Annotated in this window: 49 protein-coding genes (1 of these 49 only partly in view); 36 read left to right on the top strand and 13 right to left on the bottom strand. The window is 71.2% G+C overall.

Going from position 1 to position 57,275, the window contains the following annotated elements; genetic code table 11:
* Positions 1–103: 103 nt before the first annotated feature.
* The 15 genes from ftsH (at position 104) to ABG085_RS01595 (ending at position 20,929) form a co-directional block, all read left to right on the top strand.
* The gene (gene ftsH / locus ABG085_RS01525; RefSeq protein WP_347977686.1) at positions 104–2,110 is read left to right on the top strand and encodes an ATP-dependent zinc metalloprotease FtsH; all 2,007 of its coding nucleotides are present in this window, start codon (positions 104–106) and stop codon (positions 2,108–2,110) included.
* Positions 2,111–2,119: 9 nt separating this feature from the next.
* Positions 2,120–2,725, top strand: coding sequence for a GTP cyclohydrolase I (gene folE / locus ABG085_RS01530; protein ID WP_347977687.1), 606 nt, complete (start codon positions 2,120–2,122; stop codon positions 2,723–2,725).
* Positions 2,722–3,582: a dihydropteroate synthase gene (folP, locus tag ABG085_RS01535; RefSeq protein ID WP_347977688.1), complete on the top strand. Its 861-nt coding sequence runs from the start codon at positions 2,722–2,724 to the stop codon at positions 3,580–3,582. Before folE ends, folP begins: the two co-directional genes overlap by 4 nt.
* On the top strand, positions 3,582–3,977 hold the full coding sequence (gene folB / locus ABG085_RS01540) for a dihydroneopterin aldolase (protein ID WP_347977689.1): 396 nt from the start codon (positions 3,582–3,584) through the stop codon (positions 3,975–3,977). Before folP ends, folB begins: the two co-directional genes overlap by 1 nt.
* Complete coding sequence (folK, locus tag ABG085_RS01545; RefSeq protein WP_347977690.1) at positions 3,974–4,534, top strand: 2-amino-4-hydroxy-6-hydroxymethyldihydropteridine diphosphokinase; 561 nt, start codon at positions 3,974–3,976, stop codon at positions 4,532–4,534. Before folB ends, folK begins: the two co-directional genes overlap by 4 nt.
* On the top strand, positions 4,531–5,028 hold the full coding sequence (locus tag ABG085_RS01550; protein WP_347977691.1) for a DUF3180 domain-containing protein: 498 nt from the start codon (positions 4,531–4,533) through the stop codon (positions 5,026–5,028). The genes folK and ABG085_RS01550 overlap by 4 nt, the downstream gene beginning before the upstream one ends.
* Positions 4,970–5,551, top strand: coding sequence for a PH domain-containing protein (locus ABG085_RS01555; protein WP_347977692.1), 582 nt, complete (start codon positions 4,970–4,972; stop codon positions 5,549–5,551). Before ABG085_RS01550 ends, ABG085_RS01555 begins: the two co-directional genes overlap by 59 nt.
* Positions 5,552–5,619: 68 nt before the next feature.
* Positions 5,620–7,419, top strand: a complete 1,800-nt coding sequence (locus tag ABG085_RS01560) for a PH domain-containing protein (RefSeq protein WP_347977693.1) — start codon at positions 5,620–5,622, stop codon at positions 7,417–7,419.
* Complete coding sequence (locus tag ABG085_RS01565; protein WP_347977694.1) at positions 7,416–8,132, top strand: DUF2520 domain-containing protein; 717 nt, start codon at positions 7,416–7,418, stop codon at positions 8,130–8,132. Before ABG085_RS01560 ends, ABG085_RS01565 begins: the two co-directional genes overlap by 4 nt.
* Positions 8,129–8,974: a pantoate--beta-alanine ligase gene (gene panC, locus ABG085_RS01570; protein ID WP_347977695.1), complete on the top strand. Its 846-nt coding sequence runs from the start codon at positions 8,129–8,131 to the stop codon at positions 8,972–8,974. Before ABG085_RS01565 ends, panC begins: the two co-directional genes overlap by 4 nt.
* A gap of 27 nt (positions 8,975–9,001) precedes the next feature.
* Positions 9,002–9,796 carry an MBL fold metallo-hydrolase gene (locus ABG085_RS01575; protein ID WP_347977696.1) on the top strand — a complete coding sequence of 265 codons (795 nt, stop codon included), beginning with the start codon at positions 9,002–9,004 and terminating at the stop codon, positions 9,794–9,796.
* Positions 9,797–9,941: 145 nt separating this feature from the next.
* Positions 9,942–11,465 carry a lysine--tRNA ligase gene (lysS, locus tag ABG085_RS01580; RefSeq protein WP_347977697.1) on the top strand — a complete coding sequence of 508 codons (1,524 nt, stop codon included), beginning with the start codon at positions 9,942–9,944 and terminating at the stop codon, positions 11,463–11,465.
* Between the two features lie 70 nt (positions 11,466–11,535).
* Positions 11,536–14,496, top strand: coding sequence for an AAA family ATPase (locus ABG085_RS01585; RefSeq protein WP_347977698.1), 2,961 nt, complete (start codon positions 11,536–11,538; stop codon positions 14,494–14,496).
* Between the two features lie 57 nt (positions 14,497–14,553).
* Positions 14,554–14,724 (top strand): hypothetical protein, encoded by a 171-nt coding sequence (locus ABG085_RS01590; RefSeq protein ID WP_347977699.1) that lies wholly within the window; start codon positions 14,554–14,556, stop codon positions 14,722–14,724.
* Positions 14,725–14,740: 16 nt separating this feature from the next.
* Complete coding sequence (locus tag ABG085_RS01595; RefSeq protein ID WP_347977700.1) at positions 14,741–20,929, top strand: S8 family serine peptidase; 6,189 nt, start codon at positions 14,741–14,743, stop codon at positions 20,927–20,929.
* Positions 20,930–21,055: 126 nt separating this feature from the next.
* Here the strand turns inward: ABG085_RS01595 and ABG085_RS01600 are convergent, their stop codons facing one another.
* Positions 21,056–22,450 (bottom strand): DUF4192 family protein, encoded by a 1,395-nt coding sequence (locus tag ABG085_RS01600; protein ID WP_347977701.1) that lies wholly within the window; start codon positions 22,448–22,450, stop codon positions 21,056–21,058.
* 185 nt (positions 22,451–22,635) lie between these two features.
* Here ABG085_RS01600 and ABG085_RS01605 point away from each other — a divergent pair, with 185 nt between their 5' ends.
* The gene (locus ABG085_RS01605; RefSeq protein ID WP_347977702.1) at positions 22,636–22,830 is read left to right on the top strand and encodes a hypothetical protein; all 195 of its coding nucleotides are present in this window, start codon (positions 22,636–22,638) and stop codon (positions 22,828–22,830) included.
* A 190-nt stretch (positions 22,831–23,020) separates the two neighbouring features.
* Positions 23,021–24,487, top strand: a complete 1,467-nt coding sequence (gene cls, locus ABG085_RS01610; RefSeq protein WP_347977703.1) for a cardiolipin synthase — start codon at positions 23,021–23,023, stop codon at positions 24,485–24,487.
* On the opposite strand, the gene ABG085_RS01615 is transcribed toward cls, so the two are convergent.
* A complete protein-coding gene (locus tag ABG085_RS01615; protein WP_347977704.1) occupies positions 24,468–25,568 on the bottom strand; it encodes a hypothetical protein in 1,101 nt (366 codons plus the stop codon). The two genes, cls and ABG085_RS01615, sit on opposite strands and share 20 nt — an antisense overlap.
* An 88-nt stretch (positions 25,569–25,656) precedes the next feature.
* Here ABG085_RS01615 and ABG085_RS01620 point away from each other — a divergent pair, with 88 nt between their 5' ends.
* Complete coding sequence (locus ABG085_RS01620) at positions 25,657–26,913, top strand: acyltransferase (RefSeq protein WP_347977705.1); 1,257 nt, start codon at positions 25,657–25,659, stop codon at positions 26,911–26,913.
* A gap of 13 nt (positions 26,914–26,926) precedes the next feature.
* A complete protein-coding gene (locus ABG085_RS01625) occupies positions 26,927–27,766 on the top strand; it encodes a glycosyltransferase (RefSeq protein ID WP_347979256.1) in 840 nt (279 codons plus the stop codon).
* A 31-nt stretch (positions 27,767–27,797) separates the two neighbouring features.
* Here the strand turns inward: ABG085_RS01625 and ABG085_RS01630 are convergent, their stop codons facing one another.
* Complete coding sequence (locus ABG085_RS01630; protein ID WP_347977706.1) at positions 27,798–28,808, bottom strand: polysaccharide pyruvyl transferase family protein; 1,011 nt, start codon at positions 28,806–28,808, stop codon at positions 27,798–27,800.
* Positions 28,805–29,710: a glycosyltransferase family A protein gene (locus ABG085_RS01635; protein ID WP_347977707.1), complete on the bottom strand. Its 906-nt coding sequence runs from the start codon at positions 29,708–29,710 to the stop codon at positions 28,805–28,807. Before ABG085_RS01635 ends, ABG085_RS01630 begins: the two co-directional genes overlap by 4 nt.
* Positions 29,711–29,787: 77 nt before the next feature.
* Between ABG085_RS01635 and ABG085_RS01640 the strand changes: the two genes are divergently transcribed.
* The 8 genes from ABG085_RS01640 (at position 29,788) to ABG085_RS01675 (ending at position 38,186) form a co-directional block, all read left to right on the top strand.
* Positions 29,788–30,687: an alpha-1,2-fucosyltransferase gene (locus ABG085_RS01640; protein ID WP_347977708.1), complete on the top strand. Its 900-nt coding sequence runs from the start codon at positions 29,788–29,790 to the stop codon at positions 30,685–30,687.
* Between the two features lie 21 nt (positions 30,688–30,708).
* The gene (locus ABG085_RS01645) at positions 30,709–31,578 is read left to right on the top strand and encodes a 2-nitropropane dioxygenase (protein ID WP_347977709.1); all 870 of its coding nucleotides are present in this window, start codon (positions 30,709–30,711) and stop codon (positions 31,576–31,578) included.
* Positions 31,578–31,838: a PqqD family peptide modification chaperone gene (locus ABG085_RS01650; protein ID WP_347979257.1), complete on the top strand. Its 261-nt coding sequence runs from the start codon at positions 31,578–31,580 to the stop codon at positions 31,836–31,838. Before ABG085_RS01645 ends, ABG085_RS01650 begins: the two co-directional genes overlap by 1 nt.
* The gene (locus tag ABG085_RS01655; RefSeq protein ID WP_347977710.1) at positions 31,838–33,040 is read left to right on the top strand and encodes a hypothetical protein; all 1,203 of its coding nucleotides are present in this window, start codon (positions 31,838–31,840) and stop codon (positions 33,038–33,040) included. The genes ABG085_RS01650 and ABG085_RS01655 overlap by 1 nt, the downstream gene beginning before the upstream one ends.
* A 74-nt stretch (positions 33,041–33,114) precedes the next feature.
* Entirely contained in the window at positions 33,115–34,494 is a 1,380-nt protein-coding gene (locus tag ABG085_RS01660; protein WP_347977711.1) for an O-antigen ligase family protein, read from the top strand.
* The gene (locus tag ABG085_RS01665; protein WP_347977712.1) at positions 34,481–36,124 is read left to right on the top strand and encodes a polysaccharide biosynthesis tyrosine autokinase; all 1,644 of its coding nucleotides are present in this window, start codon (positions 34,481–34,483) and stop codon (positions 36,122–36,124) included. Before ABG085_RS01660 ends, ABG085_RS01665 begins: the two co-directional genes overlap by 14 nt.
* Before the next feature lie 8 nt (positions 36,125–36,132).
* Positions 36,133–37,299, top strand: coding sequence for a glycosyltransferase family 4 protein (locus ABG085_RS01670; RefSeq protein WP_347977713.1), 1,167 nt, complete (start codon positions 36,133–36,135; stop codon positions 37,297–37,299).
* Positions 37,296–38,186 carry a polysaccharide pyruvyl transferase family protein gene (locus ABG085_RS01675; protein WP_347977714.1) on the top strand — a complete coding sequence of 297 codons (891 nt, stop codon included), beginning with the start codon at positions 37,296–37,298 and terminating at the stop codon, positions 38,184–38,186. Before ABG085_RS01670 ends, ABG085_RS01675 begins: the two co-directional genes overlap by 4 nt.
* Before the next feature lie 6 nt (positions 38,187–38,192).
* Here ABG085_RS01675 and ABG085_RS01680 read toward each other — a convergent pair whose 3' ends face one another.
* Complete coding sequence (locus tag ABG085_RS01680) at positions 38,193–39,023, bottom strand: hypothetical protein (RefSeq protein ID WP_347977715.1); 831 nt, start codon at positions 39,021–39,023, stop codon at positions 38,193–38,195.
* Between the two features lie 8 nt (positions 39,024–39,031).
* On the bottom strand, positions 39,032–40,045 hold the full coding sequence (locus ABG085_RS01685) for a glycosyltransferase family 1 protein (protein WP_347977716.1): 1,014 nt from the start codon (positions 40,043–40,045) through the stop codon (positions 39,032–39,034).
* A 168-nt stretch (positions 40,046–40,213) separates the two neighbouring features.
* Between ABG085_RS01685 and ABG085_RS01690 the strand changes: the two genes are divergently transcribed.
* Positions 40,214–41,167: a glycosyltransferase family 2 protein gene (locus ABG085_RS01690; protein ID WP_347977717.1), complete on the top strand. Its 954-nt coding sequence runs from the start codon at positions 40,214–40,216 to the stop codon at positions 41,165–41,167.
* Positions 41,164–42,015 carry a hypothetical protein gene (locus ABG085_RS01695; RefSeq protein ID WP_347977718.1) on the top strand — a complete coding sequence of 284 codons (852 nt, stop codon included), beginning with the start codon at positions 41,164–41,166 and terminating at the stop codon, positions 42,013–42,015. The genes ABG085_RS01690 and ABG085_RS01695 overlap by 4 nt, the downstream gene beginning before the upstream one ends.
* Before the next feature lie 3 nt (positions 42,016–42,018).
* Here ABG085_RS01695 and ABG085_RS01700 read toward each other — a convergent pair whose 3' ends face one another.
* A complete protein-coding gene (locus ABG085_RS01700; RefSeq protein ID WP_347977719.1) occupies positions 42,019–43,830 on the bottom strand; it encodes an ABC transporter ATP-binding protein in 1,812 nt (603 codons plus the stop codon).
* A 299-nt stretch (positions 43,831–44,129) separates the two neighbouring features.
* On the opposite strand from ABG085_RS01700, the gene ABG085_RS01705 reads away from it, so the two are divergent.
* Positions 44,130–44,774, top strand: coding sequence for a hypothetical protein (locus ABG085_RS01705; protein WP_347977720.1), 645 nt, complete (start codon positions 44,130–44,132; stop codon positions 44,772–44,774).
* A 164-nt stretch (positions 44,775–44,938) separates the two neighbouring features.
* The gene (locus ABG085_RS01710; protein ID WP_347977721.1) at positions 44,939–46,084 is read left to right on the top strand and encodes a glycosyltransferase family 4 protein; all 1,146 of its coding nucleotides are present in this window, start codon (positions 44,939–44,941) and stop codon (positions 46,082–46,084) included.
* 20 nt (positions 46,085–46,104) lie between these two features.
* On the opposite strand, the gene ABG085_RS01715 is transcribed toward ABG085_RS01710, so the two are convergent.
* The 3 genes from ABG085_RS01715 to ABG085_RS01725 are packed head-to-tail and all read right to left on the bottom strand — an operon-like array spanning position 46,105 to position 49,477.
* Positions 46,105–47,220: a glycosyltransferase gene (locus ABG085_RS01715; RefSeq protein WP_347977722.1), complete on the bottom strand. Its 1,116-nt coding sequence runs from the start codon at positions 47,218–47,220 to the stop codon at positions 46,105–46,107.
* Positions 47,217–48,344, bottom strand: a complete 1,128-nt coding sequence (locus ABG085_RS01720) for a glycosyltransferase family 4 protein (RefSeq protein WP_347977723.1) — start codon at positions 48,342–48,344, stop codon at positions 47,217–47,219. The genes ABG085_RS01715 and ABG085_RS01720 overlap by 4 nt, the downstream gene beginning before the upstream one ends.
* On the bottom strand, positions 48,341–49,477 hold the full coding sequence (locus ABG085_RS01725) for a glycosyltransferase family 4 protein (protein WP_347977724.1): 1,137 nt from the start codon (positions 49,475–49,477) through the stop codon (positions 48,341–48,343). Before ABG085_RS01725 ends, ABG085_RS01720 begins: the two co-directional genes overlap by 4 nt.
* Before the next feature lie 90 nt (positions 49,478–49,567).
* Between ABG085_RS01725 and ABG085_RS01730 the strand changes: the two genes are divergently transcribed.
* On the top strand, positions 49,568–50,749 hold the full coding sequence (locus tag ABG085_RS01730) for a hypothetical protein (protein ID WP_347977725.1): 1,182 nt from the start codon (positions 49,568–49,570) through the stop codon (positions 50,747–50,749).
* Here ABG085_RS01730 and ABG085_RS01735 read toward each other — a convergent pair.
* Positions 50,742–52,769, bottom strand: a complete 2,028-nt coding sequence (locus ABG085_RS01735; RefSeq protein ID WP_347977726.1) for a glycosyltransferase — start codon at positions 52,767–52,769, stop codon at positions 50,742–50,744. The genes ABG085_RS01730 and ABG085_RS01735 overlap by 8 nt on opposite strands.
* A gap of 75 nt (positions 52,770–52,844) precedes the next feature.
* On the opposite strand from ABG085_RS01735, the gene ABG085_RS01740 reads away from it, so the two are divergent.
* The 4 genes from ABG085_RS01740 to ABG085_RS01755 all read left to right on the top strand — a co-directional run bounded on the left by ABG085_RS01740 (position 52,845) and on the right by ABG085_RS01755 (position 56,692).
* Positions 52,845–53,531: a hypothetical protein gene (locus ABG085_RS01740; RefSeq protein ID WP_347977727.1), complete on the top strand. Its 687-nt coding sequence runs from the start codon at positions 52,845–52,847 to the stop codon at positions 53,529–53,531.
* Positions 53,532–53,535: 4 nt separating this feature from the next.
* A complete protein-coding gene (locus ABG085_RS01745; RefSeq protein WP_347977728.1) occupies positions 53,536–54,747 on the top strand; it encodes a glycosyltransferase family 4 protein in 1,212 nt (403 codons plus the stop codon).
* Between the two features lie 49 nt (positions 54,748–54,796).
* Positions 54,797–55,804, top strand: a complete 1,008-nt coding sequence (locus ABG085_RS01750; RefSeq protein WP_347977729.1) for a MauE/DoxX family redox-associated membrane protein — start codon at positions 54,797–54,799, stop codon at positions 55,802–55,804.
* 156 nt (positions 55,805–55,960) lie between these two features.
* On the top strand, positions 55,961–56,692 hold the full coding sequence (locus tag ABG085_RS01755; protein ID WP_347977730.1) for a hypothetical protein: 732 nt from the start codon (positions 55,961–55,963) through the stop codon (positions 56,690–56,692).
* 44 nt (positions 56,693–56,736) lie between these two features.
* On the opposite strand, the gene ABG085_RS01760 is transcribed toward ABG085_RS01755, so the two are convergent.
* Both ABG085_RS01760 and ABG085_RS01765 read right to left on the bottom strand, forming a co-directional pair.
* Positions 56,737–56,967 (bottom strand): helix-turn-helix transcriptional regulator, encoded by a 231-nt coding sequence (locus ABG085_RS01760; RefSeq protein ID WP_347977731.1) that lies wholly within the window; start codon positions 56,965–56,967, stop codon positions 56,737–56,739.
* On the bottom strand, positions 56,964–57,275 hold the 3' portion of the coding sequence (locus ABG085_RS01765; protein WP_347977732.1) for a hypothetical protein. It continues 297 nt past the right edge of the window; only the last 312 of its 609 coding nucleotides appear in the window; the start codon falls outside the window, past its right edge; the stop codon is at positions 56,964–56,966. The genes ABG085_RS01760 and ABG085_RS01765 overlap by 4 nt, the downstream gene beginning before the upstream one ends.

Raw genomic sequence — 57,275 nt, forward strand, 5'->3', positions numbered from 1 at the left:
GTCGACGCCTAGGAACCGCGCGATACCCTGATTCAACCGTCGACGGGCGCTTTCCTGTCCACGACGGCACGTCGACGAAAGGGGTCGGGCTGTCGCCCGCGCCATGGACTTCAAGAAGATCACCCGCAACCCGCTCTTCTACGTCCTGCTGATCGGGGTCTTCCTCATCGTGGGGTTCTCGCTCATCTCGAGCCTGAACGGTGCGAAGCAGATCTCCACGCAGGAGGGTCTCGAGCTGCTCTCCGGTGAGACCGTCACCGAGGTCGTCAACACCGACGGCGATCAGCGCGTCGACATGAAGCTCTCCAAGGAGTACGACGGCGCGACCGACGTGCAGTTCTACTACGTCACCGCACGTGCCGCCGAGGTCGTCGACGCGGTCAACGAGGCCGCCCCGAAGGACGGCTTCAACGACGCCGTGCCGCGCGCGACCTGGTTCGACGGGTTCCTCTCGCTCCTGCTGCCGATCCTGCTGCTGGGTCTGCTGTTCTGGTTCCTGATGTCCAGCGCTCAGGGCGGCGGCAGCAAGGTCATGCAGTTCGGCAAGTCGCGGGCGAAGCTCGTGACGAAGGAGATGCCGCAGGTGACCTTCCAGGATGTCGCGGGCTCCGACGAGGCGATCGAAGAGCTCGAAGAGATCAAGGACTTCCTGAAGGACCCGTCGAAGTTCCAGGCCGTGGGGGCGCGCATCCCCAAGGGCGTGCTGCTGTACGGCCCTCCCGGAACGGGCAAGACGCTGCTCGCGCGGGCCGTCGCCGGCGAGGCGGGCGTGCCGTTCTACTCGATCTCGGGCTCGGACTTCGTCGAGATGTTCGTCGGCGTCGGCGCCAGCCGCGTGCGCGACTTGTTCAACACCGCCAAGGACAACTCCCCGGCGATCATCTTCATCGATGAGATCGACGCGGTCGGCCGCCATCGCGGCGCCGGCATGGGCGGCGGGCACGACGAGCGCGAGCAGACGCTCAACCAGATGCTCGTCGAGATGGACGGCTTCGACCCCAAGGTCAACGTCATCGTGATCGCGGCCACCAACCGCCCCGACATCCTCGACCCCGCGCTGCTGCGCCCGGGCCGCTTCGACCGTCAGATCGGCGTCGACGCGCCCGACTTCAAGGGTCGCACCAAGATCCTCGAGGTGCACGGCCGTGGCAAGCCGCTCGCCGACGGCGTGGACCTCGAGGTCGTGGCCCGCAAGACCCCCGGTTTCACCGGTGCCGACCTCGCGAACGTGCTGAACGAGGCCGCCCTCCTCACCGCGCGCTCGAACGCGCAGCTGATCGACAACCGCGCGCTCGATGAGGCCATCGACCGCGTGATCGCCGGTCCGCAGCGGCGCACCCGCGTGATGAAGGATAAGGAGAAGCTCATCACCGCGTACCACGAGGGCGGTCACGCGCTCGCGGCGGCGGCGATGAACCACACCGACCCGGTCACGAAGGTCACGATCCTCCCGCGCGGCAAGGCCCTCGGCTACACGATGGTGCTGCCGCTCGACGACAAGTACTCGGTCACCCGCAACGAACTGCAGGATCAGCTCACCTACGCGATGGGCGGCCGCGTCGCCGAAGAGATCGTGTTCCACGACCCGACGACGGGTGCCTCGAACGACATCGAGAAGGCGACGAGCATCGCCCGCAAGATGGTCACCGAGTACGGCATGACCGGCGACATCGGCCCGGTGAAGCTCGGACAGTCCTCGGGCGAGGTCTTCATGGGCCGCGACATGGGCCACGGCCGCGAGTTCTCGGAGCGGATCGCCGAGCGCGTCGACACGCAGGTGCGCGACCTCATCGAGCAGGCGCACAACGAGGCCTACGAGGTCATCAACGCGAACCGTCACGTGCTCGACAAGCTCGCCCTCGAGCTGCTCGAGAAGGAGACGCTCGACCACCTGGAGCTCGCCGAGATCTTCAAGGACGTCAAGCGCCTGCCCCCGCGCCCGCAGTGGCTGTCGAGCGAGCAGCGCCCGCCGTCGACCCTGCCCCCGATCGACGTGCCGAAGCGCCGCGACGAGGCAGGGCTCGCCGCGAGCGTCGAGGCCGAGCAGCCGGCTGCCGAGAAGGCGCCCAAGCGCCGTCCGTCCGGACAGGCGCGACCCGCGACCGCGTAGGCTCGGCCCGTGGCCGTAGACCGTGAGCGCATCGCCGCGCTCGTGCGCGAGCTGCTGGAGGCGATCGGCGAAGACCCCGACCGCCCCGGCTTGAGGCAGACGCCCGAGCGTGTGGCCGACGCGTACGGCGAGTTCTTCGCGGGAGTGGGAGAGGATGCCGGGGCGCCGCTCGCCCGCACCATCTCGGTGTCGCGGGGCCCGGCCCCCGACACGCTCCCTTCCGGCGCGGTGATGCTGCGCGACATCCTGTTCCGTTCGGTGTGCGAGCATCACCTGCTGCCCTTCCGCGGCCATGCGCATCTCGCGTACCTCCCCGGCGAGCAGGTCGTGGGCCTCGGCGCCCTGCCGAAGGTCGTCGAGATCCTGTCGTCGCGTCCTCAGGTGCAGGAACGCCTCGGCGAGCAGATCGCCGATGTGATCGCCGCATCCCTCGACGCGCGGGGCGTGCTGGTGGTGCTGGAGGCGACGCACGAGTGCGTGACGATGCGCGGCGGGAGGCAGCCGGATGCCTCGACCGTGACGATCGCGGCGCGCGGCGAGCTGGCCGAGCCTGCGGCGCGTGCCGAGCTGGTCGCGCTGCTCGGGACGGCGCGGCCGTCAGGGATGCGCGCATGACCCTCATCATGGGCGTCGTGAATGTGACGCCCGACTCGTTCAGCGACGGCGGACGCCATGCGGATGCCGATGCCGCCGTCGCCCATGGCCTCGCGCTGCACGCGCAGGGCGCCGACATCCTCGATATCGGCGGCGAGTCGACGAGGCCTGGTGCGGAGCGCGTGGATCCGCGCGTGGAGCAGGACCGCGTGCTTCCCGTCGTGCGCGCCCTCGCCGACGCCGGCGTCCTCGTGAGCATCGACACGATGAACGCGTCGACGGCCCTCGCCGCAGTGACGGCCGGGGCGCGCATCGTCAACGACGTGTCGGGCGGCATGGCCGACCCCGAGATGCTGCCGACGGTCGCGTCGACGGACGCGGACGTGGTTCTGCAGCACTGGCGCGGCCACTCGGCCGACATGTACGCGCGCGCCGTCTACGACGACGTCGTGACCGAGATCGCCGCAGAGCTGCGAGCCCGCGTCGAGGCGGCCGCAGTGGCCGGAATCGCACCCGACCGGGTGATCGTCGACCCGGGCATCGGCTTCGGCAAGCGCGGCGAGCAGAACTGGCAGACGCTGCGGGGGCTCGACCGCTTCGTCGCACTGGGCCCGCGGGTGCTGATCGGCACGAGTCGCAAGCGCTTCCTCGCCGACGCGCTCGCCGGTGGCCTCGACGGGGATCCCGCCGAGGGTTCCGAGCAACCGTCCGAGGCTCGCCGCGACCTGGCGACCGCGGTGACGAGCGTGCTCGCCGCGCAGGCGGGGGTGTGGGCGGTGCGTGTCCACGATGTCGTCGCCACGCGAGATGCTCTCGTGGTGGCCCAGCGCTGGGCAGGCTCGCGACAGCACGACCGATCGGGCAGCCGGGAGGGCTGATGGACTTCATCGACGAGATCACGCTGACCGGGGTGCGCGCATTCGGGCACCACGGCGTGTTCGAGGAAGAGCGGCGGGAGGGCCAGGAGTTCGTCGTCGACGCGACCCTGTACGTCAGCACCGCGCAGGCTGCGGCATCCGACGACGTCGCCGACACCGTCCACTACGGAGAGGTGGCCGAGCGCATCGTCGATCTGGTGGGCCGCGAGCCGCTGAATCTGATCGAGGGCGTCGCGGCGCGGATCGCCGACGACCTCCTCGCGCACGAAGGAGTGAAGATGGTGGCGGTCACGGTCCACAAGCCGCAGGCGCCCATCACGGTGCCGTTCGCCGACGTGTCGGTCACGATCCGTCGTGCCCGGCGCGAAGAGCCGTCGTGGAGGGAGGGATCGTGAACCGACGCCTGGCACAGGGCTTCGACGGCGATGCCGAGCGTCACCCGCGCGGACCGGTCGAGGCCGTCATCGCCCTGGGTGCGAATCTCGGCGACCGCAGCGCCACGATGGGCGCCGCGATCAAGGACCTCGCCCGCGTGCCGCTGGTCGACGCCGTGCGCGTGTCGGAGCCGATCGAGTCGGTCGCCATGAAGCCGGAGGGACCGGATGCCGAGGCCCCGGCCTATCTGAACGCCGTGGCGATCCTCACCACACGCCTTGCGCCGTCGGTGCTCCTGAGCTACCTCCATGCCATCGAGCAGCGGCACGGCCGTGTGCGCTCGGCGGCACGCTCCGCCGGCGAGCCCGGCTGGGAGGATCGCACGCTGGACCTGGACCTCATCGCGTACGGCTCTGTCGTCAGCGACGATCCCCGCCTGCTGCTGCCGCACCCCCGGGCCGCCGAGCGCGACTTCGTGCTCGGGCCCTGGCTGGCGGTGGATCCGGACGCAGTGCTTCCGGGCGCGGGCCGTGTCGACGAGGTTCTCCGCCGGCTGCGGGAGGGCGGACGCCGATGAAGCGCACCGGTGCCGGTGTTCTCGCGATCTCGGCGATCCTCGGGGTCGCCGCAGGCTTCCTCGTCGACCAGCTGCTGACATCGGCGGGGCGCCCCACCTTCACGCCGGCCGTGACGCTGCCGATTCTCCTGGTGCTGCTGGGGGCCTTCGTGATCGCGCTCGCCATCCCCATCCGACGTGCCACGCGCGGCACCACGACGTCGAAGGTCGACCCGTTCCGCGCCGTGCGCATCGCGATGCTGGCGAAGGCCTCGAGCATCGTCGGTGCGGCGGTCGGCGGGGTGGGAGCGGGGCTGTGGGTCTTCCTGGCGACCCGGCCCGTCACACCCTCGCTAGGCTCGTTGGGAGCGGTCATCGCGACGACCGTGAGCGGCGCCCTGCTGGTCGCCGCTGGTCTGGTCGCGGAGCACCTCTGCACCATCCGGAAGGACGACGATGACGAACAGCCCGGAGGCGACGACCCCGGACTCGAGCCCCGACTCCACGACCACTGAGGCCGGGGGCACGTTCGAGCGGATCGTCGAGCCGCGCTCCGAGAACCGGCTGGTGCTGGAGGGCGGGGTCTGGCATCAGATCTCGCCGAAGTACGTGACCGTGCAGCTGATCTCCACCGGCTCGTTCCTCGTGCTCGTCGTCGCAGCCACGCTGGTGCTCGCGCTGCTCATGCATCAGCTGTGGGCGTGGATCCCCGGCGGGATCCTGACCTTGATCCTCGTGTGGACCCTCGTCATCCTTCCGCGCCAGGCGCGCTCCATCGGGTACCAGCTGCGCGACGACGATCTGGTCTTCCGGCGCGGCATCCTGTGGCAGCGCTTCGTGGCGGTGCCGTACGGCCGCATGCAGCTCATCGACATCACCCACGGTCCGCTGGACCGGGGCTTCGGCATCGCCCAGCTGAAGTTCGTCACCGCGGCCGCGGCGACCGGCGTCGTCATCCCCGGGCTCGAGCAGTCCACCGCCGAGACGCTCCGCGACCACCTCGTCGGAGTCGCCGAGAGCCGGCGCACGGGGCTATGACGTCCACCCCCGAGCCTGTGCACCGGGTCCCTGAATCCGGGGACCGGGTGCCCGAGCCTGCCAACCCGGTGCCTGAGCCGGTGAACCCGGTGCCTGAGCCCGTCGAAGGGCCGCTCGCGCCCGGCGCACCGCCGCCGCAGCTGGTGCGGTCGCCGCTCAGCGACGGCGAGTGGCATCGCCTGCACCCGCTCACGCCCCTCCTGCGCGGCGGACTGTTCCTGATCGTCGTCATCGGCATCGTGCTCGCGAATCTGCGCGATCGCCTCGTCTTCATCTTCCTGCCGTGGCTCGCTCCCGACATCGAGGACGAGGTCGGGGAGTGGGAGGTATCGGGCGGCGACCCCATCGACTTCATCGTCGCGAACAACCTCTACGTGCTGGCGGGGCTCGCGGTCCTCGCGGCGCTCATCGTGCTCGTCGCGGTGTTCTACACGTCGTGGCGCTTCCACACGTTCCGCATCACCGACGACGACGTCGAGGTGCGCAGCGGCATCCTGTTCCGCACGCAGCGTCGCGCGCCGCTCGACCGGGTGCAGGGCGTCAACCTCACCCGCCCGATGATCGCGCGACTGCTGGGCATGGCGAAGCTCGAGGTCGTCGGGGCAGGGGCCGACGCGAACGTCAAGCTCGAGTACCTCTCCACCGCCAACGCCGAGGCGGTGCGCGCCGACATCCTGCGTCTCGCATCCGGGCGTCGTCTCGCGATGACCGCGGGACCGGCCGCGGTCAGGCCCGTCGGCAGGGCCGCGATGCTCAGCCAGACCGTGGGGCGCGAGATCACCGGCATGATCGAGGGGCCGGAGGCGCCGGTCGCCGAGCTCGAGTCCGTCGTGAACATCCCGGTCGGCCGGCTCGTGGCATCCCATGTCCTCAGCATGGGGACCGTCTTCCTCGTCCTCGGCACGGCCGCCGTGATCGTCGGCGCAGCCCAAGGCGTGACGTGGCTGCTGTTCGCGTGGATCCCCGGCATCATCGGCTTCATCGCGTACTGGTTCCGATCTGTCGTCCGGTCGCTGCGGTACGCGATCGCGCCGACGCCTGACGGCGTGCGGATCACGTTCGGCCTCTTCACGACCATCACCGAGATCGTGCCGCCGGGCCGGGTGCACGCCGTCGAGGTGACGCAGCCCATCCTCTGGCGGCCCGCCGGCTGGTGGATGGTGCGCATCAACCGCCTCACCGGACGCAGCGCCGCCGACGGCAGCACGGATCAGTTCACCACGGCCCTGCCGGTGGGCACCGCGGCCGACGTCGAACGCGTGCTGCGACTGCTGCAGCCTTCTCTCTCCGACGAGGAGCGGGCGCTCGTCGTGCAGGAAGGCATGTTCGGACCGGGCGAGGGCGACACGTTCACGAACACGCCGAAGCGCGCCCGGTGGATCGTCCCGCTGTCGTATCAGCGCAACGGCTTCCGACTCACCGCCGACGCGCTGCTGATGCGACGCGGCGTCGTGTGGCGCAAGCTGGTCATCCTGCCGCTCGCGCGTCTGCAGAGCATCGGCCTGTACCAGGGCCCCCTCGATCGGGCGTCGGGCGTGACGAACGTGCGGGCGCACGTCGTCACCGGTCCGGTGTCGCCGTTCCTGGCCGCCGTCGACCGCGACCACGCGCTCGCGCTGTTCGACGACGTCGCGCGCGGTTCGGTGCGCGAGGCGCTCGCCGACCGCACGCACCGGTGGGCGGAGGACGAGACCGTCCCCGCACCCGTCGGATCCACCGCAGCGGACGAGGCCGGCGACGTTTCGTCTCGCTTCGCTCGCTCAACGACCGAACCTCTGATTCCGGTCGTTGAGCGAGCGAGCGCCAGCGAGCGAGACGAAACGGGCCGAGCCTCCGAGAGGACGCCCGGCGAGGAGGACCGCGGATGACCCGCGACGGACGGCTCGGAGTCGGCATCATCGGCGCGGGCCGTGTCGGACCGGTGCTGGGGGCCGCGCTCGGCGGTGCCGGGCACGCGCTGGTCGGGATCACCCAGGGCTCCGACCAGGAGCGGGTCGAGGCGATCCTTCCGGGCGTGCCCGTGCTGGATGCGACCGAGGTCGCCCGGCGCAGCGAGCTCGTGATCGTCGCCGTGCCCCACGACCAGCTCGAGGGACTCGTGCGGGGTCTCGCCGAGGTCGGCGCGTGGCAGCCGGGGCAGCTCGTCCTGCACACCGACCCGGCCTGGGGCGCCGGCATCCTCTCTCCCGCCGTCGCGAAGGGCGCCATTCCACTGGCCGTGCATCCCGCGATCGAGTTCAGCGGAACGTCGATGGATCTGCGCGCGCTGGCCAGCGCGTACGCGGCCGTCACCGCGCCCGGGCCGGTGCTGCCGATCGCGCAGGCGCTCGCCGTGGAGCTGGGCTGCGAACCCGTGGTCGTCGAGGAGTCGGCCCGCGCGGCCTACGGCGAGGCGATCGCGACGGCACGGGTCTTCTCGCGCTCCATCGTCCACCAGGCGGCCGCGCTCCTCGCGGAGGCAGGTGTGCCGTATCCGGGGTCGTTCCTCTCGGCGTTGGCGCACACCACGCTCGACCACGCGCTCACCGAGGCCGGCTCTGGTCCGGCGGGTGGCGAGCCTCCCGCTACGATCCAAGGATGATCAGCACCATCGACGAGCTGCGTGCTCGGCTCGCCGAGGTCCGCGCCGCCGCCCCCGAAGCCCGTGTCGCCCTCATCTCGACGATCGGCTCCCTCCACGACGGGCATATCGACCTGGTCCACCGGGCACGCGAGGTCGCCGACATCGTCGTGGTGTCCGTGTTCGTCAATCCGCTGCGGTTCGCATCGCCGGCGGATTTCGCCGCCTATCCGCGCACTCCCGAGGACGACGCCCGCCTGCTCGCGTCGCTCGGCGTCGACGTCGTCTTCGCGCCCGGAGCGGACGAACTGCTCCCCGACGGCTCCGCGACGACGAAGGTCACCGCGGGCGATCTGGGCCTGCGGTACGAGGGGCGGTTCCGTCCGTACTACTTCGACGGTCTCCTCACCGTCGAGGCCAAGCTGTTCCACCTCGTCCGGCCCGATGTCGCCGTCTACGGCGAGCGGGACCGGCAGCGCGTCTTCCTGGTGCGCCGGATGATCCGCGACCTGTTCTTCGACGTCGAGGTCGCGACGGTCGAGACCGTCCGCGGCGACAACGGTCTTCCGGTGTCCACTCGCGTCGGGATGCTCGAGCACCGCGACCTCGCCGCCGCCGCGCTCCTCCCCGCGGCCCTCGATGCCGCAGCGGCCAACGCCGACCGCGGCATCGACGCCTGCATCGCCGCGGCGCAGTCGACGCTCATGGGGGAGCCCCGCATCCGCCTCGAGTATCTGAGCGTCGTCGATCCGGCGACGTTCCTCCCGGTCGACGAGGGCACCAGCGGGCCCGCGCTCGCGCTCATCGCCGCGACGGTGGCGGGCCACCGACTCATCGACAACGCCGAGATCTACCTCGGCTGAGCAGAGATACCGGGCCCAGGAGACGACATGCGCATCACACGGATCGGCGGTCCCACCGCCCTCGTCGAGTGGGAGGGGTGGCGGATCCTCACCGACCCCACCTTCGATCCGCCGGGCCGCACCTATTCCTTCGCGGCGGGCACGTCGTCCCGCAAGACGACGGGACCCGCGGTGGCGCTCGCCGACATCGGCGAGGTCGACCTCGTGCTGCTGAGCCACCACCACCACGCCGACAACCTCGACGATGCGGGCCGCGCGGGCCTCGGCGTGGCGCGCACGGTGCTGACGACGAGCGCCGGCGCGAAGAGCCTGTCGGCGTCGGGCGCGCACCGCGACGTGAGGGGTCTGGGCGCCGGCGACACCATCACCCTGACAGCCGAGGGCAAGCCCGACCTCGTGATCACGGCGACGCCGTGCAGGCATGGCGCGCGCTTCACTCGTCCCATCGTCGGTCCGGTCATCGGATTCACGCTGTCCCGCGTGGGCGGCGCGCACCCCGTGCTCTGGATGACCGGTGACACGGTGATGTACGGCGCGCTGCGTCGCGTCGCCGCAGGCATGCACCCGGACGTCGCCCTCGTGCACATCGGCGCGGTGAAGTTCCCGCTCACCGGTCCGCTGGCTTACACGATGGACGCCGACGACGCCGTCGAGCTGATCGGGCTGGCCGAACCCGATACGGCGGTGCCCGTGCACGTCGAGGGCTGGAGCCACTTCTCCCAGCAGGAGGAAGCGGCGGCGCGCGTGCTGGATGCCGCGCCCGGCCCGGTGCGCGAGCGCGTCCGCTGGGCGCCCCTGGGGGAGCCGATCGACCTGCCCTGACCGACGCCGACGCCGGCGCGCGCCGAGGCGCGGGCCCGCGGCATCCACTGGTCTGCATGGGCTGTTCAGAAAGGCCCGAGGTCGCCGCCGATACACTGGGGGGTCCGCGTTCTGCGGAGAACATCCCCACCGAGGAGCACATCCCGTGACCGACACGACCTCGCCCGCCGAGACCGCCGAGCCCACCGAAGAAGAGATCTTCGAGCAGAAGGCCGTGCGTCTGGCCAAGCGCGAGCGGCTGATCGCGGAGCGGACGGATGCTGCGGGCGGCGCGTACCCCGTCAGCCTGCCGATCACCGACACGATCCCGGCGCTGCGGGAGCGGTTCGCCGACCTGGAGGCGGGAGCCGAGACCGGCATCACCGCCGCCGTCGCGGGGCGTGTCGTCCTGAGCCGCAACGGCGGCAAGCTCTGCTTCGCCACCCTGCAGGCGGGCGACGGCAGCCGCATCCAGGCGATGGTGTCCCTTGCCGCCGTCGGCGACGAGTCGCTGCAGGCGTGGAAGGAGCTCGTCGACCTCGGCGACCACGTGTTCGTGAACGGCGAGGTCATCTCGAGCCGTCGCGGCGAGCTGTCGATCATGGTCTCGGACTGGCGCATCGCCTCGAAGGCCGTCCTGCCGCTGCCGAACCTGCACAACGAGCTGAGCGAGGAGAACCGCGTCCGCAGCCGCTTCCTCGATCTCATCGTGCGCGATCGCGCGCGCGAGACCGTCGTCGCCCGCGCCAAGGCGACCGCCAGCGTGCGGCAGACGTTCGCGAACCACGGATTCCTCGAGGTGGAGACGCCGATGCTGCAGGTGCAGCACGGCGGCGCGTCGGCGCGTCCCTTCATCACCCACTCGAACGCCTTCGACACCGACCTCTACCTGCGGATCGCGCCCGAGCTCTTCCTCAAGCGCGCCGTCGTCGGCGGCATCGACCGGGTCTTCGAGATCAATCGCAACTTCCGCAACGAAGGCGCCGACTCGACCCACAGCCCCGAGTTCGTGATGATCGAGGCCTACCAGGCGTACAGCGACTACAACGGCATCGCCGACCTGACGCAGGAGCTGATCCAGAACGCGGCCGTCGCGGTCACCGGATCGACGACGGTGACCTGGGCGGACGGCACGGAGTACGACCTGGGCGGCGAATGGGAGCGCCTCCCGATGTACGGCTCGCTCTCGGAGGCGTCCGGCCGCGAGGTCACGCCCCAGACCCCGCTCGCGGAGCTCGTCGCGTTCGCGAACGAGGTGGGCGTCGACATCCCGCCGCACGCCACCCACGGCAAGCTGGTCGAAGAGCTGTGGGAGCACTTCGTCAAGCCCGGCCTCACCCGCCCGACGTTCGTCATGGACTTCCCTCTCGACACCAGCCCGCTCGTGCGCGAGCACCGCTCGATCCCGGGCGTGGTCGAGAAGTGGGATCTCTACACCCGCGGCTTCGAGCTCGCGACCGGCTACTCCGAACTCGTCGACCCCGTGATCCAGCGGGAGCGCTTCGAGGAGCAGGCCAAGCTCGCGGCGCGCGGCGACCTCGAGGCGATGCGCATCGACAACGAGTTCCTGCGGGCGCTCGAGCACGGGATGCCGCCGACCGGCGGCATGGGCATGGGCATCGACCGTCTGCTGATGGCGATCACCGGTCTCGGCATCCGCGAGACGATCCTCTTCCCGCTCGTCAAGTAGCGGGAGCGCGCCGTCACCGCGGCGCGATGTGCTCCCGCGACGGCTGCGGCTCGACGGTCGAGGGCGACAGATGAGACCATCTCGCATGGTCAACCGCTCGGACGCGAACTCCCTCCCGATCTCCACGCCGCACTTCGTCGGTCGCGATCGCGAGTTGAACGCACTCCGCGCTGCCGTCTCGCGGCGGCCAGCCATCGTGCTGGTCGAGGGTGAGGCGGGAATCGGGAAGAGCCGACTGCTGCAGGAGTGGATCGCCGGCGAACAGGCGCTCACCGCCCTGGTGTCGGTGTGCCCGCCGCTGCGGGAATCACTGACCTTGGGGCCGATCGTCGACGCCTTCCGAGGGATCGACCGACTCGTCGCGGGGCTGCGGCTCACCGACCTGGCGGGAGCCCTGCGGCCGCTGTTTCCGGAGTGGTCCGGCGACCTGCCGCCCGCCCTCGAACCCCTCGAGGACGCGAAGGCCGCGCGGCATCGCCTGTTCCGCGCCCTCGACGAGCTGCTCAGGGCGCTGGGCGTGGACGTCCTCGTGCTGGAGGACGCGCACTGGGCTGACGAGGTGACGCTGGAGTTCCTCCTGTTCCTCACCTCCCGGCAGCGTGCGGACGGACCGAGCCTGGTGATCTCCTACCGCCCGGAGGAGGTGGACGCCGGGTCGCTGCTGCTGCGGCTGACGTCCCGTCTGCCCGTCGGGGTCACCGGGTCGAGGATCGCCCTCGCGTCGGTAGCGCCGGACGACACGGCGTCGCTGGTGTCGTCGATGCTGGGCGGAGAGCCCATCTCCCACGAGTTCCGCAGCTTTCTGCACGAGCGGACCGGGGGCATCCCCCTGGCGATCGAGGAGTCCGTGCGGCTCATGTGCGATCGCGCGGACATCGTCTTCCGCGACGGGCAGTGGGTCCGTCTGGCGCTCACGGAGCTCCAGGTGCCGCCCACCGTCCGCGACTCCACCCGCGAGCGGGTGGACCGCCTGTCGCCCGCGGCGCAGCAGACGCTGCGCGCCGCGGCGGTCCTGGCGGAGTGGTCGTCCGAGGCTGCGATCGCCGGGACCGCGGGCCTCACGCCGGAGGATGCCCGCGCCGGCATCGCTGAAGCGGCCGACGCCAGGATCCTGTCCGGCGACGACCGCGGCCGGTGGCGATTCCGGCACGTCCTGGTCGCGACGGCGGTCTACGAGGCCGTCGCGCGCACGGATAGGGCTCTCCTGCACCGCCGAGCAGGCGAGGCGTTGGAGTCCGTGGACCCGCAGCCCGTCGCGCGACTGGCCCACCACTTCCGTGAGGCCGGTGTGACCGCGCCCTGGGCCCGGTACGCCGAGCAGGCGGCAGCGCAGGCGCTGGCCTCGGGGGACAACACCACCGCCGTCGTCGTGCTCGTCGACCTTCTGAGCGAGACGGCGCTCCCGCCGGCAGACCTGGCGCGGATCGCGCGCACCACCGGCCTCGCCGCCTTGGGGCGCCGAGAGCCGGTCGACGAGGTCTATCATCGCGTCGTGCGCGGCCTGCGCGCGGTGCTCGACGGCCCCGGCCTCTCCGCCCGCGAGCAGGCTGAGATCCGCAACCCGTTGGGCCGGCTCCTCATCACCGGCGGCGAGGCGGCGGCCGCGCGTGTGGAGCTGGAGCGGGCGGTGACGGACCTGGGCCACGACCCGGCCGAGGCCGCCAAGGCCATGACGTACCTCGGCTGGGCCTACGGGTCGCCGTGGCCGGCCTCGACCCATCGACGCTGGCTGCGGCGCGCAGCCGACCTCGCGGCCGGTATCGAGTCGCCTGCGGTTCGACTCAACCTGACGGGCAACCGCGCGGCCGCGTTCCTCATGCTCGGCGACGACGAGGCCTGGGACGTCGTCGCCGGGCTGCCGTTCGACGGCGCGACCGCCCCGGAGCGGCTCGACGTCGCCCGCATCCACACGAACATCGGCACAGGCGCGGTGATGTGGGGGAGGTACGCCGACGCGGAGCGGCACCTCGCCGTCGCGCTGAGGCTCGCCGACGCCGAGGAGTCGTCGCGGCTGCTCTTCAACGTCCAGCTCGAACTCGCGAACCTCGACTGGTTCCGCGGACGGTGGGAAGGTCTGGCCGAGCGCAGCGCCGCGCTCGCCGAGGCCAACGCTGACCGGCCGGCGATCCATCTGGCCGGCGTCCGGCTGATCGCCCGGCTGGCCGCCGCGGCCGGACGCCGCCGGGAGGCGGAGGAGCAGTTCCGATTCGTCCTCGATGAGGCCACACGGCTCGGCGCCGCCGACGATGCGATGGAGCCGGCCGCCGAGCTGGCCAGGCTGTGGCGGGCGGACGGCGACATCCCGCGGGCGCTGCAGATCACGGATGCGCCGCTTCGCACCATTCGGGGCAAGGGCATCTGGCTGTGGGCCACCGACGTCGCTCCCGTGCGGGTCGAGGCGCTGTTGGCGGCGGGGGAGGCCGAGGCCGCGAGAGCACTCACCGAGGAGTTCGCGCGGGGGCTGCGCGGCCACACCGCCCCGGCCCCTCGGGCCGGGCTTGCACTTTGTCGGGCGCACGTCGCTGCCGCGGGGGACGACCCGGCCCGGGCCGCCTCCGCTTACGCGCGGGCGGCGCAGGCGTGGGAGGCGCTGCCGCGGCCGTACGACGCCCTGCGTGCGCGCGAGGGCCAGGCCATTGCGCTTCTGGCCGCGGATCGGGTCGCCGAGGGGCGCCAGATGCTGTCCGTTCAGTACGAGGAGCTGTTCCGGCTCGGCGCCCGGGGAGACGCCGACCGCGTCGCCCAGCGGCTCCGCGACCACGGCGCGGACGTGCCCCGCCTGTGGCGCGGTGGCCGCAAGGGGTATGGCGACCGCCTCTCGCCCCGCGAGCTGGAGGTGGTCCGGCTGGTGGTCGCGGGCAGGACGAACCGGCAGATCAGCGAGATCCTCGCCAAGTCGCCGGCCACGGTGGACCAGCAGCTGAGGTCAGCCATGCGCAAGGCCGAGGTGACGTCGCGCACCGCTCTCGCCGTCAAGGTGACAGAGGCGGGAATGCTCGAGGACGACGACTCAGGTGTGACGCTCTCGTAAAGATTGACGTATTCGCGGGATAGCGACGTGCGGGCTGTGTGCCGAAGCATGACCTGCATGTCCCACGTCCCGGAGTCAGCCGCGCGCCACGAGGCCGCCGCGAGTGACGACTCGAGCACCGAGCCCGCGCTGCCCCCGCAGGGTGGAGCCCCCACCGACGGCTCCGTCGATCCCGACGGCGCCGCCGACCGTTCGCGCCACAGCCACGATCCTTACCAACCCCTGTAGACCGGAGACCCCACCCATGAGACTCACCGCCCTCGCCACGTCGCTGGCCGTCATGGCCGGCCTGACCATGGGTGCGCCGCTCCCGGCGGCCGCCGCCGAACCGGATGCCGGTCCGCCCGAAGCCAAGATCGCGAGCGACCTGAAGGACCGCTTCGACGAGGACCCGGTCGCCGATTTCTGGATCACCTTCAGCACCAACGCCGACCTGGCACCCGCGAAGGAGATCACCGACTGGGACGAGCGCGGCCAGTTCGTCTACGACGCGCTCGAGAAGTCGGCCAAGGCTTCCGAGGCGGCCGTCGCCGCCGAACTCGAGGCAGCGGGCGTGAAATACACGTCCTACCCCCTTGTCAACGCCGTGCTCGTCAAGGGCGGCACGCAAGAACTCGCGCTCGACGTCGCCTCGGTGGGGCAGGTCGCCGAGATCCACGCGTCGCCGCAGGTCGCGCTCGTCGAACCCGTTGACGAGAAGGCGCCGGGTGACGAGGCCGTCCGCCCCGACGACGCCGCGGTCGCAGGTGAGGCGGGCGTCAACGCGTGGGGCGTGGACGCCATCCGTGCACCCGAGGCCTGGGCGATGGGCGCCACAGGCGCCGGCATCACCGTGGCCAACCTCGACTCGGGTGTCCAGTTCGATCACGCGGCGCTGGTGTCGAAGTACCGGGGCGCGAAGCCGGACGGCACCTTCGACCATGACTACAACTGGATGGCCACCCGGACCACCTGCTCGGACGCGCCGTGCGACGACAACGGCCACGGCACGCACACCATGGGCACGATGGTCGGCGACGACGGCACCGAGCACGTCGGCGTCGCCCCGGGTGCGAACTGGATCGCCACCGACGGCTGCTGCAGCAGATCCGGGGCGGAGTCGCTGCTGGCCTCCGGCTGGTGGTTGCTGGCTCCCACCGATCTGCAGGGTGACAACGCGGATCCCTCGAAGCGTCCTCACGTCATCAACAACTCGTGGGGCCAGGACACCGAGCACGACTTCCACACCTTCTTCAATGCCATCGACGAGGCGTGGACGGCTGCCGGCATCTTCAGCGTCTGGTCGTCGGGCAACACCTCGCCGTACGCGGCCTGTGACACCGTCTCCTCGCCGGGGGCGGCCCCGGGCGCATACTCCGTCGGCGCCTACGACGTGAGCGGCAACCTGGGGGCGTTCTCGCGCAAGGGGGAGGGTGAGAACGGACAGATCAAGCCCGAGATCTCGGCGCCCGGGGTGGGCGTCCGCTCGTCGTACCCCGGCAACCAGTACGTCGAGATGTCCGGCACCTCGATGGCGTCGCCGCATGTCGCCGGCGCCATCGCCGACCTGTGGAGCTACGACCCGACACTCATCGGGCAGGTCGAGGAGACCCGTCGCCTGCTCGGCGAGTCGGCCGTCGACGTGGACAACACGTCATGCGGCGGCACCGCCGACTTCAACAACATGTACGGCGAGGGTCGACTGGACCTGCCCCGCCTGCTGGAGCTCGCGCCCCGTCAGGGAGGCACGCTGACCGGAGCGGTCACCGCGAACGGTGAGCCGGTCGTCGGCGCCGAGTTGACGATCAGCGGACCGTTCACGCGCTCCGTCGGGACGGACGACGCCGGCCGGTTCTCCGTGAACCTGCCCGTGGGCGATTACGAGCTGAGCACGAAGGTCTTCGGCTACCTGTCCGCGACCGTCGAGGTCTCGATCGCCCTCGGCGAGGAGTCCTCCGCCGACCTCGCGCTCACGGCCGCCCCGCGCCACGACATCCGCGGCACGGTGGTCGACGAAGACGGCGACGCCGTTCCGAACGCCGACGTCTCGGTCAGGGGGACGCCGCTGGATGCCGTCCGCACGGACGCCGACGGCGCGTTCGCGATCGCCGACGTGCCCGAGGGCCAGTACGGCATCGCCGTCACGCCGAATGCCTGCTTCTCGCCGACGTCCGTTCCGCTGACGGTCGGCGCCGAGAACGAGCGGCTGGAGATCCCGGTCGGGCTCATCGTCGACGGCGGCGGCTACAGCTGCGCCGTCTCCGAGGGGGAGCACCTGCGCGGCACCGACCCCGTCACCTTCACGGAAGGTGTCTGGGCGATGGTGGAGCTGCCGTTCCCGATCGCGCTCTACAACGGGAGTCACGACACGCTCGGCATCGGTCTGCGAGGCAACATCTCTCCCGTCGATTCCACGGGACCGGGCTACGGCGGCGCCGGCGCCTTCCCGTTCTCCGTCGAGACCCCGGTCGAGTTCGCCCCGGGCGGTGGCGTGTTCACGGCGGCGACGAAGCTCGACGGGGAGGACGCGTTCGTCGTCGAGTACCGTGACGCCAAGATCTGGTCGTACCCGATCCGGTCGGAGTACACGGAACCGGTCGACTTCTCGGCCACGTTCACGCGCTCGGGCAAGATCGTCTTCGGGTACGGCGACGGCATCGGCACCGACGACCCGGTGACGGCCGGTGCCCGCGCCATCACCGGCATCCAGGGCTGGGCGGGTGTGGACGGCATCCGGTTCTCCGACAACGCGCCGGTGCTCGAGGACGGGATGATCGTCACCTACGATCTGCCCGACTGGGGCTACCTCGATGCCACCGTCATCGACAAGAACGACGGGCTGCCGGTGTCCGGGGCCACCGTCTCGTTCACCGATGAGGACGGACTCGTCGAGCGCGTCACGACCGGCGGGACGGGCGTCGTGCACCGCCAGCTTCCCGTCGCCGAGTACACGATGACGGTCGAGGCGCCGAACTACACGATCGGGTCGTACGACTTCACGCTCGACGAGCTTTACGCGAAGGCCAAGATCGATGCGCGCCTGACCACCGGCGTCGCGGACCTGAAGGCCGACGGCCTGGACGTCCTGATGGGCACGGACCAGAACGGCGTCGGCTCGCTGACGCTGACCAACACCGGTTCCGCCCCGCTCACGTACGACCTGGCAGAGGCCGAACGCCATCCCGAGCTCGACGCCGCGGGCGCCACGACGCGCACCGAGACGGGGGCGGACAGCACCATCGACCTCACCGCGTGGACGGCCGGTGCAAGCGACATGACGGCGTCGAACGTCGACGGCGAGTCGGCGGCATCCGCCGCCGCGGAGGCGGATGCCGCCCTCAAGGTCGGCGCGACCGCCGGCGGCGAGGTCATCACCCGCATCGAGATTCCGGGCACCATCGCGGAGAAGGAGCCCTCGGGCGTCGGATACGACGGAGACGTGTGGGTCCACGACTACGACAAGCGGACCAACACCGCCTACACGGTGACGGGCAGGTCCACGGGCAAGGTCTTCGACGCGGCGTGGAACCCCGACTACCGGGCGTTCGACATGGCGCTCGACACCGAGACCGGTGACATGTGCCAGATGGAGGACAGCCCTGACAGCTACATCCACTGCTTCGACCGGGAGGCGGGTAAGGAGACCCGGCAGATCAAGGGTGACTGGTCCACGCTGCCTCTGACCGGGCTCGCCTACAACCCCGAGGAGGACGTGTTCTACGTCGGCGGCCGGAGCAACGGCATGATCGGGACTGTCGCGGGCACGTCTCACGACGACGCCGGCGCACTGCGCTCGTTCTGCGCCCCGCCGCTGCCGGAGATCATGGGCCTCGCCTACAACCAGGCGTCCGACACCATCTGGTACTCGGACCGGACCTCCAACCGGCCCACCCGCCTGCTGCAGGTCGACCCCGAGGACTGCTCGCTCGTCAACGCGTGGTGGTTCCCAGGCATGAAGCTGGGCGCGGGAGGCGGCCTCGAGACCGACTCGACCGGCGCGCTGTGGGCCGTAGACCAGCTTAGCGACGAGGTGCTGCTCGTCGACGTCGAGGACGACCTGGTCACCGACCTGCCGTGGCTGTCGCTCTCCTCCACCGGCGGCACCCTCGCCCCGGGAGAGTCGACCACGGTCGAGGTCTCGATCACCTCGAAGGATGTCGACCCCGGCACGCGGGCCGCCAACGTCATCGTGCGATCGGATGCCGGACGGCAGTCGAAGGCCTACGTCCCGGTGACGCTCACGACCACCGCCTTCCAGGCGGCGGTCGAGGTCGGCGGGACGTCGTTCACCGATGCCAGCGGCTTCACCTGGTCCGCCGACCAGGCGGCCGGGGAAGGCACGTGGGGCTACCAGGGCAAGGACAAGGTGACCTCCACGCGCGCCCCGATCGCGGGCACCGAGGACGACGCGCTGTTCCAGTCCCAGCGCACCACGCCGGACAACGGCCTCGTCTACACCTTCCCCGATGCGCCGAAGGGCACCTACAACATCGACCTCGGGTTCGCGGAGACCGACAAGGTGGAGCCGGGCAAGCGGGTGTTCGACGTCCTCGTCGGCGACGAGCTGACGCAGTACGCCTACGACGCCGCCTCCGCCGTGGGTCCCGACGCCGCCGACTGGCACACCGCCGTGGTGGAGCACGAGGGCGGCCCGCTGACTGTCGAGCTGCGGGGTGCGAAGGGCCTCCGGGCTCCGAGCATCGCGGCCCTGCGTGTGACGCTCGACCCGCGCGCGACCGAAGCCGAACCGGAGCCTCAGCCCCAGCAGCCGGAACCGGGCCCCGTGCCGGTGGCGCCGGCGGGTCGCTCCTACTCGATGCAGGTGACCGAGGGGCTCTACCGGCAGGGAACCACGGACTCCGAGTGGCAGGGCGACGACCTCTGCGGCGTCCTGTGGTTCGACTCCAGCTTCGTGTTCCCGTTCTACGACACGGCCTGGGACGGCGTGTGCGTGACGACGAACGGGTCGCTGGTCTTCGACCGGTCGAGCAACAATGCGAGCAACACGGCGCTGCCCTCGCGGACCCCGGTCGACGCCATCTACCCGCTGTGGGACGACTTGATCGTCGATGACCAGGCCGGCATCTACTTCGGTATGACCGAGGTGGACGGGATGGCGGCGGAGGTCATCGAATGGCGCAACGCCACCTTCTACAGCGACCGGACGGCCAGGGTGAGCTTCTCCGTCACCCTGATCGCGGACGGCCGCATCCAGATCGGCTACGGCGACGGCGTCGGCGGTGACAACCCCCTCACCCACGGGTCGTCGGCGACGGTCGGCCTGGAGAGCCTGACGCGCAACCCCGCGAGCCAGTACTCCTTCAATCAGCCGGTGCTGACTGCCGGGCTGGGGATCGAGTACACGCTCCCGGCGTCGGGCACGATCGAAGGGACGGTCACCGACAAGAACGACGGCACGCCGGTCGCCGGCGCGATCATCACGCTGCGGGGTCCCGCCGGCGACCGGGTCATCACGGCCGACGAGCTGGGCCGATGGAAGGCCCAGGCGCTGGTCGGCGAGAACACCGTGGAGGTCTCGGCGCCGAACTACGTCACTTCCAGCCACCCGGTGACCATCGCCGCGAAGGACCAGGCCGAGGTGGTCGACACCGCGCTGGCCACCGGCATCGCGACGGTCACCCGAGGCGAGCTCGATTGGCTGCTCGGCCCCGGCCAGACGGCGACGGCCGACGTGACCGTCACGAACACGGGCTCCGCCCCGCTCCAGCTGGAGCTGAGTGAACAGCGGCGCACCGACGACGGCGGGCACGAGGCCGCCGACCTGCCGTGGCTGACCCTCACAGGAAAGGCCGCGGACGGCACCGTCGAGCTCGGGATCGGTGAGTCCACCACGGTCACCGCGAAGGTCGACAACGCCGGCATCGAGCCCGGCGTGCTCGTCGGGGATGTGCTCGTCGCGTCCAGCACCGGCAAGGAGGTGGCGCAGTTCGCGCCGGTCCGACTGGCGACCTCCGCCTACTGGCAGGGCGTCGATGCCGGTGGGGCCGGGTTCGTCGGCGCGGACGGCTTCGTCTGGTCGCCCGACCGCGCGTTGGGCTCGGAGCCGTGGGGGTACGTCGGTGGTACCGACGGCGCCACCAAGGCCGACATCGGCGGCACGGAGGACGACGACCTGTTCCGCACCCAGCGGACCGGAAAGGCGTTCAGCTACGTGTTCAAGGACGTACCCGCCGGGACGTACCGGATCGGCCTCGACTTCGCCGAGATCGACAAGGTCAAAGCCGGTATGCGGGCGTTCGACGTCCTGGTGAACGGGACTCCCGTGCTCCACGACCACGACGTCCAGGCCACCGTGGGCGCGCTCACCGCCGACCTTCAGGAGGTCATCGTCGAGCACACGGGAGGCGATCTCACGATCGAGTTCACGGGCGAGATCAGTGAGCGGGACCCGATCCTGAATGCCGTCAAGGTTCGGGAGGACCCGCGCCTCTGACCACGTCCTGACGGGCCGCCGCCCATCTCGGAGCCTCCCCTGGTCATCGCCGGGGGAGGCTTCGGCGCGTGGGCGCGTGGGCGCGTGGGCGCGTGAGCGCGGCGCTTCACGGTGCACCCGCCCTCGTCACGCGCCCGCGGCGCCCGTGCGACGGAAGGCCCAGTCGGGCAGATGGCCGGCGCTCACGAACGACAGCACGATCTGGGACAGGCCGTGCTCGGGCTCGATCTCACAGGCACGCTCGGCGTACGTGGCGGCGTGGGTCGAGCGTCCGAGGGCCCACGACAGCCAGGCGCACATCGCGAGGGCACCCGGTCGCGACGTCCGCGGCGCGACCGCGGCGGCAGCCCGCGCCAACGCGAGTGCCGCCTCGAGTCGGGAGACCTGCGGCGGATCTCCCTCGCCCCACATGCGCATCGCGAGGTCGGCCGGGTACTCCTCGCCGGCCTCCCAGCGCAGCTGCGCGTCGAACGCCTCGTCGCCCTGCGCGAGGTTGCCGCTCCACTGCACCAGCGCGACGTCGCGCAGAGCGGGACGGGCCAGGCACCACACCAGGGCGGCGGTGTCATACACGTCCGCGCGCTCGAGTGGGCGCGCGAGGGCGTCTTCGAAGAACTGCGGCAGGTCATCGAGCCGGCAGACGGCCGCGAGTGCGCGCGGGTCGAGCCGCGACGACGCGTCGGTGACGGATGCCTCGTCCTCCACGACCCCCGACACCGGCGCCGGCACGGGACCAAGGTCGCTGACGCGCGTGCGCGGCGCGGCGTGGGCAGTCGCGCCGCCTGCGGGTCGATCGATCGGCAGACCGAAGGCGTCCCGCTCGTGGGTGGACGTCGCGGAACCGCGAGGCACGGCCGCGGCTCGCGACGGTGCGGCAACGTTCTCGGATGTGGTTGGGCGAGGACTGCGCGCCGCTCGACCCGAGCGTCCGGCGGTGGCGCCATGCCCTTCCGGCCCGCACAGCACCGCGACGGCCTCGTTCAGAGCGCCCATCGCTTTCTCGACGCTCGTGCGCTCCTCCGCGGAGCACGCGGGAAGGTCGGCACCCGTCGCCTGGTCGCCGTCCGGAGCCGGGACGTCTCCCGGTCCTGTCCACGTGAGCTCGGCCAGCGGTCTGCCCTCGGCGGGACAGTCGGCGTCGAGGAACGATCCCCATCCATCGGCGGCGACGCACAGCACATCGGTGACGCGCAGGCCGCACGCGTGGGCGCGGCGCTCGAAGGCGGCGAAGAGCTCGCGATGCGGCATCCGTCCGTCCTCGTGGAACCGTGCGTCGGTGTACGCGATCGCGGCGACGGCATCGGCCTCGGGCAGTCGGCACGCCGTGCCGGTCACCGTCGCAGCGATGCGGTCGACGGACTCGGAGTCGCCCTCGGGCAAGTCGAACCTCATCGCTCCGAGGCTGCTTCCGCCGTGGAACGGGATCACGACGAGGCTGCGGGTGGGGTGGTAGCCCAGCATGCGGGGGACGATGGACAGGAACTGCGCGGCATCCGCGGCTTTCACGACGGTGGGGGTCATGGTGGATGAGCTTCGCGGCCAGACTGCCGCGCCGGAGCGCGAATGACGGGGTGGTGAGGAAGCCGGCGGGAACAGGCTCTGGAGCGCAGCTGGGGAGGAACCGGCAACGGTGGATAAGGGCGCTTCGCGGCCCGCACGATCCCCTCTGGGGAGGAGCCGATACCCGCACCGCGTATCCTGGAGATATGGATTACTGGGTCGCGGTGCTGTGGACGCTCCTGCCGACCGTCCTGGTGTCGTTGATCTTCTTCTTCGTGCTGCGCAGCATCATCCGCTCGGACCGCACCGAGCGGCGCGTCTACGCGAAGATGGAGGCGGAGGAGCGCGCCAAGCGCGGACTGCCGCCGATCGCCCCCGGCGCCACCTCTGCCGACAGCTGAGGCGGCCGCGCCACTCCAGGCTTCCGGCAGCACCCGCCACCCCGGCGGGCTCCTTCCGCAATCGCCCGCCGTGGCGAAATTCCCGCGTGCCGGGCGGCGTCGGTCGGCCCCGATAGTGTGAGGACACCGTCCGGTTCGCTGGCCGCTCCGCCCGTCCGATCCGCCCGACCCTGTCGAGAGGCGCCCGTAGATGATCACCATCACGTTCGATGCGACGTGGTGGGTGGTGCTCGTCTTCATCGTCGACATCGTGATCCGCGTGGCGGCGATCATCATCGTCCCGCGCAACCGCCGCCCGACCGCGGCGATGGCGTGGCTGCTCGCGATCTACTTCATCCCGATCATCGGCGTCTTCCTGTTCCTGCTGATCGGCAACCCCCGGCTGCCGCGCCCGCGCCGGCGCAAGCAGGAGCGCATCAACGACTACATCCACGACACCAGCGCGTCGCTCGATTTCGGCACGCTGCGTCCGCACGCCCCGCAGTGGTTCACCTCGCTGGTCACGCTGAACCGCAACCTCGGTGCCATGCCCCTCGCGGGCGACAACGCCGCGCACCTGATCCCCGACTACCAGGAGAGTCTCGACGCGATGGCGGACGCCATCCGGCAGGCGGAGCACTTCGTGCACGTGGAGTTCTACATCCTCCAGGCGGATGCCGCGACCGACAACTTCTTCCGCGCGCTCGAAGAGGCGGCGGCGCGCGGTGTGACCGTGCGGGTGCTGCTCGACCACTGGGCGAACCGCGGCAAGCCGTTCTACAAGAAGACGCTGCGGCGCCTGGATGCGATGGGCGCGCAGTGGCACCTCATGCTGCCCGTGCAGCCGTTCAAGGGGAAGTACCAGCGGCCCGATCTGCGCAACCACCGAAAGCTCGTCGTGGTCGACGGACGCGTCGCGTTCACCGGGTCGCAGAACGTCACCGACTCCACCTACAACCTGCGCAAGAACATCCGCCGCGGCCTGCACTGGGTCGATCTCATGGTGCGCATCGAAGGCCCGGTCGTGGCATCCGTCAATGCCGTGTTCCTCAGCGACTGGTACAGCGAGACCGACGAGGTGCTCACCGAGCAGATCGACCTCTTCGACGTGACGAGCGGGCCGGGCGATCTCGACTGCCAGATCGTGCCGTCCGGACCCGGGTTCGAGTTCCAGAACAACCTCAAGCTGTTCGCCGGGCTGCTCTACGCCGCGCACCGCAAGATCATCGTGGTCAGCCCGTATTTCGTGCCCGATGAGGCGCTGCTTCTCGCCATCACGACGGCGTGCCAGCGTGGCATCCATGTCGAGCTCTTCGTGTCGGAGGAGGGCGACCAGGCGATCGTCTACCACGCGCAGCGCAGCTACTACGAGGCGCTGCTGAGGGCGGGCGTGAAGATCTGGATGTACAAGAGGCCGTACATCCTGCACACGAAGAGTCTCACCATCGACGACGAGGTGGCGATCGTCGGCTCGAGCAACATGGACATGCGCTCCTTCGGTCTCAACATGGAGATCTCCCTGTTCGTGCGAGGCGAGGAGTTCGTGCGCCAGATGCGGACGGTGGAGGACAGGTACCGCTCGCTGAGCCGGAAGCTCACGCTCGAGGAATGGGAGAAGCAACCACTGCGCTCGACCGTGCTGGACAACCTCGCGCGGCTCACGTCGGCGCTGCAGTAGGCGCGACGCGCAGCAGACCCTCCGTCACGAGCCGCTCCACCGAGGCGCGAACCAGTCCGGTGGCATCCGCGCCGTCGGGTGCGCCATGCGCCGCGGTCGCGGCCGCGACGAGCGCCTCGAGGGGGACGCCCGATGCCGCGGCCCACAGTGTCGGCGCGATGCCGTCCAGGACGCGCACGGTGCCACGGCCGGCCGCGTCAGCGGTCAGCACGGCGATGCGGTCGGAGCCCACGAGCTCGAGCTCGTCGACGCAGGCGGCGCGGAAGAACCGAGGTTCTTCGCGGCTGTCGTCCGCCGTTCCCGGGTCGCGTGTGGTCGGCGGAGCGATCGACGGAATCGCGATGGGACTGGAGAGGAGTTGTGGGACGATGCCCATGAGATCACTCGCCTCGCGGTAGCGCACCGCGCGGATCCCGCCGGTCGCTTCCGCGACAGCGGCGATGAGCCGCAGCGAGTCGGGCCGTTCGGCGAGGTGGCTGGACTGGGTCACGAGGCCATCGAGCGCGTCGGCCAGATCGATTGCCGTGAGGACCGGAGGGCCATCATGTTCTGCTTCCCGGTTCAGCAGCACGATTGCGCGCAGTCGCAGGTCGGCGGGAATCGTGCCGAGCCCGAGGGATGACGGTCGCTGCTCGACCTTCGGCGCACGGGGCTCTTCGATGACCGACAGCGGCTTGCGGTAGGCGAAGACGCGGCCATCTCGGGCGATGCCGACCGTCTCATCGGAGACGTAGCCGTAGCCACGGGCCAGTTGGCGGGATGCCGTCGTCTTGCCGCGCCCCGACGGCCCGACGAGCGCCAAGACGTCTCCCGCGGACGTCGCGATGCCGGCCGCATGAATCATCCAGAGGTCTGCTCGCCTGGCGTCTATCGCGACGCGCGTCACCTGCCGGGACAGCGACTGCAGCATCCGGATGCGCCCCGAGTCGCGGGGGACGACGATAGCCGCGGGATCGTCGACCGCGCCGGCGACGGCATCGGCCCACACGTGCCGCACGGCTTCTGCGTCATCGGGATCGAGAGCCGACAGGTCGATGGCGACCGTCGCTCCGACGGCGCTGACGTAGAGCAGGTCGGTCATCCTCGCAGTGTAGGCGAGGCCCGGTGTGCGCCCGTGCGCGTGCGGACCGCTCCCACGCGTGAAACGCGGCGTGCTCTACTCTGGGGCGGTGACATCCGCACCTGCTGGGGAGCGAACGGAGCGCATCGCGGCCATCGACGGCCTGCGCGCGTTGGCGTTCCTGCTGGTGTTCGCGTTCCACTCGTGGCAGTTCGCGGGGACGCCGGACATCCCGGTGATCTCCACCGTGGTGGCCCAGAACATCCGTCCGGACTTCTTCGTGGTCCTGACGGGCTTCGTGCTGTTTCTGCCGTTCGCCCGGGATCCGTCGCGCCTCGGGCGATTTCGTGCGGGGCCGTACCTCAATCGGCGCCTGCGCCGGATCGTGCTGCCCTACTACGCCGCTCTCGCTTACGCGATCCTCCTGCCGCAGACGCTGGTGCTGCTGATGAAGCTGCTCGGTCGGGAGGCATCGTGGCAGCCCTGGCCGAGCGTGGGCGACGTGCTGAGCCACGTCACCTTCACGCACATGTTCTTCCCGCAGTACTGGTCGACGATCAACGGCAGCCTGTGGACGATGGCGCTCGAGATGCAGTTGTACCTGCTCTTCCCGCTGGTGATGCTCGCCGCCGCCCGGTGGGGGCTGCGCGCGATCGTCGGCGCGATCGTCGTGTCGGTGCTCTTCCGCATCGGCGTCGACCTCTTCCTGGGGGACGCCGACTTCTCCGTCGTGTTCCTCTGGGCCGCCTCGGGGTTGGGCCGGCTGACCGAGTTCGCCTTCGGCATGCTCGCCGCGGTGGTGGGCTTCCGGGTTGCCGGCCGGGTGCGACCGCCGCACGCGCTCGCGGTGTTGGCCGTCATGGTCGCGGCCTACTTCGTCGCCACCGAGCCCTTCTTCCGCGGGACGGTGCTGCCCATCCGCGACTTCGGGCTCTCCGTGCTGTTCGGCGGCCTCATCGTCCTCGTTCTGACGGTGCGTCCGTTCGGGGCGGCGTTCGCGTGGCGGCCGGTGTCCTGGCTCGGCTACCGGTCGTACAGCCTCTTCCTCATCCACCAGCCGACCCTCTGGTACGCCTCGGAGTTCCTGCAGAAGTTCCTCCGCGTGCCCGAGGGGGTGCTGCTGCTCATCCTGCTGTGGACCGTCGGGTTCGCTGCGGTGCTCGGCGTCGGCCTCCTGCTCTTCGTCACCGTGGAGCGTCCGTGCATCACGTGGGCGAAGCGGGTGCCGTCGAGCCGGGCACCCGCGCCGGCCTCGGTGGTCGAGGCGCCCGGCGCGGCGGAAGCCCCCGTGACCGACACCGCGGCCGACGGTGACGCGGGCGATGCTCCCCGTCCCGCCGAGGGAGAACGGCCGCCGAGTGCCTGAGCTTTCGGTACTCATGCCGGTCCGCAACGGCCAGGCCACGGTGGGCCGTGCGGTGGCGTCGACGCTGCGGGCCATGCCGCGCGACGCGGAGTTGGTCATCTGGGACGATGCGTCCAATGACAGCACGGTCCGGCTGATCGAGCAGATCGACGACCGCCGCTTGCGGCTCATGCCGAATGATCGGACGGTGGGCGTCGGGGCAGCGCTGCGGGCGCTGTGTGACCAGACGGATAGCCGATTCGTCGCACGCATGGACGCGGACGACGTGTGCCTGCCGTGGCGGTTCGCCGCGCAATCCGCGGCGCTGCGCGTGCAGCGGTGCGAGATCCTCTTCTCGCCCGTGCTGCGGTTTCGCACGTCACCCCTGCGGGTCGCGCTGTCCGCGCCGGTCGCGATCCCGCCGGCGGCGCTGCCACTGCACCTGGCGGTGATGTGCGTGGTGATGCATCCCACGATGTTCGCCGCACGGCGCGCCATCGAGACGGCGGGCGGCTACCGGGGCGTGCTCGCCGAGGACTACGACCTGTGGCTGCGTGCCGCGACCCAGGGGGCGCCGATGGCCAGGATGCCGCTGCCGACGCTCGCCTACCGACGCCACCCAGGCCAGGTGTCGCTGACCGGTGAGTATGCGCGTCGAGTGAGCACCGACGCCGGGCTCGCTCAGTCGTACCGCGATTTCGTGCGCGCGACGCTCGACCTCGACCTCGACTGGATGCCGGGTCAGCGCCCGGACTCCCCTCGGACCGCAGAGGCCGCGCGGGAGTTGCGCGCGCGCCTGGAAGCGCGATCGGCGCGCCTGTCGGCGTGGCAGCGGCGTCTGCTTCAGCGCACGATGCGGCGGCTCCCCTCCTAGCCCCGTGTGACCGCGCGGCTCACCGCATGGCTCACCGCGGGGGCTGCAGCAGCTCGCGGACGTGGTCGTCGGCCTCCTCTGCCGTGTGCGCGAAGCGGACGAGCGGGAACCGCCCGAGATAGTCGGCGAAGACCGAGGCGAGCTTGCCGTTGGCGTTGTCCCTGGCCACCACGGGTCGGCCCAGCAGGGTGGCGAGCACGGCGGCATGAAGCCGATCGGTGACGACGACCCGACCCCGCAGCAGTGTGTCCTCGGCGGCGCGGACGAGGGTGCGAGCGGCCAGGGCGTACCCGGGATCGACAAGAGCACGGGAGAAGCGGGGAAGCGCTCTGGGAGCCCGTTTGGCGACGGAGCCGGGCGCCTTGGCGAGGTTCCAGGTCAGCTTCTCGAGCGGGGAGTAGTTCCAGTCGACGGTCTCCTGCGACCACGAGCCGCCGCCGGCGACCAGCGGCATCCCCGTCGACTCGCTGTCGGCGCGTCGCAGCTGAACGATATCGACGCGTGCCCGTCGGGTCCTCGTCGGGCGATAGCCGAACGCGAGGTCGGGGCAGTAGTCCACTCGCACGCCCTCGAGCAGGTCGGCCGCCCGGCGCAGGCTGTGGGTGTCGCGCAGGAGCACCGTCAGGTCGGGGTGTGGCAGGTACGCGGAACGCACCCGGGCGGCGGTCCCGGGAGACATCTCGACGCTCTGCGGGAGCTGGACGATCCGGCGGTCGGGGAAGTCCGCGATCACGCGCTCACGGAAGTGCTGGAAGAGCGCCCAGCGATCTCCGAAGTTGCCCCCGCCGTGAAGGAGGATCGGCCCCTCGGGGTGCAGGCCTGCGAGATCGGCCGGCCGGTACCGCCCGACCGAGGTCTGGTATCGCACCGGGATGCCCAGCCGACGGAGGTACGCGCGTTCGCCCAGGTAGATGAGCGAGTCGCCGGCGTTGTCGTGCAACGGGAAGTCGACCAGGGCCACCGGCATGCCCGGCTCGAGGAGCGGACGGAGGACGTCCAGCGATTCACGTTGAAGGTGCTCGTGGACGGGGGCGAGTGTCATCCTGGCTGCCCGCGGCGCAGCACCCGACGGGCGACCGCGCCCGCCGAGTCGACGGGTGCGCTTCGCACCGCCCACCAGGAGAGGGCGAGGACGTCGCTCAATCGACCCGCCTTGGCTGCGGCCGCCCATTCTGCGAGGTTCTCGTCGGCCGCATCGTGCCGGTAGCGGCGAAGGTTCCGCGCCAGCAGGTCCGCGAGCTGTCGGTCCCCGCGGCGGCGCGCGCGGTTCACGTGCCCGCGCAGCCCCCGCATCGCCGCCTCACGGCCCGGTAGCCCACGATTGGTGACATTGGCGCTGTGCCGGCGATACCCGACGAGCTGCCGGTCCACCGCGGCGAATCCGCCCTGCTGCAGCAGGCGGAGGATGAGCTCGTTGTCCTCCGCAGGCTCCATCTCGCTGCGGCACCCCCCGACGGCGACGTAGGCGCTGCGCCGGATCAGCAGCGTGGTGATACGGGGAAAGGTGACCTCACCGGCAAGCATGTCGTGGGCGGAGGCCGCGGGGGCGGGCCAGCCCTGGCCGAACGGCTTCCCCTCCGCGTCCATGTACCAGCCGCCCGTGTACGCCGCGATCGCTTCCGGCGCGGCGGTCAGTGCGTCGAGCTGGCTCCGGGTGCGCTCGGGATGCCACACGTCGTCGTCGTCGAGGAACGCGATCCAGTCGCCGTGCGCCGCCGCGACGCCCGTGTTGCGGGCGACGGACAGGCCGGAGGCATCCTGTCGCACGTACGTCACGCCCAGCTCCGCCGCGATGGCGGCGAGGCCGGGTGCAGGGGCACCGTCGTCGATGAGCAGTATCTCGCCCACCGGCGCGGTTTGCGCGCGCACGGAGGCCACCGTCTCGCGAAGGTACCGACCGTCGCGGTTCGTGGGGATGATGACGCTGACCGACCGTGAGTCCACGCTTCCTCCCCGGTTGCTCCCGCCTCGCACGACTCCCGCGGCGAGTCCTGCATAGTGTAGACGGGAGGACGAACCGGATGGGTGCAGTCAAGCAGGCGGTGTGGCGGGCGTCCCGGCCGTTGCGGAGGGTCGTCGGGCATGTCCGCTGGCGCGCGCGGCGGACGACGGGGGACGTCGTGGACCGGTTCCGCCGTGGCGACCGCACCGTGATCGCCACGCCGGGCGGGATGCGCTTCGGGAACTGGCTGTACCTCTGGCTCGCCTCCCACCAGCGCACGGCCGAGGGCAGCCCGACGCTCGTGCTCGAGGTGCCGGGGATGGCTCCGTGGCTGGAGCAGTTCCCCGCGCTGTCCGCGCTCACGATCCGCAAGCAGGATCTCGGCTTCCACGATCGACGCGAGTGGAAAGGTGGTTTCGCGCTGCAGCGCTTCGGCGTCGACTTCACGCGCGAGGCGCTGCAGCGGTTCGTCCGCGAGGTGCTGGCTCCCGGACTTCCGACGACGGCGCCGGCGCCCGTCGCCGTCAACGTCCGGCGCGGCGACTACTACGCCTATGACGGCTTCCGCTCGAGGTACGGCATGGACATCGAGGGGTTCGTGCGCGAGGCGCTCGTCCAGGTCGGACCGGTCCCTGGCATCCTCGTCGTGTCGGACGACCCCCAGTGGTGCCGGGAGCATCTCGGTGAGATGCTGCGGGCAGCGGCGCAGGAGGTCTCGTTCGCCGAGCGCGACCCGGTCGCGAACTTCCTGGCGATCGCCTCGGCCCCCATCCTGATCGGCACCAACTCAACCTTCTCGTACTGGGGCGGCTACGTCACCGATGCCATCCAGGATGGCGCGCGCGTCGTCATGCCGAGGTTCCACGCGCGGATGGACGATGGATGGGACGCGTATCAGCTCGACCCCGCATGGACGGCGCTCGAGGGCTTCGACGGGCGGGGGGACCCCGCCGCACGAACGGCCGCCGACGGGGCGTGAGGCGCTGGATAGAGTGTGACGGTGATGCAGTCCGAGGCAGCCGAGGTTGCGGTGCCGCTCGCGGTGCGGCTGCTCCTCGGACGGGCCGCCGTGCAGGTGATCGCATCGGATGCCGGCGCGGATCTGCTCCATATCAAGGGGAACGCGGTCGACATGTCGCTGCGGGCGCTGGACGCGCCAGGGTCCGACATCGACGTCATGGCCCGCCCTACCCACGTGCCCAGGCTGCATGACGCGCTCGTGCGGCGAGGCTGGGTGGTGTACAGCTCCTTCCGCTACGGGTCCCCGTTCGGCCACGCGCAGACCTACCGCCACCCCGACTGGGGGTACCTGGACCTCCATCGCATGTTCCCGGGCATCCGCCTCGACCCCGAGGCGGCGTTCGACGAGCTGTGGTGCGACCGCGGCACGAGGGACTTCGCGGGCACCGACGGCGCCGTCCCTTCCCTGACCGGTCAGGCGGTGCTCTTGGTGCTCAACGACGTCCGGTCTCGCCGGGGAACCCGGGCGATCGCCACGTGGATCGACGGGCCGGGGCTGGATCGCTCGGAGGTGACGGCGCTGGTGGAGCGACTCGACGCACGCGTGGCCTTCGCAGCGGCGACCGGTGATCTCGAGCGGTATCGCGGCGAACGCGACTACCGCCTGTGGAAGGGCATCACCCAGGGCAGCACGCGCACCGGGGAATGGCGGGCGCGGGTGCAGGCGGCACGCACGCTGCCGGAGGCGCTCGGCATCGTCGTGCGCGCACCGCTGGCCAACGTGGAGCGACTCACCCATCAGCTCGGACGCAGCCCCACGCGTGCGGATGTGCTGCGCGCGATGGCGATGCGCCCGGTGCGCGCGGTGCGCGAGCTCGTGGCAGGCGTGCGACGGCGGGTGCGGCCGTGATGCGCGTCGGTCCTCGCGTGGCGGCCACCGAGTACGAGGGCAAGGTGTTCCTCGCGCAGCTGCCGGACGGTCCGATCCGGGTGCTGGAGGGCACGGCCGCGCTGATCTGGACGCAGGCCCTCGCCGTGCCGCGCTCCGGCCTGGTGGCGGCGCTGGCGGAAGAGGTCGTCGGAGACCCCGCGACGGTCGGCGCCGAGTTGTCGGCGTTCGTCGACGCGCTGCTGGAGCAGCGGCTGCTGGTCGACGACGAGGAGGCGTGATGCCCGCGCGCGCCACCGCGATCGCGATCGGCGTGCTCGCCGTCGCGGCCGGCATCCTGGCGATGACGGCCGCCCTCGTGGTGCCGGCCGGGCTGCCCTACGACGAGCCGGCGCACTGGTCGAACGTCCTCTTCTACGCCGAGCACCTCGGCCCTCCGGTGCTCGGAGCTCCCGGGGTGTCTTACCAGGGCCAGCAGACGCCCCTCTACTACGCGCTCGCCGCGGTCGTCGTGAGCGTGGTCGGCGACCCGGATGCCGCGTTCCTCACCGTGCGGCTGCTCGGGGTCGCGGGTGCCGTCGCGCTGACCCTGCTGACAGCGGGGACGCTGGCGCGCAGCATCCCGAGCCGTCCTGCGGTGATCGTCACCGGCACCGCCTTCATCGCGCTCAATCCGATCTTCGCCGTCATCGCAGGGTCGGTGCAGAACGACACGTGGACCCTGGTGTGGGCGTTCGCGCTGCTGTGGGCGGTGCTGCCTTTCGTCGATCCGAAGTACCCCGCGCCCCGTCCGTGGGCGTGGGGACTGCTGCTGGGCGCACTCGGCTCGGCGGCGATCCTCACAAAGCTCAGCATCGCGCCGCTGGTGGCGGTCGTGCTCGTCCTGTTGCTGGTGCGGCACCGGATCGTGATGGCGCTCACCGCGGGCGGCGTCGTGCTCGCCGCCTGCGGATGGTGGATCCTGCGGAACCTCTTGCTCTACGGCGACCTGACCGGCCAGGCCGGCGTCGAGCAGGCCGGGTACGAGTTCGGCCAGGGCGCCCTCGCGCCGCTGCACCTGGCGCGATCGGCCCTGACCTACCTCTTCCTGCCGACGGAGTACCTGCGCAACTCGGTCTCGGCGCCCTGGTGGATCGACGCCATCGTGGTCGTGCTCGGACTGGGGGTCGCGGCCGGAGGCGTCCTGCTCGCCGTGCGCGTGCGTCGCGACTGCGCTCCCGGTGCACTGCTGCTCCTGGTTGTGGTGGGAGTGGTCTCGGTCGCGGCGTGGCTCGTGCAGGTGACGTTCGGCTGGCACGTCGCCTTCCGCACCGCGTACGGCGTGCTGCCGCTGGTGGCGCTGGCGTTCGGCTGCGCCACGCAGGCGATCCCCTCCCGCCGCGGTGGCATCGCCATCGGTGCGGTGCTCGGGATGCTGCTGCTCGTCGTCGCGGGATGGGTGGCGGTCGCGGCATCCGGCGAACCCGCCCAGCTGGTCCCCTGAACGAGTGCGATACTGAATCGACGATCGGGAGGACCGTGGTCCAGGTTTCGGAGCGCACGCAACGAATCCGCGACATGCTCGGCCGCTGGTGGCCGGGGGCGTGGCGCTTCGTTCTGCTCGCCTCGGGTGCGGCACTCAGCAGCTATCTGATCCTCGATCGCGGTTTCCGCAACGGCGTCATCTCCGCCGTCATCATCGGCCTGCTGGTGATCGGCGTCTCGCTGATGCCCCGGCTCCCGCTCGCGATCGCGCTCCTGGCGACCCCCGGGCTCATCGTCGTGCAGCGCGTCGGGCTGGGCGGGAGCGATCTGACCGTGTCCGATGTCGCGCTGGCAGCGGCCTTCGGCTCGGCGGTGCTCTTCGGGACGTACCCGCTAAGCCGCCCCTTGAAGCAGCTGCTCGCGCTGAACCTCGTCTACCAGTTCGCGACGCTGCTGACGGTGATCGTCAACCCGTTCCCGCAGAACACGGTGGAGTGGTTCCACGCGTGGCTGCTCATCTCCGGCGCTCTGCTCGTGGGCTGGGCGCTGGGACGAGGCGGGCTCGCGCACGCCGCCTTCGGCCTACTGGTCGGCGCGATGCTCCTGGTGGCCGTCGGCGTCATAGTCACGGCCGTCCTCACGTTCGCTCAGGGCCAGTTCGTGGGCATCGCGCCGAAGTGGCCGCTGCCGATGCACAAGAACGCTGCGGGCGACATCCTGGCGATCGGCGCGGTGGTGGCGCTGGTGAACCCGCGCTGGGCGGGCTGGTCCGACGGCGCGGCGCGCCTTGCGTTCTGGACGCTCACGATAGCGGTCGTGCTCACCCAGTCCCGGCAGGCGATCATCGGCCTGGTCGTCGCCGTCCTCGTGGTGACGCTGCGCCGCGGCGCCTCGCGGCGCTCGCGACTGATCCTGCTCCTCGTGCTTCCGGCCGTGTGGTTCGTGGTCTCGATGGTCATCGACCAGATCGAGACGGGCAACCGGTTCAATTCGTTCTACGTGCGGATCGAGTGGATGCAGCAGGTCTTCGCGCTGTGGAAGAACTCGCCGATCTTCGGACACGGTCTTCGCTACTGGTACGTCCATGAGTGGGCGCTCTTCCAGCCGCCGCAGGCCGAGCTGGAGGTGGTCGCCTCCGCCGGCGTTGTGGGGCTCCTGGCGTTCCTGGTGATGTGGGCGGGGTTCATCGTCGTGCTCTGGCGGGTGGACCCCGCCTTCGGCACGCTCGCGGTCGCCGCGTTGCTCAGCCGCATCGTGCAGGCGCAGTTCGACCTCTTCTGGGTCGCGGCTCAGGTGTCGGTCCCGTTCGTCGTCGCCGGCATCTGTCTCGGCGCTCAAGCCCTGTCCGCGTCACAACGTTCGGACGGCAGGCAAGCGGATGACTTAGCATGGAGCATCCGTACGAGCGGCCGGCAGGCGGTGCCCGCTCGTACCGGGGGGACGTGGGGGGAAGGCGCCGATGGAACTGCGTGACTACATGCGCGGATTGCGGCGCCATTGGCTCGCGATCGTGCTCATCACCGCGGTGGGACTCGCAACCGGCTATGTCTGGACGCTTCTGCAGACTCCGGTGTACGAAGGCTCGGCGAGTGGCCTGCTCAAGACGACCACGTCAGCGTCCTTGGAGGGACTGTCGTCGACGAGTGCTGAAGACTCGGCGGCGCGCGCCAAGGTTGCCACATTCCTGGACCTGGCGCAGTCCGAACTGGTGGCCCAGGGGGCGATCGACGAGCTCGGCCTGAACACCACGCCTGCCGCTGTGATCAACCGGATCACCGTCTCCAACCCGACGAGCACGTCGATCCTCAAGGTCAACGCCCAGGCTGCGACACCCGCGGAAGCCAGCGACCTCTCCTCGGCGTGGATCGCCTCTCTCGCCGTCGTCGCCGACGACGTGCTGGGCGACGGTTCTGACGGCTCTTCCGTGGTCACAGTCGTGGCGTATGACGCGGCCGGCCAGCCGACGAGACCCATCTTCCCCGACGTGAACACGGCGGTGGTCGTCGGTGGCGTGCTCGGCTTCGGGTTCGGCGTGGCGTTCGCCCTCGTGCGCACCGTGTCGGACCGCAGGATCCGCATCAACGACGACATCGAGGCGCGTGTGGGCGCACCGGTGGTCGGCACGATCCCGGTCGCCGACGGGCTCACCCGTGAGTCGCGCATCGTCGCGCACGCCGAGCCGAACGCGAAGGGCAACCGGTTCGCGGTGTCGGAGGCGTTCCGGTCGCTGCGCACCAACCTGCAGTTCATGGACGTCGACGATCCGCCGCGCACGATCGTCGTGACGAGCCCGCTCCCCGGTGACGGCAAATCCATGGTCGCGGCGAACATCGCTGTGGCGCTCGCCGAGAGCGGCCGGCCCGTCGTGCTCGTCGACGGCGACCTGCGGCGGTCCACCGTAGCGAAGACCTTCGGGTTGCCCGACGGCGCCGGGCTCACGGACGTGCTCGCCGGCCGTGCGGACCTCATCGATGTGATGCACCGCACGCCGGTCTCCGGGCATCTCGTCGTGCTCACCGCGGGGAGCGTGCCCCCCAATCCCAGCGAGGTGCTCGGCTCGGCGAAGATGCGCGCGGTCCTCTCCGACCTCGCCCAGCACGCCATGGTGATCATCGACGCACCGCCGCTGCTCCCCGTCACCGACAGTGCGGTGCTCGCCCATCAGGCGGATGGCGCGATCCTCGTCGTCGGGCTCGGGAAGACGACGTACGACCTCGTCACCACGGCCGAGGACGCGCTCGCCAAGGCGTCGGGTCGCCTGCTGGGCATCGTGCTCAACCGCGTCCCGCTCAAGGGCGCCGATGCGTCGCCGTACTACGACTATCGCACGGGCTACGGCGGCTCCCGCTCGCGGGGCGGGGCCGATGCCGCAGCGGCTGCGTCCGCTGCCCAGACGCCGGCCACCGAGGCCGGTCCGGCGCGCCCGGCGTCCAAGAAGCGGTCGGCATCCGCCAAGTCCGCGGCGTCGGCGGCGTCCCCGCGTGATGCGGATGCCTCCACCCCGGCCTCCGCCGACACAGCGAGCCAGGACTTCGCGTCGTTCATCGCCGGGATCGACGGGACGCCGCAGGACGAGCCGCGCCGTCGCGCGGGGCGGAGCTGACCGGCTCGATGCCGCGAGCCGCCCGCCGAGTCGCGCTGATCTCGTCGTCGTTCGCGCCGTACGTCGGGGGTGTCGAGACGCACGTCGATCGGGTGGCGCGAGCGCTGCGCGACACCGGGTGGACGGCGGAGGTATGGACCGTGGACCGCGGGGAGGCTCTGGGCGTGGTCGACCGGGACGGCATCCGCGTCCACCACCTGCCGACGCCGCTGCCCGCGCGTTCCCGCTCCGACATGGCGCGCTTCGTCCGTCAAGGCCGGGCCGCGCGCCGGGCGTGGGCCGAGGCGCACCGGGCCTTCCGCCCCGACATCCTGAACATCCAGTGCTTCGGGCCCAACGGGGTCTACGGCGCCAGGCTGGCCCGGAGAACCGGGACTCCGCTGGTGGTGACCTCGCACGGCGAGACGCTCGCCGACGATCGCGGGGCGTTCCGGCGTTCCCGTCAGCTGCGCGACGGACTGCGCCGGGCGATCGGGGAGGCCGCGTCGGTCACGGCGCCGTCGGACTACGTGCTCGAGGATCTCCGGCGCCACTACGGACTGGCGCAGCTGGACGGCCGGATCGTGCGCAACGGCGTCGATCCGCTCCCGCAGGCATCGGGACAGCAGCCGCTCGGCGGTGCGTACCTGCTCGGGGTCGGACGCCTCGGCTGGATGAAGGGCTTCGACCTGCTCATCGAGGCCTTCGCCGACGCCGGCCTGGATCCCGCCGTCCGGCTGGTCATCGGCGGCGACGGGCCCCAGCGCGGCGATCTCACCTCCCTCGCGGCGGCGCGAGGGGTCGCCGACCGGGTGACGCTGGTCGGAGCCCTCGACCCGGTGGCGGTGGCGCACAGCATGGCCGGCGCGCTGGCGGTCGTCGTGCCGAGCCGCGCCGAGTCGTTCGGAATCGTGGCGCTGGAGGCCTGGCGTGCGGGCACCGCGCTGGTGATGACGAATCGCGGCGGGGCCGTCGAGTTCGTCCACGACGGGCGGGATGCGCTGCTGGTCGATCCGCTCGACCGGGCGAAGCTTGCCGGCGCGCTGCGGCGCGTGGTCGCCGATGAGGCGCTGCGGACGCGTCTGGCGGAGGCAGGCCACGCGCGAGTGGCGGAGTTCGGGTGGCCGGCGGTGGCTCGTGCCTACGCCGCGCTGTTCGACGAGATCGTCGGCGCGAAGACGGGAGCCCAGCGGTGAGCTATCACGATCCTTGGCCGCGACGCCTGCGCGCGGCGCGGCGCCTCGCGCAGGCGGCCCTCGTCCCGGAGGTGTGGCGACACGGCCGGGTCGTGCCCGCGTACTGGTGGGACGGCCACCCGAACTTCGGCGACGACCTCACACCGTGGCTCCTTCCGGCCTACGGCGTGGTGCCCGTGCATCGGATGCCGCAGCACGCTCGGCTCGTGGGCGTGGGAAGCGTCCTGGAGTTCCTCCCGCCCGAGTTCGACGGCGTCGTCTGGGGAAGCGGGCTGATGAGCGACGCGCCGCACGCTCTGCCGCACGCTCGCGTGCTGGCGGTGCGCGGAGCGCTCACCCGCGACCGGATCGGCGCCACCGGCGAGACCGCCTTCGGCGACCCCGGGCTGCTGGTCTCGCGCCGCACACGGCGACCTGCCCCGCGATGGGAGGTGGGGTTCGTGCCGCACGGCCACCATCGCTCCCATGCGGGGTTCGCCGCCGTGGCGGCCGCGACACCGGGCTCGCGGGTCGTGAACGTGCATCAGGGCGCCCGTCGCACGGTGCGGGAGATCGCGGCGTGCCGGCTCGTCGTCACGACGTCGCTGCACGGACTGGTGGCCGCGGACGCGTTCGGCATCCCCGCGGTGTGGACGACCCTCGACCCGCCGCTCAGTGGGGGAGACTTCAAGTTCCGCGACTACGAGTCGGTGGTCACGCCCGGCCGCACCCGGCAGGTCCTCTGGCAGGAAGGCATCGTCCCCGCCGAGCTGGCCGCAGCCGCATGGTCGGCCGATGCCGAGACGGTGGCGCATCTCGCCGACGGCCTCGAACGCGCGATCGGGCGGCTCGACGAAGAGGTGCGGGGGCTCCGCCGCTTTCCGCTCGGTGCGCTGGTCTCCGACTGACGCCGCTCAGCGTCGCCAGGGGAGCCGCTCCACGACGCCGCGCCGGCTGGGCAGCACGGTGCGAGCGAGCGGGCCGAGACGGAGTCGGGTGGCCGGGATGCCGAACTCCTCGGCGAGTCGCTTCGATACGGGTCGGCCGAGCCCGCCGAGCGAGACGCCGGAGTGGTTCTCCCCGGTGCTGACCCGGTACAGCGCGCCCGCGAACGGAACCGGCGCGAGCGGGTGTCCCGCCGCGGCGAGGTCGTCGGCGACGTACAGGTGCGACCCGAACCATCGCTGGAGGCGGTCGCCCAGCCGGTCCTCGAGTTCGGCCTGCGACGCGCCCGCGCGCAGGTCGGGCGGGAGGTCGTACAGATCGGCGCGGACCACGCACCCGCTGCCGCAGTGGCGGTGGAAGTGGGGCTGGCGGCGGATGGCTCGGCGGTCGGCGGCCCACCGGTACCCGTGCTCGATCCGCCACCCGGGGGCGTGCGGATTCCCCGCCGAGAGCGCGGCGAGGCGTCGGGAGACGAGGTCGTCCGCATCGAGGAACATCACGTGATCGGGCGAGCTCTCACGGGCGGCGAGCAGCCCGGCTGCGAGCTTGGACCCCTTGTCGCGGAGCACCGCCGCGACCCCGGTGCGCGATCCGCTGAGCGTGCTGGGGGCGTCGAAGTCGACCTGCACCCAGTTCGCGTCCGGCGCCAGCCGGGACGGCCGGCGATTTCCGACCACCCAGACGCTGTACGGGGCCGACTGGCGCGACACCGACGCGAGCGTCTCCGCCAGGAGCGCCTCCACCCGGCCGTAGTCGCTGCTGTTGCGGGGGTGCCGCAGCGATGTGATGAATGCGAGCATCGGATGCCTCAGCCCACGCTGGTCCACACCCGGGCATGGGCGGCGACACACCGCTCCCAGGTGAAGTCGGCGGCGCGCGCCCGTGCGACGCCGATCATGCGGTCCACGGCGGCGTCGCCGGAGGTCACGGCGAGGAGCCCCTCGGCGATGGCAGGGCCCGCCGGCGCCACCAGCAGGCCGCCGTCGCCGACGACCTCGGGCAGGGAGCTGGTCGCTGCGGCCACCACCGGCACGCGAGCGGCCATCGCCTCGAGCGCGGGGAGCCCGAACCCCTCGTACGTGGACGGGACGACGACCGCCTGAGCGCTCGCCAGCACGCGCGGCATGACGCCGTCGGGGAGGCGTCCGGTCAAGACCGTGCCCTCGAGTCCCGCGAACAGGGCACTGCGCCGGGGGTGCGGCGGCCCGCTGAGCACCAGGCTGAGCTCCGGCCGCTCGCGCCGCACCATCGGCCAGGCGGCCGCGAGGGCATCGAGGTTCTTGCGCTGTGCGGCGCCCCCGGCGTGGAGCACGAACCGCTCGGGAAGCCCCAGCGCGGCCAGCTCGCCCGCAGACAGCGGCACAGCGTCGAAGAAGTGCTCGTCGACGCCGTTCGGGATGACATGGACGTCCGGCAGGCCGAGCAGGTCGTGCGCCTCCTGCGCCGTGAACGCCGAGACGCAGATGACGGCGGCCGCCCGTCGCAGCTCCTCGGGAGCAGCCGGCACCGGGGCAGACTCGTCAGGGTACCGCCAGGCGACCACGTCGTGCAGGGTGACGACGTCGGCACCCGGAGCAGGCGGGAGCTCCAGGTTCATCCGGTGGGTCACGTCGTGCGCGCCGTAGAGCACCCGGCCGATCGCGCGGCGCACGCGGGTGTCGGCGCGGGTGACCCGGGCGAGCGGGAGCCGCCGCGTTCCTGCGAGCGGCGACCGCAGGGATCGCACGATGACACGCCGCACGGCCCAGGGCGCGTCCGCGGCGGCATCCAGCGCGGCCGGTGCGCGTCCGGCCACCTGCTCCTGGTAGACCTGCGCCCCCATCGGCGCCTCGGTCGCGATGGTGGCGATGCTCAGACGTCGATGCGATGCGATTCGGTGCCTCCGGAGGATCGGGGGACGCCGACGGTGCGCACCCGCCCACGAATCTAGTTGAATGGGTGCTCGGCGGCGATCCCGTCGCCGTCACAGCCGCGTTGGGAAGATCGCCGAATGACAGACCTGCGAGCGGTGGTCGTCGTCGCCACCTACCGGCGACCCGACCACGTGCGCACGTGCCTGGAGCATCTCGCCGCCCAGACCCTGACGCCGGCACGGACGATCGTCGTGGACGCCTCGCCCGACGAGCTGACGCGGTCGGTGGTCGCCGACTTCGATGGGGTCGAGTACCGGCGCAACGACCACGGCGCCGGGACGCTCGCGACGTCGCGCGCGATCGGCATCGAGGGCGTCGATGCCGACATCGTGGCCTTCATCGACGATGACGCGTACGCCTTCCCGGAATGGCTCGAGGAGCTCCTCCGCCCCTACGACGACCCGACGGTCGGAGCCGTCGGCGGGCGCGCCCTCAACGGGCAGCCCGACGAGGCAGAGCAGGGCATCGGCCAGATCGGGCTCCTGCTGCCGGACGGCCGGCTGACCGGCTACTTCGCCGCGGACCCCGGCCGGGTGGTCGACACGGATCACATGCTGGGCGCGAACATGTCCTACCGGCTGGACCTTGCACGCAAGGTCGGCGGTGTGCACGACTTCTATCCCGGAACATGCCTGCGCGAGGACGCCGACATGCCGCTGCGGCTGGGTCGGGCCGGGTGGCGGGTCGTGTTCGCACCTCGCGCGGTCGTCCGGCACGTCGCCGGCCAGTACGCCAAGGGCGTGCGCTTCGACTCGCGCTACCGGTACTACGGCGCCCGCAACCACGTGGTGCTGCTGGCCACGACACTCGGCTTCCGCGCCCCCGTCTTCCGCCGTTACCTCGGCACCGCGCTGCGCGCCGCCGGCCGCGACCTGCGGAGCGCCGCGACGGCGCTGAAACGGTCGGGCTGGCGCGCGAAGCTCAAGGGTGCCGGCGGAGGGTGTCGCCGCGCTGCGATCGGGATAGGCGGCACCGTCGCAGGTCTCGTGGCGAGCGTGCGCGCGGTGCGCGCCCAGGCGCGGGCGTCGTGAAGATCCACGCGTACGTGCTCGCCGGCGACCCCGCATGGATCGGCGAGGGCATCGGCTCCTTCTACCGGCTCGTCGACCGGATCGTCGTCTCGTACGACGCGGACGGCCTGTCGTGGTCGGGGCATCCCCTCTCCACCGCGGAATCGCTGTCGCGCATCGCCGCCGCCGACCCGGACGGCAAAGTCGTCCTGCGTCCTGGCCGCTTCAGCGACCCCGGGCTCATGGCGATGTGGGCCGAGACCGCACAACGGCAGGATGCGCTGGATGCCGCGTCCGAGGGCGCCGACTGGGTGCTGCAGCTCGACACCGACGAGGTGGTCACCGATCCGGGCGCGTTCCTCGCCGCGATCGAGAGCGCCGACGCGCGTGCCGCGTCGGCGCTGGAGTATCCCTCGCGCGTGCTTTACGCGCGCTCCCGATCGGGGCGCTTCCTGGAGACGTGCGGTCGATTCTGGTCGACGCAGTCGAGCTATCCCGGCCCCGTCGCAGTGCGGTCCGGGACCGCGCTGAGCCACGCGCGCCAGGCGGCGGGGGTCCCGGTGTACCGCGTGGACGTGGCGCCGTGGAACACCGATCCTGCGCGACGCGCGACCACGCCCGTCCACCGCGTGATCGGCCGAGAGCAGGCGATCCTGCACTTGAGCTGGGTGCGGACCGAGGCCCAGATGGCTGAGAAGCGCACCGTCTCGGGCCATGCGCGCGACCGCGACTGGGACGGCGAGCTGGGTCGCTGGCGGTGGCGGATGAGGCATCCGTTCCTCACCGCCGCGACCGCACCGCTCGCGCGCAAGCCGTTCGAACGGTACCGGGTGTCGTCGCTGCCGGCGTTTGCGCGCCTCGACCCGTAGCCGTCAGTTCAGTTCGCCGAGCGAGACCAGCCGGGCGAACTCGGCGCTGGCGTCGCGGACCTCGGTGAACGTGCCGGTGGCTTCGATGCGGCCGTCCTTGAGGAACACGAGGGTGTCGGCGCCGCGGACGGTGGAGAGCCGGTGGGCGACGATCAGGATCGTCATGCTGCCCTGGAGGCCTCGGAGGGTCTCGGCGATCTCGTACTCGGTGGCGTTGTCCAGCGCCGAGGTCGCCTCGTCGAGCACCAGCACCCGCGGGTGGCGGTAGAGCGCGCGCGCGAGTCCGAGGCGCTGTCGCTGTCCGCCCGACAGGCGCACGCCGCGCTCGCCCACGACGGTATCGAGGCCGTCGGGCAGGGTCTGGACGAGCTCGCCGAGCTGCGACATGCGGATCACCTCCGCGACGCGGTGGTGGTCCACGCGCTCGGGCGGCACGCCGAAGGCGATGTTGGAGCGGAGCGTGTCGTTCACCAGGAAGACGTCCTGCGGCACGACGCCGAGACCCGCGTACCACGCGGCGCGGTCGGCGAAGATCGAGCGCCCGCCGCACTCGATGGTGCCCGAGGTCGGGTCCTGCAGGGCGAGCACGAGGTCCAGCAGCGTGCTCTTGCCGGCGCCGCTGGAGCCGACGAAGGCGGTGGTCGCGTTCTCGCGGATCTTCAGCGACAGGTCGGTGAGGACATCGGTGGCGGAATCCGCATAGCGGAAGGAGAGGTTTCGCAGCTCGATGTCGCCGCGGTAGGGCGTGTCGTCGATCGGCGTCTCGACGTGCGCACCGCGCTGGTCGAGCTCGGCCGTGGAGTTCAGCACGATCTCGAGGCCGATGCGACCGGTGCGCATCGTGGCGAGGTTCGCGCTCACGCGGTTGAGAGTGGGAAGCGCGCGGAGGGCGGCGGCTCCGAAGACGCCGAGCACCGTCAGGGCGTTGTTCGGGGAGCCGGTGGCGAACAGGATGATCGAGATGCCGCCGATCATCAGCACGAAGCCGATCTCGAGCACATAGCGAGGCGCCTCGCCGAGGATGCCCATCGTCCGACTGGCGTTCGCTCCGCGCAGGCGCGCCTGGTAGAAGCCATCGACGAACCGTTCGGAGCTCGAGGTGAGCCGTGCCTCGCGGAACCCGTCCAGTCCCGGCATCAAGTACTGCCACGCCTGGAGCGCGGCTTCACTCGTCACCTCCCCGAGCTGCGACTGGCGTTTGCGGAAGAGACGCTGCAGCCCCAGGACGAATCCGCCGAAGATGACGACCGTGAGGATGGTCACCACGGGCGCCGTCACCGCCAGCACGGCGGTGATGGCGATGAGCATCATCACATCCGTGCACATGCTGATCGTGGCGAGCAGCACGCCCGTCGACTGTGCCGTGCTAGTGGAGATGTTGCGGTACACCTCGCTGAGGCGCCGGGTGCGGTGGTCGGCGTACGGTGCGAGCACGTAGCGCCGGAACATCCCGCGGGCGAGCGTGGCGGAGACCCGCGTGGTGCGTCCCAGCAGCCACCAGCGGAACAGGAGCGCAGCGACGCTCTTTCCGATGAACAGCACCGCCACTGCGCCTGCGACCAGTGGAATGAGTTCCTGCGGTGTCGATCGCCCTGTGGCCTCTGAGATCCAACCGAGCACGCCGGAGTCGGTCTCGACGCCGGCGATGAGCTGTGTGAGTGGGATCATGGCGGCGATGCCGAGGCTGTCGAGGACGGCGAGAACGACAGACGCGCCGACCGTGGATGCCACCCATCCGGAGGGGCGCGCGTCGGCGAGCACAAGCAGTGCGCGCAACTGTGACACCAGCCGGGTAGGAGGCTCGGGGGCTGACATGGCGAACCTTCCGCCTGCGCGCTCGGATCGCAGGCCCCCGCATCCTATCCGGGCGCACTGGGCGCGGGCCCGGCCCTGCGCGGCGTGGGTCCGGTGTATTTAGCCTCATGACCTGGTGCTGGGGTGTGCCTGGAGAGGATGATGCGATACGATCCAGCCATCGCCTTCCGCGCGGAGACGGGGTTTGTTCGGCGCCGGAAGCGATAAGCCTGGTGCTGGGGAAGCCCAGGGCCTCGCCGTGAATAGGGGAGATCGACGTCGGGATCCGGCGACACCAGCTCTGGGAGGGACTGGGAAACATGGACGAACTTGAACCGCAGAAGTCCGGCGTCAGCCGTCGGACTGTGACCAAGGCGATGGCGTGGGCGGTTCCCGTCATCGCCATCGCCGCACCAGCCCCGGCGTTCGCCCTCTCGGGTGAACCGCCTTCCGTCTGTGCGGGAGAGCCTTACAAGGTTCCTGGCGAGAGCGGATGCAAGGCGTTCTCAACAGGTGGCACGGTGGTGGACGTCGCAAAGGGATTCGGATTCCCCCTGCAGGTTACGAACGACACCGACCAGCCCATCTATATCGATGAGGACATCGTGGTGACGATTCTCTACAACGAGGGAGGGGTTCCAGTCCTCAAGACTTTTCCCGTCGTATCGTCGTTTCCGTCGTTGCCGGCGGTGCTGGAGCCGGGTGAAACGGTCACCATCTTCACTTACTTCAACGAGGAGAACAGCGGCGGCTTCACCGGCCGAGTCCGCATCGTGGTTCCCTGGGGCCACCCGCCGGCACCCGATCCCAGCAACCACCCCCCCGTGGTCTTGGAGTTCTGTGTCACCGCGAACCAGTGGCATCCGATTACGTCTGACCAATGTCGGCCGGTGACCGACCTGATTGCCGGCGGCTGCAGCTCGGACGCGCCTCCGCCTGTCGGTGCATGCAGAGGAGAGGACTAAGCGGTCTCCGTCGTCCCGCAGCGGCGCGACCAGCGGGCCGCACACATCCACAGGCGTCAGGGAAGCATCCCAGGCGCCTGTGGCGTGTGCCCGTTCGCAAACACCGCGCGAACGGCTACCCAGGTCACCAGGGCTGGGCGCTGCGCCTCGCGTAGCATAGGCGCGTGCCGGGTCGCCACGTCATCCACGCCATCACGCCCGGCGACCACTTCTCGCCGCTGACCGGCTCCGCGATCCCGACGGTCGTCCACGGCCTCTCCGGCGCGGCGGCCCGGGCGGGCGCCCCGCGAGCACGGGTCGTCGTCGACCGCTCGACGTGGCAGCCGCGCTACGACAGCGCCGACGTCATCGAGTACACCGGAGTTCGCGGACCGGACCGCAAGGCACGGTACGCCGACGCGCTCCGCGGCCGCATCGGGATGACGCGCTCCGCGATCGCGGACTATTACCGGCCGATCGCGGATGCGGTGCGCGCACAGCCGCCGTCGATCGTCATCGCACACAACGCCCCGATCCTGGTGCGGCTTCTGCGCGACACCCCGCACCGGGTGGTGCTCTATGCGCACAACGACCTCCTCCGTACCTACTCGCGCGCCGAGGCCGGGCGGATGCTGCGTTCGGCGGCGGGGATCGTGTGCGTGAGCGAATCCCTCGCCGCCCGTACCCGCGACCGCCTGCCCGAGGGATTGCGCGGGAAGGTTCATGTGGTCGGCAACGGCGTCGACACCGCGCAGTTCACCCCGGGAGCGGGCCGACAGCCCGGCCCGACGCGGATCATGTTCATGGGGCGCGTGATCCCCGACAAGGGCGCCGACGTGCTGTTGCAGGCGGTGTCGCAGCTGGACGGCGCCGACGTCGCCGTCGAGATCGTGGGGCGACCCGGCTTCGCCGCTGACGCGCCGCTCAGCGATCACGAGCGGCAGCTGCGCGAGCTCGCGGAGCAGACTGCAGTCCCGGTCCGGTTCCAGACGTTCGTGCCGCGCGCGGAGCTGCCCGCCCTCTTGCGCACCGCGGACGTGTTCGTCGTGCCGTCGCGCTGGCCCGATCCCTCGCCGCTCACGGTCGGCGAGGCGCTCGCCACCGGTCTCCCGGTCGTCGCGAGTCGGATCGGCGGCATTCCCGAGGCCGTCGGGGATGCCGGCGTCCTGGTCCCCCCGGACGATTCGGTCGCGCTCGCCGAGGCGCTCGGCGGACTGCTCGACGACCCGGCTCGCCGCACGGCGCTCGGCGCCGCGGCCCGGGCGCGCGCGGAGGCGCGCGACTGGTCCTGGTCGTGGCGGCAGCTCACCGCGGTCCTCGACGGCATCTGACGGGGACGCCGCTCGCGAGTTCAGTCAGGGCGCATCCGCTCGATGACGGCGCGCATCGCGATGGCGCGGTCGTTCCAGTCGGGCGACGGGCCATCCGCGCCGTCCGGGAAGCGGCTCCACGAGGGCAGAAGCGAAGTGACGACGGTCGGGAACGCGGACGCCTCCGCCAGGCGGACACGCGGGTCGGCGGCATCCCGGAAACCCGCCACCGGCGTCGCCACCACTGGACGGCCGACCGCCGCGTACTCGTACAGCTTGATGGGATCCAGGCTGTCGGTGAATGAGTCGACCACGTGGGGAACCAGCAGCACATCGGCGTGCTGCAGATAGGCGATCACGTCGTCTCGGCGGCGGGCCCCGAGCACCACGACGCCGCCGGCACGCAACCGCGCCGTGTCGACGGCTTCCAACGCATCGGGCCCGACCAGCACGACGCTTCCGCGCCCCGCGAGCGCCCGGGCGGTCGCGATGCAGAGGTCGACATCGAGCCGGTCGCGGTGCAGCGTGCCGGCGTAGACGGCGGCGACGGCGGCGAGGTCGGCCGGCCTCGGCTTCGCCGACCGGTACGCCGCGACGTCGACGGCGTTCGGGATCAGCTCGATGTCCGCCCTGACGGGCGTCTTGCGGCGAACGAGCTCGTGCGAGCAGGCGACGACGGCGGCTGCATTGTCCAGCAGCCATTCCTCGCCGCGACGGAGGCGATCGAGCTCTGCCGGCGGCCGGTCGGCGGCGAGCCAGTCGTCGGTGATGTCGTAAAGGGTCGGCCAATGGGCGGACCGGGCGACGTCTGCGGCACGCGGATCGTTGAGCCAGAGCAGCGGCCTCGTCATCGTCGCCTTCTCGGCGGCCCTTCGCACCGCGTGGGCGAGGCGGCGATCCGCGCGCCGGTCGAGGCGACGGGGCAGCAGCTTCATCGGGCGGAAGCGGAGCAGCCGGCCGTCGAATCCGGCCGCGACCGGTCGGAACCCGCGGGCGGGCCGCCGCTTCGACGCGAGGTCGTGCAGCGGATCGGCGGCGGGTTCGACGAACAGCACCCGCAGCTGCGGGTCGCGCTCCAGCAGACGCGAGAGGAGGTGCTGGTTGCGGCGCCACACCTCGTCCCACGCCTCGAGCGACACCACCACCAGGTCGGTCATGACTCGCCCCGAGCCGATGGCGGCGTCGAGGCGTCGACGGCGCCATCGGCCTCGTCCGCGACGTTGGCACCGGTGCGTCGGAGACGCCGGGCTTCGATCGCCCGCCGGTACGCCGCCTCCGTCGCTTCGAGCTGCGAGGCGATCGAGAACTGCGCCCGCTGGCGCTCGCGACCCGCGGCTCCGAGGGCGACGCGCCCGGGGTCGTCGTCGGCGAGCGCCCGCAGGGACCGCGCAGCGTCGTCGACGTCGTCGGCGCGGAACAAGGCGCGCGGATCGAGCCCGCCGAGGATCTCGGAATGGCCGCCGGCATCGGCCGCGAGGGTGGGGAGCCCTGTCGCCATCGCCTCCAGCAGCGAAAGGCCGAGGCCCTCCACCGGACATGGCGCAATGAAGAGACCTGCCCGGGCATACAACTGAGCGATGTCGTCGCGGAACCCCAACAGGTCGACCGCATCGGCGATGCCGAAGGAGGTCGCATCCGCTTCGAGCAGCGGCAGCTCGGGGCCGGCGCCGGCGATCTGCAGCCGCCAGCCAGCTTCGGCCAAGCCGGATGCGGCGAAGGCAGCGAGCCCGATACGGGTGCGTTTCTCCGGCTGAAGCCGCTGCGCCATCAGGACCGTCCGCGACCGCCTCGCGGGCTCTGGCGCGTCGGCGTCGGCGACACCCGAATACACGACGGTGGACGGGATGCCGATCGAACGTGCCACGGCGCGGCTGATCGCGATCTCGGCGTCGATCCTGCGCTCGATCGCCGGATACACCGACCGCGGCGCCCTGCTCCCGCGGGGGCGGGTGAAGTGCCGTGTCGCCACGAGTGCGGCGTCGAGGCCGAGGAGTGCCGGCGCGGCGGCGGCATCCGCGGCGGTCATATGCGTCGCGACCACGTCCGCCAGACGCGCGGCACGCCGAATGAGGAGGGTGTCCCTGATGCCGCTCCCCGACGCTGCGAAGCCGACGTTCGCCGCCTGCAGCGCGGGCTCCATCCGCGCAGGGTCGCCCCCGATCACGGCGACCCGGTGGCCGGCGCCCGCCTGGGCGATCGCGAGGCGCCGCACGAACTGCTCGACGCCCGCGAAGCTGCGTGTGCGCACGACGTGGAGGATCTGGAGCGGATCGGCGGTCATCGCGGATGCCGTATGCGCTCGTCGTGGATGTCGGTCAGCAGCGCCGCGTACTTCTCTGCCGTCGAGCGCCAGCCGTGATCGACGGCGCTGGCGCGGGCGTTCACGGCCAGCGTGTTCGCATCTGCCTCGACGAGTTCCTGCAGCCGCAGGGCGATTTCGGCCGGGTCGGGTTCGACGAGGAAGCCGTTCCGGCCGTTCTCGATGATCTCGGGTGCGAATCCGACAGCCGTCGCGACGACAGGCAGCCCCGCCGCAAGCGCCTCGAGGATGACGAGGGCGTTGGCCTCGTAGGCGCTCGGAAGGAGAAAGACGTCGGATGCGGCCATCATGACCGGGATGTCAGACCGAGTGCCCGCGAACAAGACGCGAGGAGCGACGCCCAGTCGCTCTGCGCGACTCCGCGCTTCGTCAACCGATTCGGCATCTCCCCCCACGACGAGAAGCAAGAAGGATTCCGCACGCACCAGCGCCGCGATCGCCACCGCGACTCCCTTTCGCGTGAGGTCGTGACCGACGAGGATGGCGACACGATCATCCTCGTCCAGCTGGAACGCCGCCCTGGCTGCGCGTCGTTCGCCTGGTGTAGGCGGGTGGAACCTCTCCAGATCGACGCCGTTGGGGATGGTGACGACTCGGGGTTCCACCGGCCCGTAGACGCGACGGAGGGCGGCAGCTTCGGCGTCGGAGAGGACGACGATCGCCCGGTGCACATTCGAGCGGAATCTCGTTCGCTCCCGAAAGTACGTGAAGAAGCGCACCGGATTGACCAGCAAGGATCCCACGCCCCGGGCCCGCGTGCGCACCGCGATCGTCTCGACTCCGTGCGACACGAAGACGTCGCCGGCGAGCGCTTCGCTATGACAGAGGGAAACGGCGTCGGGACGGCTCGCCAGGAAGTCCCTCGCCGCCCTCGTGCCACGGAGGCTGAAGGTGAGCACGCGCTGCGCTCGCGCGATGCGCCGGCCGAGCCGACTCCGGGGGGTGCGGCGCCTTCGCGCGCCTCGGATGTCGCGATAGCCGAAACGCTCCACGGTGTGACCGAGCGCCACGAACTGGCGCTCGAGGTTCCATGCCACCCCGGCCACTCCGGTCCCCGGCCCGACGAAGGGCACGATCTGGACGATGTGAACCACGCTTCACTGTATCGACGGCGTCCAGGCCAAGCGACAGCATTCCACGCGTGGACGGTAGTCTCGCAACGGGCTGATTCGAAGGGGAATCGCATGGGGGATGAGACGCTGCTGGGGCACATCTATCCGGACGAGAGTCAGGCGACCAGGGGGTTGCGGTCGGCGGAGCTGCAATGGCGCGGCTCGCGCTCGGCGCTCTGGTTCCGCGAGCTCGACGGTCGGGCGCTCGACGGCCGGCTGGCGGACGTGTACGTGCTCGGCTCCCTGCTGCTCTGGATGGCGCGCGGTGACGCGGTCCACGTGCACGGAGCAGTCAGCCGGACCCTGTTGAGCAACCTCGACGAGTGGCAGGCCGCGATGCACTCGCTGCTGCCCGACCGGTACTCGCCGGTCACCTTCACCGTCGACGAGGTGGTCGAGGGAGAACCCTCCCGCTCCACGCGCGCCATCGCCGCGTTCTCGGGCGGCCTCGACTCCACGTGCACGGTCATCCGCCACGCACGAGGCCTGGCGGGGTGGCGCACCGAGTCCCTGGGCGCCCTGCTGCTGGTGCACGGCTTCGACATCGCCCTGGACCGCGCATCGGAGTTCGACGGCGCCCGCGAGCGAGCGGGCCGCGCGGGGGACGAGATGGGGCTCGAGCTGCGCAGCCTAGCGACCAACCTCCGAGACCTAGGCCAGGACTGGGAACTCGTCCATGGCCTGGCGCTGGCGGCAGCGCTGCAGCTTCATGCGCCCGAGTTCGGCGTGGGGCTGATCGGCAGCAGCGCGCCGTATTTCCGCATCGAGCTGCCGTGGGGCTCCAATCCCGTCACCGATCCGCTCCTGTCGTCCGGAACGATGCGGATCCGACACGACGGGGCCGCGCTCAGCCGCACCGCCAAGGTGCGGATCGTCGCGACCGAACCCGAGCTCCTGGCACTGCTGCGGGTGTGCTGGCAGGGCGAGCGGCTGTCGGGCAACTGCGGGCGCTGCGAGAAGTGCGTGCGGACGTATTGGGCGCTGCACATCGCCGGGGTCACGGAGCCCGCCTGCTTCGATGAGCCGGTCACCGTGCCGCCGTCGCGGGTGCGGATGCCGACGCGCGCCGTGCGGTACTGGCGCGAGATGCTGCCTCTCGCCAAGGAGGCAGGCGACGACGAGGCGGTCCAGTACATCGTCGCGCTGCTGCGCCACCAGCGCGTGCGGGGCGCGCTACGGCGCGTCGGCCCGCTGCGTGCGGCCGCCGTGCGCGTCCGTCGACGTCCGGGCTTCGCGAGGCGGCTCCTCAGCTGACAGGCGTCGCGTCGAGTCCGGCCTCCGCGCGCACGGGGCCGCCCCGGAAGGTCGCGGCGCGTCTCCTCGCCGCCGACGCGCGCTCTCCCCGCAGCAGGACCGACCGCACCGCCGCCCCGAGCCACACCGCGGCGCGGGCTGCCTGCCATCCTGCGGCGCCGTAGTGCTTGCGGTAGAACCGCTCCTGCGAGGCGAAGAAGTGAGCCTCCCGGCGGCGGGGATCGGTGCTGGTCGCGGCGCCCTCGTGCAGGGCGCGTGCTTCCTCGACCACCGCATGGCGCCATCCGAGCAGGTGTGCCCGATAGGCCCAGTCGGTCTCCTCCGCGTAGAGGAAGAAGCGCTCATCGAACTCGCCGACCTGATCCAGCGCCTCGGCGCGGAGCAGCAGCACCGAGCCGATCACGTAGCGCGCCCCGCACTGCCAACGCCCGAGCCCGACGGCCTCGAGCCAGGCGTTCCCCGGGCTCGGGAACGGCCACGCCACCCGTGCGGGGCGCCCACCGTCGTCGGTCTGCACGGGTGCGACCGACGCGAGGCCTGGGTCGGCGGCCAACGCGTCGTGGAGCACGGCGATGGCGTCCGCCGAGATGACGGCATCCGGATTCAGCAGCAGCACATCGGCGCCGGGAACGAGCCGATCCCGGAGGGCGACGTTCACTCCGGCCGCGAAACCGCCGTTGCGGCCGGGGTCGAGGTAGCGCACTCCCAGCGCCTCACACAGGGCGGCGATCTCGGGCAGTGACGAGTTGTCGACGACGGTGACCGGGAGCCCTCGCACCGGCTCGAGGGCCCGGCGCAGCAGGTCCGGTGCGCCGAACGCCACCACGACGATCTCGAGCGGTCGGCGCTCGGCGGGCCGCATCCCGTCCCCGTCGGCACTGGCCACGGCCGCACGCGGCATGGCCGCGGCCTCCCCGGCCGGCGCAGGCTCATCGCGGCTGGTGACGCTGCGATAGAGGTCCGAGTACGCGTGGGCGACGGCATCCCAGGAGCACTCGGCCGCCCGCGCCAGCCCAGCCTCGCGAAGCTCGCGAGCGCGGGTGGTCGACGCCTCCACGAGAGCGCGTGCCAGGGCGCCCGCGTCACCCGCGGGCACCACGAGGCCCGCACCGCCGACGACATCGGGAAGTGCGCCGGCGTCGCTCGAGACGACCGGGATCCCCGACGCCATGGCCTCGACGGCGACGCGGCCGAACTGCTCCGTCCAGCCCGGGCGGGGAACGGACGGCACGGCGAGGACGTGGAGGGTCGTGTAGAACGCCGGCACCGCGTCGGGATCGATCGGGCCCACGAGGTCGACGCGGTCGGCCAGACCGCGGGCCGCCGCTGCGGCGCGGAGCTCCGCGGCCAGAGGGCCGGCGCCCGCGATCCGGAGCCGCAGTCGGGGCTCGAGCGCGGCGGCGTCGAGGAGGGTCTGCAGCCCCTTCTCGGCGACGAGTCGGCCGAGGAACCCGACGACGATGGTGTCGCGGTGCTCGGGCGCCTCGGGCTGCGGAGCGTACCTGCCGAGGTCGACGCCGAGGGGGATCACCCGGGCGCGACCCGGGAACCCCTTGTTCTCCGCGATGCGCGCGGCCTCGGTGTTGCAGGCCGAGACGCCGCTCGCGCGGCGCAGTGCATGCCGCTCGAACCAGCGGAAAGGCGGCGGGTAGCGCTTGTGCAGATTCTGGGCCGTGTAGAGCACCACCGGCGCCCGATTGCGCCGCAGGCGGCGCAGCAGCAGCACTTCCGCCGTCGCGAGGGCGAAGGGCTCCTCGTGCACATCGATCACGTCGTAGGTGCCTCCCAGCACCCGCCAGAGGGGGCGCGGGTCGTAGACGAAGAGGGCAGGATGCCGCCCCCATGTGTCCACGGCGACCGCCTGCTCGCCCGCGTCGAGCGTCAGGTCGGTCTCGGCGCCGCCCGCATGCCAGCGGCGAGCGCTGAGGAGGTCGATGTGAAGGCCGCGGGCACGCAGGCCCCGCTCCCGGCCGCGCCAGTCGGCGACGGCCGCGCTGTGCGAGATCCGCAAGACGCGCACGGAAGGCCTCCTAGTATGCTTGCCCAGGCAACCCTATGTCCGGATGGATCTGGAGAGGGATAGGGAGGTGCGTGATTGGCTGACGACTTCGTCGTGCTGGCGATCTGCGCGGGCAACCTCCATCGTTCGGCTTTGGCCGAAGTACTGCTGCGACGCTGGGCGGCGTGGTATCTGCCCCCGTCCCTCGCTGCGCAGGTGCGCACCCGGAGCGCCGGGCTGATCGCCCCCGTCGGCACTCCGATGGGCGAGCGGGTGCAGCAGATCGCCGCCGCGCTGGGTGCGGACGGCTCGGCCCATGCCGCCACGCGCCTCACGGACGCCCACATCAGGGACGCCGACCTGGTGCTGACGGCATCGCGGCGCGTGCGCGAAGTCGTGCTGCAGCGGCAGCCTTCGGCGGTGCGACGCACCTTCACGATCCGGGAGGCGGGGCGGATCGCGGCATCCCTTGATCCGGTCGATGCCACCACCGTGCAGGACCTGCGCGTCGCCGTGGACCGGATGGCCGATCACCGCTCACCCGGCGACGACGACATCATCGACCCCGAGGGGCGCGGCGACGAGGCGTATGCCGCGCTCGTCGTTCAGGAGGTGCCCGCACTCGTGCGGCTGGCGACGATGCTCTACGGGATGCCGGGGGGCGACGTGGCACGCTACCTCGACGTCGTGAAGACCGGGGACGGACTGCCGTTCCCACCGGGCGCGCTGTCCGACGATGCGTCGCCGGCCGCAGCCCCGCCCACCACCGGGCGCCCGGTGTAGTGCGATGGGCATCGACGACGTGCACGTGCCCGCCGTCTCGGGCCCGCGTGGCGGAGGCGACGTGACCGACTCGGTCGCGTCCACCCGAGTGCTCCACCTGGACCACACGGCGGCGGCCGGGGGTGCGGAGCTCGCGCTCGTGCGCATGCTGGCTGTCGAGCCGCCCTGGAACCCTTACATCCTCACTCCGCCCACCGGCGGCGGCGTCTTCGATCGGCTGGACGGCACGGTGCCCCGCGGGACAACCGGCATCCGGCAGCCCGCCGGCGTCTCCTCCGGGGGGCGGGGCGCGACGATCGCGGCGGCATGGCGCCTCTTCGTGCAGGCGGCTGCGACCCGCACGCACCGCGAGTACCGGCAGGCGGGGCTGATCGACGCGAACAGCGCCCGGGCGGCGGCCTACGGCGCGCTGGCTTCGCGCGGCTCTCGTAAACCCTTCGTGGTGCATCTGCGCGACACCGTCGATGCCGTCGCCCTCGGGAACGCCGGCTATGCGCTCATGAGCCGCGTGGTGCTCCCACGGGCGGACGGCGTCGTGGCCAACTCGAGGATGACCTTGGAGACGGCGATGCCGTTCCTCCGATCCGAAGCCGTGACCGCCGTCATCCCGAGTGCCTCCGGATTATGCCCCGTGTCGGCGGATCCCGGGGCGCGTGAGCCGGGTCCGCTGCGGATAGGCATGCTCGCCCGCATCGACCCTTGGAAGGGGCAGGCTCTGCTGATCGAAGCGTTCGCGGCTGCGGCGGCCGACGACGCCGTGCTCGAGATCGCCGGGTCCGCGCCGTTCGGGCATGAGCGACACGCGGATGAGCTGCGCGAACTCGCAGAGCGGCTCGGGGTCGCCGATCGCGTGGTCATGCTCGGCCATGTGGACGACATCGGCACCCTCCTCGTGCGCTGGGACGTCGCGGTGCAGTACTCCACCCGTCCGGAACCGCTCGGGCAGAACGTGCTGCAGTACCTTGCGGCCGGTCGCGCCGTCGTGGTCGCCGACGAAGGGGGGCCCGTGGAGTGGGTGGACGACGGCGTCAACGGTCTGCGAGTCCCTCCGCGTGACACGGTGGCGCTCGCTGACGCCTTGCGCCGGCTCGCGGCGGATCCGGCGCTCCGGCGGCGCCTCGCCACCTCAGCCGCCACGACGCGTGGGCTGCTCACCGACGCCGAGGTGGCGGCCGCGCACGGGCGCTTCTACGCCGACGTCCTGCGCCGTCACTGATCGATGCGAGCTCGGCCCCGCCAGCATCCCGCGCGAGTAGCATCAGCGTGTGATCGCCGCCCTCACTGTCACCCTGCCCTTCATCCTCACGGGGGTCTTCGTGGCCAGTGCTGTGGCGAAACTGCGCACGCCCGACGATCTCGTCGGGTGGGCCGAGCTCGGGGTACCGAAGGCATTGCGCAAGCAATGGCTCCTCCGACTGCATCCGTGGGCCGAGATCGCGCTCGGCGCTGCGCTGTTGCTGCTGGGCGGATGGCTCGGATTGCTCGCAGCGCTCGTCGCAGTGGCGCTGATGGCCGCCTATCTGTGGCTCGTCGTCCGGGCGAAGGGCAAGTCGGACGACGCGTCCTGTGCGTGCTTCGGATCGAAGCGCCGGATCACCCGCGTCACGGTCATCCGCAACGTCTGGCTCCTGGTCCTCGCTGTGGCTGCGGCCGCGGTCATCTGGATGGCTCCCCTGCTGGGTGGTGCGCTCGCCGTCGCGGTCTCGGGATGGTGGATGCCGGTCGTCGGCGCGGCGGCGGCGGCAGTGACGGCGGCGCTTGTGCTGTGGCCCGACGAGCGCCCGACCGCTGCTGCGGCGCCGGTCGTCGAGTCGGCGCCGGACATCGCGGCACCCGGCGACGGCGAGCTGGACTACGTCCGCACGCGCACGCCGGCGGTCCCTGTCGTGCTCGCGGACGGGACGCGCGTCAATCTGCGCGAGCTCACCCGCTCGAAGCCGATCCTCATGCTGGCGGTCTCGGGCACCTGCGGCTCCTGCAGCGTCGTCATCGACAAGGCGCGGGCGTGGCGAACACTGCTCCCCGAGGTCGACGTGCGCCTCCTGTTCACGCATGCGCACGACAACGGTCGCCTGAAGGAGCTCACCGAGCCGCAGTCCCTGCATGACGTGGATCGTCTGGTGAGCCGTTCGATCAAGGACTGGGCCGTGCCCACCGCCGTCCTCTTCGGCATCGACGGCATGCTCGCGGGCGGTCCCGTCACCGGCGTCGGCGACATCGACGACTTCGTCGACGACATCTACGAGAGCCTGAACGGACACCGCCCGGCCTGAGCGCCTCATCCGGGTTCGCCGGCTCGAGGACGACGGAATCCGCATCATCAGATCAGCTTCTTCGGTCGCGGTTCTGTGACGATCGCCCCGACCGTGACACTCTGTGGGTGAGGGTGCCGGCATCTGCGGCATCCAGGCTCAGAAAGGCCCTCGCATATGAACCTGCACACCCGGCTCGCCGCGGGCATCGGCTCGCTGTTCATCGCCACCGCCCTGTTCGCCGCCTGTGCCACTCCCGCCGGCTCCGGCGCGTCGCCCTCGGCATCCGCCACCGCCGAGGGTGACGACGGCGACGAGCAGGAGGTCGGTGCGGCCTGGCTCGACGGTGGCCGTATGGTCGGCATCGTCACGCAGGGCAGCTCCACGTGCGTGCCCACCGCCGAGGAGGCCACCTACGCGAACGGCGTGATGACGGTCTCCCTCGTCGACGCCGAGGGCGACACCGCCTGCACACGCGACCTTGTCCCGCGGGTCTCTCTCGTCGGAACCCCCGAGGGCGTCGACCCCGCGGATGGCGTCGAGATCGAGGTGACCGGCGACGGCTGGCACGGCGACACCGACCTGGACGGCGTTCCCGGTCTCGCCGTCGGCGGTGAAACCGACTACCTGCCGAGCGCCGGCTGGACCGACGTCGACGGCCAGTTCGTGATCCTGTCGTGGGGCTCGTCCACGTGCGCTCCCGTGATCGAGAACACCGAGGCGACGAGCGAGATCGAGGTCACCGTGACCTTCGTGACGCCGTCCGCCAACCAGGTCTGCACGATGGACATGGCGCCGCGCGGCATCCTCGTCCAGGTCGACGGTCTCGAGGACGAGGACGAGGAGACGTTCGCGATCCTCACCGGCGCCGAGTTCGACAACGTCCGCATCCCCATCTACCCCAACTGACACGTGAGATTCCGGATGCCGCGGCCCGCGGCATCCGGAACCGCTCAATCCGCACGTACCAACAGGTCCCCGATCTCGCAGTCGAGGGCCCGGCAGATCGCCGACAGCGTCGAGTAGCGGATGGCACGCGCGCGGTCGTTCTTCAGGATGGAGAGGTTCACGACCGAGACGCCGACGAGCTCCGACAGGCGGGTGAGGGTCATGCCGCGCTCGGCCAGGAGCTCGTCGAGCCGGCAGTGCACCCCCGACGGGCCCTCGTCCTCGGCGGGACTCATACGAGCCCGTCCGTGTCGCGCTGCAGGCGGATGCCTCGGCGGAACGCGAGCGCGATGAGGCCGAGCACCACCGCGGCGATCCAGATCGGGATGAACGACGCGGTGATCGCCCAGGAATTCGGCAGGAATTCGCCGAGGCCTGCGGCGGCGAGGACGCCGTTGCGTCCGAACGTGTCGAGGAAGTAGACGGCCAGCGCCCCGCCGAACATCGTCCAGCCCGCGGCGTCGAGCAGGCGCGGATTGGCCGGGTCGAAGAATCGTCCCCTGAGGAACCGCAGCGCCAGCGTCCCGAAGAGCGCGATCACCAC

The organism is Microbacterium sp. ProA8, assembly GCF_039905635.1.
Classification (GTDB): Bacteria; Actinomycetota; Actinomycetes; order Actinomycetales; family Microbacteriaceae; genus Microbacterium; species Microbacterium chionoecetis.

Bases quoted from the DNA above. Each gene is read 5' to 3' on its own strand.
- ABG085_RS01585 (WP_347977698.1), top strand. From the start codon at position 11,536: ATGAGACCATCTCGCATGGTCAACCGCTCGGACGCGAACTCCCTCCCG.
- ABG085_RS01705 (WP_347977720.1), top strand. From the start codon at position 44,130: ATGGACGAACTTGAACCGCAGAAGTCCGGCGTCAGCCGTCGGACTGTG.
- ABG085_RS01640 (WP_347977708.1), top strand. From the start codon at position 29,788: ATGGGTGCAGTCAAGCAGGCGGTGTGGCGGGCGTCCCGGCCGTTGCGG.
- ABG085_RS01755 (WP_347977730.1), top strand. From the start codon at position 55,961: ATGAACCTGCACACCCGGCTCGCCGCGGGCATCGGCTCGCTGTTCATC.
- ABG085_RS01680 (WP_347977715.1), bottom strand. From the start codon at position 39,023: ATGCTCGCATTCATCACATCGCTGCGGCACCCCCGCAACAGCAGCGAC.
- ABG085_RS01665 (WP_347977712.1), top strand. From the start codon at position 34,481: ATGGAACTGCGTGACTACATGCGCGGATTGCGGCGCCATTGGCTCGCG.
- ABG085_RS01720 (WP_347977723.1), bottom strand. From the start codon at position 48,344: ATGACCGCCGATCCGCTCCAGATCCTCCACGTCGTGCGCACACGCAGC.
- folP (WP_347977688.1), top strand. From the start codon at position 2,722: ATGACCCTCATCATGGGCGTCGTGAATGTGACGCCCGACTCGTTCAGC.
- ABG085_RS01550 (WP_347977691.1), top strand. From the start codon at position 4,531: ATGAAGCGCACCGGTGCCGGTGTTCTCGCGATCTCGGCGATCCTCGGG.
- ftsH (WP_347977686.1), top strand. From the start codon at position 104: ATGGACTTCAAGAAGATCACCCGCAACCCGCTCTTCTACGTCCTGCTG.
- ABG085_RS01660 (WP_347977711.1), top strand. From the start codon at position 33,115: ATGCTCGGCCGCTGGTGGCCGGGGGCGTGGCGCTTCGTTCTGCTCGCC.
- cls (WP_347977703.1), top strand. From the start codon at position 23,021: ATGATCACCATCACGTTCGATGCGACGTGGTGGGTGGTGCTCGTCTTC.
- ABG085_RS01730 (WP_347977725.1), top strand. From the start codon at position 49,568: ATGGGGGATGAGACGCTGCTGGGGCACATCTATCCGGACGAGAGTCAG.
- ABG085_RS01745 (WP_347977728.1), top strand. From the start codon at position 53,536: ATGGGCATCGACGACGTGCACGTGCCCGCCGTCTCGGGCCCGCGTGGC.
- ABG085_RS01760 (WP_347977731.1), bottom strand. From the start codon at position 56,967: ATGAGTCCCGCCGAGGACGAGGGCCCGTCGGGGGTGCACTGCCGGCTC.
- ABG085_RS01715 (WP_347977722.1), bottom strand. From the start codon at position 47,220: ATGACCGACCTGGTGGTGGTGTCGCTCGAGGCGTGGGACGAGGTGTGG.
- ABG085_RS01615 (WP_347977704.1), bottom strand. From the start codon at position 25,568: ATGACCGACCTGCTCTACGTCAGCGCCGTCGGAGCGACGGTCGCCATC.
- ABG085_RS01555 (WP_347977692.1), top strand. From the start codon at position 4,970: ATGACGAACAGCCCGGAGGCGACGACCCCGGACTCGAGCCCCGACTCC.
- ABG085_RS01655 (WP_347977710.1), top strand. From the start codon at position 31,838: ATGCCCGCGCGCGCCACCGCGATCGCGATCGGCGTGCTCGCCGTCGCG.
- ABG085_RS01595 (WP_347977700.1), top strand. From the start codon at position 14,741: ATGAGACTCACCGCCCTCGCCACGTCGCTGGCCGTCATGGCCGGCCTG.
- ABG085_RS01630 (WP_347977706.1), bottom strand. From the start codon at position 28,808: ATGACACTCGCCCCCGTCCACGAGCACCTTCAACGTGAATCGCTGGAC.
- ABG085_RS01690 (WP_347977717.1), top strand. From the start codon at position 40,214: ATGACAGACCTGCGAGCGGTGGTCGTCGTCGCCACCTACCGGCGACCC.
- ABG085_RS01565 (WP_347977694.1), top strand. From the start codon at position 7,416: ATGACCCGCGACGGACGGCTCGGAGTCGGCATCATCGGCGCGGGCCGT.
- panC (WP_347977695.1), top strand. From the start codon at position 8,129: ATGATCAGCACCATCGACGAGCTGCGTGCTCGGCTCGCCGAGGTCCGC.
- ABG085_RS01700 (WP_347977719.1), bottom strand. From the start codon at position 43,830: ATGTCAGCCCCCGAGCCTCCTACCCGGCTGGTGTCACAGTTGCGCGCA.
- ABG085_RS01600 (WP_347977701.1), bottom strand. From the start codon at position 22,450: ATGACCCCCACCGTCGTGAAAGCCGCGGATGCCGCGCAGTTCCTGTCC.
- ABG085_RS01685 (WP_347977716.1), bottom strand. From the start codon at position 40,045: ATGGGGGCGCAGGTCTACCAGGAGCAGGTGGCCGGACGCGCACCGGCC.
- ABG085_RS01625 (WP_347979256.1), top strand. From the start codon at position 26,927: ATGCCGGTCCGCAACGGCCAGGCCACGGTGGGCCGTGCGGTGGCGTCG.
- ABG085_RS01590 (WP_347977699.1), top strand. From the start codon at position 14,554: ATGTCCCACGTCCCGGAGTCAGCCGCGCGCCACGAGGCCGCCGCGAGT.
- ABG085_RS01650 (WP_347979257.1), top strand. From the start codon at position 31,578: ATGCGCGTCGGTCCTCGCGTGGCGGCCACCGAGTACGAGGGCAAGGTG.
- ABG085_RS01575 (WP_347977696.1), top strand. From the start codon at position 9,002: ATGCGCATCACACGGATCGGCGGTCCCACCGCCCTCGTCGAGTGGGAG.
- ABG085_RS01670 (WP_347977713.1), top strand. From the start codon at position 36,133: ATGCCGCGAGCCGCCCGCCGAGTCGCGCTGATCTCGTCGTCGTTCGCG.
- ABG085_RS01605 (WP_347977702.1), top strand. From the start codon at position 22,636: ATGGATTACTGGGTCGCGGTGCTGTGGACGCTCCTGCCGACCGTCCTG.
- folB (WP_347977689.1), top strand. From the start codon at position 3,582: ATGGACTTCATCGACGAGATCACGCTGACCGGGGTGCGCGCATTCGGG.